Origin of the sequence: Citrobacter sp. wls710 (assembly GCF_005281115.1) — a bacterium.
Classification (GTDB): domain Bacteria; phylum Pseudomonadota; class Gammaproteobacteria; order Enterobacterales; family Enterobacteriaceae; genus Citrobacter; species Citrobacter werkmanii.
Genome location: NZ_SZXD01000025.1, coordinates 1 through 57,671, shown reverse-complemented (window position 1 = coordinate 57,671; position 57,671 = coordinate 1). Strand labels below are relative to the sequence as shown.

The 57,671-nt window shown below is 54.3% G+C and carries 56 protein-coding genes (1 of these 56 running past the window's edge); 40 read left to right on the top strand and 16 right to left on the bottom strand.

Annotation, left to right across the window (positions count from 1 at the left end):
- Positions 1–337 carry the 5' portion of a glycine cleavage system transcriptional repressor gene (locus tag FDX14_RS08535; RefSeq protein WP_038642566.1) on the bottom strand. Its footprint begins 236 nt before the window's first position, so 337 of the gene's 573 nt are visible here — the first part of the coding sequence; it begins with the start codon at positions 335–337; its stop codon lies off the left edge, out of view.
- A 145-nt stretch (positions 338–482) separates the two neighbouring features.
- Here FDX14_RS08535 and dapA point away from each other — a divergent pair, with 145 nt between their 5' ends.
- From dapA to ypfH, 6 genes are all read left to right on the top strand, one after another.
- Positions 483–1,361, top strand: coding sequence for a 4-hydroxy-tetrahydrodipicolinate synthase (gene dapA, locus FDX14_RS08530; RefSeq protein WP_016153972.1), 879 nt, complete (start codon positions 483–485; stop codon positions 1,359–1,361).
- A gap of 16 nt (positions 1,362–1,377) precedes the next feature.
- Entirely contained in the window at positions 1,378–2,412 is a 1,035-nt protein-coding gene (bamC, locus tag FDX14_RS08525; protein ID WP_038642564.1) for an outer membrane protein assembly factor BamC, read from the top strand.
- A 111-nt stretch (positions 2,413–2,523) separates the two neighbouring features.
- Entirely contained in the window at positions 2,524–3,237 is a 714-nt protein-coding gene (purC, locus tag FDX14_RS08520; RefSeq protein WP_003835086.1) for a phosphoribosylaminoimidazolesuccinocarboxamide synthase, read from the top strand.
- Positions 3,238–3,365: 128 nt separating this feature from the next.
- Entirely contained in the window at positions 3,366–4,229 is an 864-nt protein-coding gene (gene ypfJ, locus FDX14_RS08515; protein ID WP_032944186.1) for a KPN_02809 family neutral zinc metallopeptidase, read from the top strand.
- A 15-nt stretch (positions 4,230–4,244) separates the two neighbouring features.
- The gene (locus FDX14_RS08510) at positions 4,245–6,260 is read left to right on the top strand and encodes a tRNA(Met) cytidine acetyltransferase TmcA (protein WP_137349341.1); all 2,016 of its coding nucleotides are present in this window, start codon (positions 4,245–4,247) and stop codon (positions 6,258–6,260) included.
- Between the two features lie 73 nt (positions 6,261–6,333).
- Positions 6,334–7,032, top strand: coding sequence for an esterase (gene ypfH, locus FDX14_RS08505; protein ID WP_079223175.1), 699 nt, complete (start codon positions 6,334–6,336; stop codon positions 7,030–7,032).
- A gap of 92 nt (positions 7,033–7,124) precedes the next feature.
- Here the strand turns inward: ypfH and FDX14_RS08500 are convergent, their stop codons facing one another.
- The 3 genes from FDX14_RS08500 to FDX14_RS08490 are packed head-to-tail and all read right to left on the bottom strand — an operon-like array spanning position 7,125 to position 8,840.
- Entirely contained in the window at positions 7,125–7,325 is a 201-nt protein-coding gene (locus FDX14_RS08500) for a YpfN family protein (protein ID WP_003835080.1), read from the bottom strand.
- Positions 7,326–7,352: 27 nt separating this feature from the next.
- A complete protein-coding gene (gene dapE / locus FDX14_RS08495; protein ID WP_042306881.1) occupies positions 7,353–8,480 on the bottom strand; it encodes a succinyl-diaminopimelate desuccinylase in 1,128 nt (375 codons plus the stop codon).
- A 3-nt stretch (positions 8,481–8,483) separates the two neighbouring features.
- Positions 8,484–8,840, bottom strand: coding sequence for an ArsC family reductase (locus tag FDX14_RS08490; protein ID WP_137349340.1), 357 nt, complete (start codon positions 8,838–8,840; stop codon positions 8,484–8,486).
- A gap of 388 nt (positions 8,841–9,228) precedes the next feature.
- Here FDX14_RS08490 and ypfM point away from each other — a divergent pair, with 388 nt between their 5' ends.
- Positions 9,229–9,288, top strand: coding sequence for a protein YpfM (gene ypfM / locus FDX14_RS08485; protein ID WP_001386977.1), 60 nt, complete (start codon positions 9,229–9,231; stop codon positions 9,286–9,288).
- Positions 9,289–9,363: 75 nt separating this feature from the next.
- Here the strand turns inward: ypfM and acrD are convergent, their stop codons facing one another.
- Both acrD and narQ read right to left on the bottom strand, forming a co-directional pair.
- Positions 9,364–12,477, bottom strand: a complete 3,114-nt coding sequence (acrD, locus tag FDX14_RS08480) for a multidrug efflux RND transporter permease AcrD (RefSeq protein WP_137349339.1) — start codon at positions 12,475–12,477, stop codon at positions 9,364–9,366.
- A gap of 184 nt (positions 12,478–12,661) precedes the next feature.
- On the bottom strand, positions 12,662–14,359 hold the full coding sequence (gene narQ, locus FDX14_RS08475) for a nitrate/nitrite two-component system sensor histidine kinase NarQ (protein WP_042306886.1): 1,698 nt from the start codon (positions 14,357–14,359) through the stop codon (positions 12,662–12,664).
- A gap of 263 nt (positions 14,360–14,622) precedes the next feature.
- Here narQ and aegA point away from each other — a divergent pair, with 263 nt between their 5' ends.
- The 3 genes from aegA (at position 14,623) to FDX14_RS08460 (ending at position 18,501) form a co-directional block, all read left to right on the top strand.
- A complete protein-coding gene (gene aegA / locus FDX14_RS08470) occupies positions 14,623–16,602 on the top strand; it encodes a formate-dependent uric acid utilization protein AegA (protein WP_137349338.1) in 1,980 nt (659 codons plus the stop codon).
- A gap of 156 nt (positions 16,603–16,758) precedes the next feature.
- Positions 16,759–17,334, top strand: a complete 576-nt coding sequence (nudK, locus tag FDX14_RS08465) for a GDP-mannose pyrophosphatase NudK (protein WP_137349337.1) — start codon at positions 16,759–16,761, stop codon at positions 17,332–17,334.
- A gap of 123 nt (positions 17,335–17,457) precedes the next feature.
- Entirely contained in the window at positions 17,458–18,501 is a 1,044-nt protein-coding gene (locus FDX14_RS08460; RefSeq protein ID WP_137349336.1) for a DUF1176 domain-containing protein, read from the top strand.
- On the opposite strand, the gene tkt is transcribed toward FDX14_RS08460, so the two are convergent.
- Positions 18,491–20,485: a transketolase gene (tkt, locus tag FDX14_RS08455; protein ID WP_137349335.1), complete on the bottom strand. Its 1,995-nt coding sequence runs from the start codon at positions 20,483–20,485 to the stop codon at positions 18,491–18,493. The genes FDX14_RS08460 and tkt overlap by 11 nt on opposite strands.
- A 279-nt stretch (positions 20,486–20,764) precedes the next feature.
- Here tkt and maeB point away from each other — a divergent pair, with 279 nt between their 5' ends.
- The 18 genes from maeB (at position 20,765) to eutR (ending at position 38,069) form a co-directional block, all read left to right on the top strand.
- A complete protein-coding gene (maeB, locus tag FDX14_RS08450; RefSeq protein ID WP_137349334.1) occupies positions 20,765–23,044 on the top strand; it encodes an NADP-dependent oxaloacetate-decarboxylating malate dehydrogenase in 2,280 nt (759 codons plus the stop codon).
- A gap of 159 nt (positions 23,045–23,203) precedes the next feature.
- Positions 23,204–23,539 (top strand): ethanolamine utilization microcompartment protein EutS, encoded by a 336-nt coding sequence (gene eutS, locus FDX14_RS08445; protein WP_003037995.1) that lies wholly within the window; start codon positions 23,204–23,206, stop codon positions 23,537–23,539.
- Positions 23,540–23,551: 12 nt separating this feature from the next.
- Positions 23,552–24,031, top strand: coding sequence for an ethanolamine utilization acetate kinase EutP (gene eutP, locus FDX14_RS08440; protein ID WP_003037998.1), 480 nt, complete (start codon positions 23,552–23,554; stop codon positions 24,029–24,031).
- Positions 24,009–24,713 carry an ethanolamine utilization acetate kinase EutQ gene (gene eutQ, locus FDX14_RS08435; RefSeq protein ID WP_042306897.1) on the top strand — a complete coding sequence of 235 codons (705 nt, stop codon included), beginning with the start codon at positions 24,009–24,011 and terminating at the stop codon, positions 24,711–24,713. Before eutP ends, eutQ begins: the two co-directional genes overlap by 23 nt.
- Positions 24,714–24,722: 9 nt before the next feature.
- On the top strand, positions 24,723–25,526 hold the full coding sequence (eutT, locus tag FDX14_RS08430; protein ID WP_042306900.1) for an ethanolamine utilization cob(I)yrinic acid a,c-diamide adenosyltransferase EutT: 804 nt from the start codon (positions 24,723–24,725) through the stop codon (positions 25,524–25,526).
- The gene (gene pta / locus FDX14_RS08425) at positions 25,523–26,539 is read left to right on the top strand and encodes a phosphate acetyltransferase (protein WP_137349333.1); all 1,017 of its coding nucleotides are present in this window, start codon (positions 25,523–25,525) and stop codon (positions 26,537–26,539) included. The genes eutT and pta overlap by 4 nt, the downstream gene beginning before the upstream one ends.
- A 36-nt stretch (positions 26,540–26,575) precedes the next feature.
- Positions 26,576–26,869 carry an ethanolamine utilization microcompartment protein EutM gene (eutM, locus tag FDX14_RS08420; RefSeq protein ID WP_003835054.1) on the top strand — a complete coding sequence of 98 codons (294 nt, stop codon included), beginning with the start codon at positions 26,576–26,578 and terminating at the stop codon, positions 26,867–26,869.
- A 114-nt stretch (positions 26,870–26,983) separates the two neighbouring features.
- Entirely contained in the window at positions 26,984–27,271 is a 288-nt protein-coding gene (gene eutN, locus FDX14_RS08415) for an ethanolamine utilization microcompartment protein EutN (protein ID WP_003038011.1), read from the top strand.
- A gap of 11 nt (positions 27,272–27,282) precedes the next feature.
- Complete coding sequence (locus FDX14_RS08410) at positions 27,283–28,686, top strand: aldehyde dehydrogenase family protein (protein ID WP_042306904.1); 1,404 nt, start codon at positions 27,283–27,285, stop codon at positions 28,684–28,686.
- A gap of 12 nt (positions 28,687–28,698) precedes the next feature.
- Positions 28,699–29,538 carry an ethanolamine utilization protein EutJ gene (gene eutJ, locus FDX14_RS08405; protein WP_038642530.1) on the top strand — a complete coding sequence of 280 codons (840 nt, stop codon included), beginning with the start codon at positions 28,699–28,701 and terminating at the stop codon, positions 29,536–29,538.
- Positions 29,528–30,715, top strand: coding sequence for an ethanolamine utilization ethanol dehydrogenase EutG (gene eutG, locus FDX14_RS08400; protein WP_042306907.1), 1,188 nt, complete (start codon positions 29,528–29,530; stop codon positions 30,713–30,715). Before eutJ ends, eutG begins: the two co-directional genes overlap by 11 nt.
- A 119-nt stretch (positions 30,716–30,834) precedes the next feature.
- Positions 30,835–32,067, top strand: coding sequence for an ethanolamine utilization protein EutH (eutH, locus tag FDX14_RS08395; RefSeq protein ID WP_042306909.1), 1,233 nt, complete (start codon positions 30,835–30,837; stop codon positions 32,065–32,067).
- Entirely contained in the window at positions 32,064–33,467 is a 1,404-nt protein-coding gene (eutA, locus tag FDX14_RS08390) for an ethanolamine ammonia-lyase reactivating factor EutA (RefSeq protein ID WP_042306911.1), read from the top strand. Before eutH ends, eutA begins: the two co-directional genes overlap by 4 nt.
- 11 nt (positions 33,468–33,478) lie before the next feature.
- A complete protein-coding gene (gene eutB / locus FDX14_RS08385) occupies positions 33,479–34,840 on the top strand; it encodes an ethanolamine ammonia-lyase subunit alpha (protein WP_003038029.1) in 1,362 nt (453 codons plus the stop codon).
- Positions 34,841–34,860: 20 nt separating this feature from the next.
- Positions 34,861–35,757 (top strand): ethanolamine ammonia-lyase subunit EutC, encoded by an 897-nt coding sequence (gene eutC, locus FDX14_RS08380; protein WP_038642522.1) that lies wholly within the window; start codon positions 34,861–34,863, stop codon positions 35,755–35,757.
- Positions 35,758–35,766: 9 nt separating this feature from the next.
- Complete coding sequence (eutL, locus tag FDX14_RS08375; protein ID WP_003838537.1) at positions 35,767–36,426, top strand: ethanolamine utilization microcompartment protein EutL; 660 nt, start codon at positions 35,767–35,769, stop codon at positions 36,424–36,426.
- Between the two features lie 11 nt (positions 36,427–36,437).
- The gene (eutK, locus tag FDX14_RS08370) at positions 36,438–36,968 is read left to right on the top strand and encodes an ethanolamine utilization microcompartment protein EutK (RefSeq protein WP_042306913.1); all 531 of its coding nucleotides are present in this window, start codon (positions 36,438–36,440) and stop codon (positions 36,966–36,968) included.
- Between the two features lie 48 nt (positions 36,969–37,016).
- Entirely contained in the window at positions 37,017–38,069 is a 1,053-nt protein-coding gene (eutR, locus tag FDX14_RS08365) for an HTH-type transcriptional regulator EutR (protein ID WP_042306914.1), read from the top strand.
- Positions 38,070–38,153: 84 nt separating this feature from the next.
- Here the strand turns inward: eutR and hemF are convergent, their stop codons facing one another.
- Positions 38,154–39,053, bottom strand: coding sequence for an oxygen-dependent coproporphyrinogen oxidase (gene hemF, locus FDX14_RS08360; RefSeq protein WP_042306917.1), 900 nt, complete (start codon positions 39,051–39,053; stop codon positions 38,154–38,156).
- A gap of 2 nt (positions 39,054–39,055) precedes the next feature.
- Positions 39,056–39,925, bottom strand: coding sequence for an N-acetylmuramoyl-L-alanine amidase AmiA (gene amiA, locus FDX14_RS08355; protein ID WP_038642512.1), 870 nt, complete (start codon positions 39,923–39,925; stop codon positions 39,056–39,058).
- Positions 39,926–40,137: 212 nt separating this feature from the next.
- On the opposite strand from amiA, the gene FDX14_RS08350 reads away from it, so the two are divergent.
- The 4 genes from FDX14_RS08350 (at position 40,138) to yfeX (ending at position 42,627) form a co-directional block, all read left to right on the top strand.
- Complete coding sequence (locus FDX14_RS08350) at positions 40,138–40,563, top strand: GNAT family acetyltransferase (protein ID WP_006683546.1); 426 nt, start codon at positions 40,138–40,140, stop codon at positions 40,561–40,563.
- A complete protein-coding gene (locus FDX14_RS08345) occupies positions 40,550–40,999 on the top strand; it encodes a DUF2919 domain-containing protein (protein ID WP_079223208.1) in 450 nt (149 codons plus the stop codon). The genes FDX14_RS08350 and FDX14_RS08345 overlap by 14 nt, the downstream gene beginning before the upstream one ends.
- Positions 41,000–41,058: 59 nt before the next feature.
- Positions 41,059–41,634, top strand: a complete 576-nt coding sequence (locus FDX14_RS08340; protein WP_137349332.1) for an RpoE-regulated lipoprotein — start codon at positions 41,059–41,061, stop codon at positions 41,632–41,634.
- A gap of 93 nt (positions 41,635–41,727) precedes the next feature.
- Complete coding sequence (gene yfeX, locus FDX14_RS08335; RefSeq protein WP_137349331.1) at positions 41,728–42,627, top strand: porphyrinogen peroxidase; 900 nt, start codon at positions 41,728–41,730, stop codon at positions 42,625–42,627.
- 63 nt (positions 42,628–42,690) lie between these two features.
- On the opposite strand, the gene pbp4b is transcribed toward yfeX, so the two are convergent.
- From pbp4b to FDX14_RS08310, 5 genes are read right to left on the bottom strand one after another with little or no spacing between them, the layout of a single operon-like run.
- Complete coding sequence (pbp4b, locus tag FDX14_RS08330) at positions 42,691–43,995, bottom strand: penicillin binding protein PBP4B (RefSeq protein WP_137349330.1); 1,305 nt, start codon at positions 43,993–43,995, stop codon at positions 42,691–42,693.
- Between the two features lie 4 nt (positions 43,996–43,999).
- The gene (murP, locus tag FDX14_RS08325; protein WP_061382169.1) at positions 44,000–45,430 is read right to left on the bottom strand and encodes a PTS N-acetylmuramic acid transporter subunit IIBC; all 1,431 of its coding nucleotides are present in this window, start codon (positions 45,428–45,430) and stop codon (positions 44,000–44,002) included.
- 5 nt (positions 45,431–45,435) lie between these two features.
- A complete protein-coding gene (murQ, locus tag FDX14_RS08320; RefSeq protein ID WP_137349329.1) occupies positions 45,436–46,332 on the bottom strand; it encodes an N-acetylmuramic acid 6-phosphate etherase in 897 nt (298 codons plus the stop codon).
- Between the two features lie 13 nt (positions 46,333–46,345).
- Entirely contained in the window at positions 46,346–46,939 is a 594-nt protein-coding gene (locus FDX14_RS08315; protein WP_137349328.1) for a DUF2057 family protein, read from the bottom strand.
- Between the two features lie 24 nt (positions 46,940–46,963).
- Positions 46,964–48,049 (bottom strand): porin, encoded by a 1,086-nt coding sequence (locus FDX14_RS08310; RefSeq protein WP_061382166.1) that lies wholly within the window; start codon positions 48,047–48,049, stop codon positions 46,964–46,966.
- A 201-nt stretch (positions 48,050–48,250) separates the two neighbouring features.
- On the opposite strand from FDX14_RS08310, the gene murR reads away from it, so the two are divergent.
- From murR to cysM, 7 genes are all read left to right on the top strand, one after another.
- Positions 48,251–49,114 carry an HTH-type transcriptional regulator MurR gene (gene murR / locus FDX14_RS08305; protein ID WP_061382165.1) on the top strand — a complete coding sequence of 288 codons (864 nt, stop codon included), beginning with the start codon at positions 48,251–48,253 and terminating at the stop codon, positions 49,112–49,114.
- Between the two features lie 117 nt (positions 49,115–49,231).
- Positions 49,232–50,023 carry an SDR family oxidoreductase UcpA gene (gene ucpA, locus FDX14_RS08300; protein WP_042306926.1) on the top strand — a complete coding sequence of 264 codons (792 nt, stop codon included), beginning with the start codon at positions 49,232–49,234 and terminating at the stop codon, positions 50,021–50,023.
- 157 nt (positions 50,024–50,180) lie between these two features.
- Entirely contained in the window at positions 50,181–51,197 is a 1,017-nt protein-coding gene (locus FDX14_RS08295; RefSeq protein ID WP_042306928.1) for a sulfate ABC transporter substrate-binding protein, read from the top strand.
- On the top strand, positions 51,198–52,031 hold the full coding sequence (cysT, locus tag FDX14_RS08290; protein ID WP_038642497.1) for a sulfate/thiosulfate ABC transporter permease CysT: 834 nt from the start codon (positions 51,198–51,200) through the stop codon (positions 52,029–52,031).
- The gene (gene cysW / locus FDX14_RS08285; RefSeq protein ID WP_042306930.1) at positions 52,031–52,906 is read left to right on the top strand and encodes a sulfate/thiosulfate ABC transporter permease CysW; all 876 of its coding nucleotides are present in this window, start codon (positions 52,031–52,033) and stop codon (positions 52,904–52,906) included. The genes cysT and cysW overlap by 1 nt, the downstream gene beginning before the upstream one ends.
- Complete coding sequence (cysA, locus tag FDX14_RS08280) at positions 52,896–53,993, top strand: sulfate/thiosulfate ABC transporter ATP-binding protein CysA (RefSeq protein ID WP_003038066.1); 1,098 nt, start codon at positions 52,896–52,898, stop codon at positions 53,991–53,993. The genes cysW and cysA overlap by 11 nt, the downstream gene beginning before the upstream one ends.
- Positions 53,994–54,060: 67 nt before the next feature.
- Positions 54,061–54,972 (top strand): cysteine synthase CysM, encoded by a 912-nt coding sequence (gene cysM / locus FDX14_RS08275; RefSeq protein ID WP_061382162.1) that lies wholly within the window; start codon positions 54,061–54,063, stop codon positions 54,970–54,972.
- A gap of 81 nt (positions 54,973–55,053) precedes the next feature.
- On the opposite strand, the gene FDX14_RS08270 is transcribed toward cysM, so the two are convergent.
- The gene (locus FDX14_RS08270) at positions 55,054–55,770 is read right to left on the bottom strand and encodes a type 1 glutamine amidotransferase (RefSeq protein ID WP_137349327.1); all 717 of its coding nucleotides are present in this window, start codon (positions 55,768–55,770) and stop codon (positions 55,054–55,056) included.
- Between the two features lie 13 nt (positions 55,771–55,783).
- A complete protein-coding gene (gene ptsJ, locus FDX14_RS08265; protein WP_042306936.1) occupies positions 55,784–57,076 on the bottom strand; it encodes a MocR-like B6 salvage transcription factor PtsJ in 1,293 nt (430 codons plus the stop codon).
- 82 nt (positions 57,077–57,158) lie between these two features.
- On the opposite strand from ptsJ, the gene FDX14_RS08260 reads away from it, so the two are divergent.
- Positions 57,159–57,671, top strand: a 513-nt coding sequence (locus FDX14_RS08260) for a carbohydrate kinase family protein (protein WP_170973581.1), incomplete at its 3' end; no start/stop codon positions are given.

The window sequence follows — 57,671 nt, the reverse complement described above, 5'->3', positions numbered from 1 at the left end:
TAAAGCGTTCAATCAAATGTGGAGAATCGGGGACATCGACCTGTACCCATACCGTGGCGGGCATCGCTGGGCGGGGCCGCGCAGTCGTGCGCTTCATGACAATCAATAAATCCAGCTCAGCGCCTTTCAACGGCAAGGTTGATTCAATCAGGGTGATGGCATTCCAGGTGCCTGACAGCAGCATGATAAATGTGAATTCGTCACCCAGCATCGCCAGTCGGCTGTCTTCGATATTACAGCCGCAACTGCTGACATGACGCGTGATGGTGTTCACAATTCCTGGGCGGTCGGCACCCAGCGCAGTAATGACCAGATAGTGTTGCGATGACGATGTCAAACCTGTTCTTCCTTTGAGCGGTGAGGTAATCATAAGGAAAGCATAAAAAAAACATGCATACAACAATCAGAACGGCTCTGGTCGCTTGCTTTTATTGTCGTACCAAACGTACCATTGAGACACTTGTTTGCACAGAGGATGGCCCATGTTCACGGGAAGTATTGTCGCGCTTGTTACGCCGATGGATGAGAAAGGTAAAGTCTGCCGGTCGAGCCTGAAAAAACTGATTGATTATCATGTCGCCAGCGGCACCTCGGCGATCGTTTCGGTTGGCACCACTGGTGAGTCTGCCACCCTGAGTCATGATGAACATGGCGATGTGGTGATGATGACGCTGGAGCTGGCCGACGGGCGTATTCCGGTTATTGCCGGAACCGGCGCCAATGCGACCGCAGAAGCCATTAGTCTGACGCAGCGTTTCAACGATAGCGGTGTTGTCGGCTGCCTGACGGTGACGCCGTACTACAACCGCCCAACCCAGGAAGGTTTGTTCCAGCATTTCAAAGCCATCGCTGAACATACTGACCTGCCGCAAATTCTGTATAATGTGCCGTCCCGTACTGGCTGCGATATGCTGCCAGAAACCGTTGGCCGCCTGGCGAAAGTAAAAAATATTATCGCTATTAAAGAGGCCACGGGGAACTTAAGTCGCGTTCACCAGATCAAAGAGCTGGTTTCAGACGACTTCATTCTGCTCAGCGGTGATGACGCGACCGGACTGGATTTTATGCAGCTCGGTGGTCATGGCGTGATTTCCGTAACGTCTAACGTTGCGGCACGTGATATGGCTGAAATGTGCAAACTGGCGGCAGCGGGGAATTTTGCCGAGGCGCGGGTGATTAACCAGCGTCTGATGCCGTTACACAACAAACTATTTGTCGAACCCAATCCTATCCCAGTGAAATGGGCATGTAAGGAGTTGGGACTTGTGGCGACCGATACGCTGCGTCTGCCGATGACGCCAATCACGGACAATGCTCGTGAAATCGTCAAGGCGGCGCTTAAGCATGCCGGTTTGCTGTAAAGTTTAGGGAGATTTGATGGCTTACTCAGTACAAAAGTCGCGCCTGGCCAAGGTTGCGGGTGTTTCGCTTGTTATGTTGCTCGCGGCCTGTAGTTCTGACTCGCGCTATAAGCGCCAGGTGAGCGGTGATGAATCCTATCTGGAGGCCGCACCGCTTGCTGAGCTTCATGCGCCAGCTGGGATGATTCTGCCGGTTATGTCGGGTGACTATAATATCCCGGTAACCAACGGTAGTGGTGCCGTGGGTAAAGCGCTGGACATTCGCCCACCGGCTCAGCCGTTAGCGTTAGTCACTGGCGCTCGTACCCAGATCGCAGGTGATACGTCGACATTGCTGGTGGAAAATGGTCGTGGCAACACGCTGTGGCCACAGGTCGTTAGCGTCATTCAGTCTAAAAACTACACGATCGCTAAGCGTGATGATGCCAGCCAGACGTTGACCACCGACTGGGTTGACTGGAACCGTCTGGATGAAGACGAGCAGTACCGTGGACGTTATCAAATCTCGGTTAAACCGCAGGGCTATCAGCAAGCGGTAACGGTGAAACTGACTAACCTTGAGCAGGCGGGTAAACCCGTAGCCGATGCGGCATCAATGCAGCGTTACAGCGCTGAGATGATGAACGTTATCTCTGCCGGTCTGGATAAGAATGCCACCGATGCTGCGAATGCCGCGCAGAACCGCTCTGCAGCCACCATGGACGTTCAGAGCGCCGCCGATGACACGGGTTTACCAATGCTGGTGGTGCGTGGACCGTTCAACGTGGTTTGGCAACGTCTGCCGGCAGCGCTTGAGAAAGTGGGCATGAAAGTGACCGACAGTACCCGTTCTCAGGGCAGCATCGCTGTGACCTACAAACCGCTGTCTGATAGCAGCTGGCAGGAACTGGGTGCAAGCGATCCAGGTTTAGTGTCAGGCGACTATAAACTGCAGGTCGGTGATTTAGATAACCGCAGTAGTATGCAGTTTATCGATCCGAAGGGACATACCCTGACGCAAAGCCAGAACGACGCGCTGGTCGCTGTCTTCCAGGCAGCGTTCAGTAAGTAAAAATGAAGGGCTGGATAACTCCAGCCCTTTTTTTCTGATATGATACGCAAACGTGTGCGTCGGCAGAAAAACGCAATATTTATCGTTAATTCACACCCAGGAGTAATAAAGATGCAAAAGCAAGCTGAGTTGTATCGTGGTAAAGCGAAGACCGTATACAGCACGGAAAACCCGGACCTGTTGGTGCTCGAATTCCGCAATGATACGTCAGCAGGGGATGGCGCGCGCATTGAACAGTTTGACCGTAAAGGCATGGTGAATAACAAGTTCAACCATTTCATTATGACTAAACTGCAAGAAGCGGGCATTCCTACCCAGATGGAGCGACTGCTTTCCGATACCGAATGTCTGGTGAAAAAACTGGAGATGGTACCGGTTGAATGTGTGGTGCGTAACCGCGCGGCAGGCTCACTGGTTAAGCGTTTAGGCGTTGAGGAAGGTATTGAACTGAATCCGCCGCTGTTTGATCTGTTCCTGAAAAACGATGCTATGCACGATCCAATGATTAACGATTCCTATTGCGAAACTTTTGGCTGGGTGAGCAAAGAGAATCTGGCACGCATGAAAGAGCTGACCTACAAAGCTAACGACGTGCTGAAAAAGATGTTCGATGATGCGGGCCTGATTCTGGTCGATTTCAAACTTGAGTTTGGCTTGTATAAAGGTGAAGTGGTGCTGGGTGATGAATTCTCACCGGACGGTAGCCGTCTGTGGGATAAAGAAACGCTGGATAAAATGGACAAAGATCGCTTCCGCCAGAGCCTGGGCGGCCTGATCGAAGCCTATGAAGCCGTCGCGCATCGCCTGGGTGTCAAGTTAGACTAATTCCCCTTTGAGCCGGCGATCGCTCACCGGCTCATCAATCTCGCCGATTTTGATTACTGTTTCTTATGGTAATCCTGTTCCGAACCGCCTACGATCATCATCATAATGAATAAAAAGTTGAGGTGATTATGCGCTGGCAAGGGCGTCGTGAAAGTGACAATGTAGAAGACAGACGAAATAGCTCCGGCGGCCCTTCTATGGGCGGGCCTGGTTTTCGTTTGCCCAGTGGTAAAGGCGGCATCATCCTGCTGATTGTGGTGTTGGTCGCAGGTTATTATGGCGTGGATCTCACCGGGTTAATGACCGGTCAACCCGTCTCCCAACAGCAATCATCACGCTCCATCAGCCCAAATGATGATGAAGCGGCAAAATTTACCTCGGTGATTCTGGCCACCACAGAGGATACCTGGGGACAGCAGTTTGAAAAAATGGGCCGGACCTATCAACAGCCGAAGCTGGTGATGTATCGGGGCGCTACACGTACCGGCTGCGGCGCGGGCCAGTCCGTGATGGGGCCGTTTTACTGCCCGGCGGATGGCACTGTGTACATTGACCTCTCCTTCTACGACGATATGAAAAACAAGCTGGGCGCCGATGGTGATTTTGCTCAGGGCTATGTTATCGCCCATGAAGTGGGCCACCACGTGCAGAAACTGCTGGGTATTGAACCGAAAGTTCGTCAGATGCAGCAGAATGCCTCACAGGCTGAAGTGAACCGTCTTTCCGTGCGTATGGAACTGCAGGCGGATTGCTTTGCCGGCGTCTGGGGCCATAGTATGCAGCAGCAGGGCGTGCTGGAGTCCGGCGATCTGGAAGAGGCGCTGAACGCCGCGCAGGCGATTGGCGACGATCGCCTGCAGCAGCAAGGACAAGGGCGCGTTGTACCGGACAGCTTTACCCACGGAACCTCTGAACAGCGTTTTACCTGGTTCAAACGCGGCTTTGACAGCGGCGATCCGGGGCAGTGCAATACTTTTGGAAAAGGCATTTAAAATACAGAGGCAGGGATGTCTGATAACACGGCGCTGAGTGCGTTAACTGAACAGATGACCCGCGAAGGTATCCGTCGTTTGCTGGTTATCAGCGGCGAGGATAGCTGGTGTCAGGCGCAAGCGTTAGCACTACGCAACGCGTTACCCGGTGACTGGCTATGGGTAGGGGCGCAAGCCCCTGCTGAGCCGAACTGTACGCCGCAGGCGCTGCAAACATTACTGGGGCGCGAATTCCATCATGCAGTTTTTGACGCCGGGCAGGGATTTGATGCTGCGGCGTTTGCCGCCTTAAGCGGCACGCTGCTCGCCGGGAGCTGGCTGGTGTTGCTGACTCCCCCCTGGCATGGCTGGCACACGCATCCGGACACGGATTCACTGCGCTGGAGCGACTGCGCAGACCCTATTCCAACGCCACATTTTGTTGAACACATCAAACGGGTGATTTCCCAGGATGGACAGGCGTTGCACTGGCAGCAGCATCAGCCTGCTACATATCCCCACTTTGCTGCTCGCGCCGACTGGCACGCGGCAACCGGTGAACCTCAGCCTGAACAGGCGCTGATTTTATCGCAGTTGCTGGGTATGCCTCCTGGCGTGGTTGCCGTGACGGCCGCGCGTGGTCGGGGAAAATCCGCGCTGGCGGGGCAACTGATTGCACGTATCAACGGGACTGCTATTGTTACCGCGCCTGCTAAAGCGGCAACCGATGTGCTGGCGCAATTTGCCGCAGAACGTTACCGCTTTATGGCCCCGGATGCGTTGTTAAGCAGTTCTGCAACCGCAGACTGGCTTATCGTTGATGAAGCCGCCGCAATTCCCGCGCCGCTACTGCATCAGTTAGTCGCGCGTTTTCCCCGTACGCTATTAACCACCACCGTTCAGGGCTATGAGGGAACCGGCAGAGGCTTCTTGTTGAAATTCTGCGCCCGCTTTCCCCATCTTCGACGTTATGAGTTACAACAGCCCGTACGCTGGGCGCTGGGATGCCCTCTGGAGAAAATCGTCAGCGATGCGCTGGTGTTTGACGACGAAACTTTTACGCATGCCCCGTTGGGCGATCTCCATTTCTCGGCATTTGAACAACAATCCTGGCATGACAACCCGGCACTGCCGGTAGCGGTATATCAACTGCTTTCCGGGGCGCACTATCGCACCTCGCCACTTGATCTGCGGCGGATGATGGACGCACCTGGCCAACATTTTCTTCAGGCATCGTGTGCTGATTCGGTGGCGGGAGCCGTCTGGTTGGTGGATGAAGGGGGACTATCTGCTGAATTAAGCCAGGCCGTCTGGGCAGGATATCGCCGACCACGTGGAAATCTGGTTGCACAGTCACTGGCGGCGCACGGTGGCGATCCGTTGGCGGCAACGCTCATTGGACGGCGGGTAAGCCGAATTGCGGTTCATCCTGCTCGCCAGCGAGAAGGTATCGGGCAGCAGTTGATAATGCAGGCCCGGCGTTACTCCACGCTGTGTGACTATCTGTCCGTCAGTTTTGGGTATACGGTCGAACTCTGGCGTTTCTGGCAGCGCTGTGGTTTTGTTCTGGTGCGAATGGGCAATCACCGCGAAGCCAGCAGCGGGTGCTATACCGCCATGGCGTTACTGCCTATTAGCGAAGCGGGAAAACGCCTTGCCGGGCGCGAACACCAGCGTCTGCGGCGTGATGCGGAGATCCTTACGCAGTGGAACGGTGAGGGCATTCCGCTGGACCCGTTGAAAGAGTCTACGCTTAATGAGGATGACTGGAACGAGCTGGCCGGATTTGCTTTCGCCCATCGGCCATTACTGACGTCGCTTGGCTGTCTGACTCGTCTGCTTCAGCACAGCGAGTTACCTCTCCCGGCCTTGCGGGGGCGCTTACAGGCTAAACGCAGCGATGTCGAATTGTGCCAGCAGTTGAAGATCCCCGGGCGTAAAGCACTGCTGGTCGTTCAGCGGGCCGAGGCGGCGCAGGCGCTAAAACAGCTGGATGCTGAACGTATACAGCGGCTACAAAATCGCATTATGCAATGGCAAAATTTTCACTAACTTCTTCAATTTACTGACATGGTCATTGCGGTTAAGCGGCGTAGAATGATTCTCATCAGTTAAGGAGATCGCCATGAAACATGACCATTTTGTTGTTCAAAGTCCTGATAAACCCGCTCAACAGCTACTGCTGCTGTTTCATGGCGTCGGCGATAACCCGGTTGCCATGGGCGAAATCGGCTCCTGGTTTGCACCGCTGTTTCCGGATGCGCTCATCGTCAGCATTGGTGGGGCTGAGCCTTCTGGTTCTCCTTCCGGACGTCAGTGGTTTTCGGTTCAGGGCGTAACGGAAGAGAACCGGCAGGCGCGTGTTGACGCCATTATGCCGGTCTTTATTGAAACCGTGCGCTACTGGCAGAAGCACAGCGGCGTTTCACCTCAGGCTACCGCGCTGATTGGTTTTTCTCAGGGGGCGATTATGTCGCTTGAGAGTATTAAAGCCGAGCCGGGGCTGGCATCGCGCGTTATCGCTTTCAATGGTCGCTATGCCACCTTACCCGAGGTTGCAACCACGGCTACGACGGTGCATTTGATTCACGGCGGTGAAGACCGGGTGATTGAGTTATCTCACGCCGTTAACGCTCAGGAAGCGTTAATTCGCGCCGGTGGGGATGTGACGCTGGATATCGTCGAAAATCTGGGGCACGCCATTGATGAACACAGCATGCAGTTTGCGCTCGATCATCTGCGTTTTACCGTACCGAAACACTACTTTGATGAAGCGCTGAGTGGCGGTACGCCCAACGATGATGATGTGATTGAGATGATTTAACCTGTAGGCCGGATAAGGCGAAGCCGCCATCCGGCATGACAGTCAGTGATAGTGCCGGATAGCAATGTGATATGTGTTATCCGGCCTGGAAATTATTTCTTCGGCTGATCCTTATTCGGCCAATCGTCGTCGTCGTCCCATTTATCGTTAAAGTCACGATGCGGGGGAAGCTCTGGCTTATTAGCGAGAAACTTCTTGTGGTCGACGCGCTTGAGATCTTTGATAACGTTCAGCAATACGCCTACCAGAAACACCAATACTAAAATCCACCAATATTTTGCCAGCCAGTCCATGCTCATTTCCTCTTGCAGGAACACTCATCAGGCGACGAGTTGCTCCATGATACGTTGATACATACGGGCAAGCAGTTGCAGGTCGGCGGCATTAACGCATTCATTAATTTTATGAATGGTGGCATTGACCGGCCCAAGCTCTACTACCTGTGCCCCCATGCGGGCAATAAAACGCCCGTCGGATGTCCCGCCTGTAGTCAGTAACTGCGGTTTAATTTCATTATAGTGCTCAATGGCGTTCACTACTGCATCCACCAGTTTACCGCGTGCGGTCAGGAACGGCTGACCGGAGAGCCACCAGTCGACGGTATAACGCAGTTGATGTTTTTCCAGCAGTTCCAGCACCCTGGCTTTAATCATTTCATCGTTTAATTCGGTGCTGAAACGGAAGTTAAACTGGATGAACAGCTCACCAGGGATGACGTTGTTGCTACCGGTTCCTGCCTGAATATTGGCAATCTGCATACTGGTCGCTGGGAAGAACTCGTTACCCTGATCCCACTCGATCGCCACCAGTTCATTGAGCATTGGCGCGGCGCGGTGTACCGGGTTATCAGCCAGATGTGGGTAGGCCACGTGTCCTTGCACGCCGTGAATGGTCAGGTTGCAGGTCAGCGAACCACGACGACCATTTTTCACCACGTCGCCAACGATTTCCGTACTGGATGGTTCGCCTACCAGACAATAATCGAGGCGTTCGTTACGCGCCATCAGCGCTTCAACCACCTTTACGGTGCCGTTTTTGGCGCTGGCTTCTTCGTCAGAGGTTATCAGGAACGCCAGACGGCCCTGATGATTAGGATGTTGGGCGACAAAGCGTTCTGCGGCCACGACCATCGCTGCCAGTGAACCTTTCATATCGGCAGCGCCACGCCCAAACAGCATGCCATCGCGAATGGTCGGTTCGAACGGCGGATTAATCCAGCGATCGACATCGCCGGCAGGCACTACGTCAGTGTGACCGGCAAATGCCAGAGTCTCACCTTTACCGCGCCATGCCCAAAAATTCTGTGTGTCACCAAAATCCATACGCTCAACGGTAAAACCTACCGCGCGCAGGCGTTCAATCATTAACGCCTGGCACCCGGCATCATCCGGGCTCAGGGAAGGACGGCGAATAAGCTGCTGTGTCAGCTCAATAACCGGGCACGACATAGACTACACCTCATTAAAAAACAGAGTATAACTGGATTCACTGAAACCAAGCAGCATAGGCTTACCCGGCGCGCAGAGCAATGGGCGTTTGATAATTGCTGGCATTTCAATCATCAACGCGGCGGCGGCGTCCGCAGTAGTGATTTGGCTACGCGTGGCTTCATCCAGTTTCCGCCAGGTGGTTCCACGCGTATTGAGTAATGGCTCCCAACCTAATTCGCTGATAAAAGACTGTAATAGCGTGTTGTCCAGTCCGTCGACGCGATAATCATGGAAGCGGTAGTCGATCCCTCGCTCTTCTAACCAGCGTCTGGCTTTTTTAATAGTATCGCAATTTTTAATGCCGTAGAGAGTGATCATTTGAATCCTTATCGATTTAATTTGAATATTTATTCTCGTGTTGTGTGAACACGGATAATACATATTGTCATCCTGGCGTTATAGAGAAATATAACATTGTTGAACAATGGTGAATAATGATTCCTGAAAGTTCCAAAACTAACTCGTAAATGAAAATCAGAATTTGCCTGTTTGCATCAGCCTGTTTTTCCATCAGAATTGCAAAAGTAGTAGATGATGTATGAATATTTCAAAATATTGCAGTAAGTCACATAAAATTTATGGGTATAGCGCATAGTGATCACATAAACCCCAACCACGGGAGGATGTAATCACAACCATCGGTTAAATGATCTTCTTTTGATGATGATGATTTCGTAGAATGCTCATAATAATAAGAGAGGTTGTTATGATTGAACGTGAACTGGGGAACTGGAAAGACTTTATCGAAGTCATGCTTCGTAAATAATTTTCTGGAAGAAATTCAGATCCTGCAAAGGATAAAAAAAGGCGACTCAACGTAAGTCGCCTTTTTTGTGTCCGATTATTCTGGGCGTGGCTTCAATGGGAAGCGTCGGCGGACCAGCACAAAAAACAGGGGGACGAAGTAAATTGCCAGGATTGTGGCTGAAATCATCCCGCCCATTACGCCGGTCCCCACTGCATGTTGACCGCCGGAACCCGCGCCATTGCTGATGGCCATCGGCAACACCCCAAAGATAAACGCCAGCGACGTCATCAGAATCGGGCGTAAGCGCTGGCGACAGGCATGCAGCGTGGCTTCGAGCAGATCGTGTCCTTTCTCGTTCATCTCATTGGCGAATTCAACAATCAATATCGCGTTCTTCGCTGAAAGACCGATAACGGTTAATAACCCGACCTGGAAATAGACATCGTTTTCCAGACCGCGCATCCAGGTGGCCAGCAGCGCGCCAATTACCCCCAGCGGAACGACCAGCATGACGGAGAAGGGCACCGACCAGCTTTCGTACAGTGCCGCCAGGCACAGGAACACTACCAGCAGAGAAATGGCGTACAGGGCAGGTGCCTGAGAACCAGACAGTCGTTCCTGATAAGACATTGCCGTCCATTCGAGGCCAAATCCGGTCGGCAACTGTCGCACCAGCGACTCCATCACGTCCATTGCCGTACCGGTACTGACGCCGGGCGCGGCTTCACCGACAATCTCGACGGCAGAATAGCCGTTATAACGCTCCAGACGCGGTGAGCCGGTTTCCCAGCGCGAGGTGGCAAAGGCTGAGAAAGGCACCATGCCGCCGCTATTATTGCGGACGTACCACAAGTTGATGTCGTCCGGGAGCATGCGGTACTTCGCCGCCGCCTGGACGTAAACTTTCTTCACGCGACCGCGATCCATAAAGTCATTAACGTAGCTGGAGCCCCAGGCCGTTTGCAATGTATCGTTGATGTCGTCAATGGACACGCCCAGCGCCTGGGCTTTGCGCTGATCGATATCAATTTGCAATTGTGGACTGTCGTCGAGTCCGTTATGACGAACGCGGGTCAGGGACGCGTCTTTCCCGGCCAGCTCAATCAGCTTGTCGCGTGCGGCCATTAACGCGTCATGACCCGCGCCGGCGTGATCCTGCAGTTCCATATCAAAACCAGCCGAACTGCCGAGGCCGCTAATGGCCGGAGGGCTGCTGGCGAAGACGCGAGCCTCTTTAATCTTATTAAACGCTTTGGTCGCGCGTTCGATGATGGCGAAGGAGGTCCCGGTGGTGGCGTCACGCTCATCCCAGTCTTTTAAACGCACGAACATACGCGCCACGTTTTGTCCGTTCCCGCCGGGGCCGGATCCTACCGTGGAAAAGACTGACATGATGTTGTCTTTTTCGTGGGTGAAGTAATACTTCTCTACTTCTTCTACCACTTTCAACGTTTGTTGTTGGGTGGAGCCGCTGGGGAGCTGTATCGAGGTGGTAAACATGCCGCGGTCTTCCAGCGGCAGGAAGGAAGTCGGCAGACGCAGGAACAGGAAGACCATACCGCCGAGCAGCAGACCGTAGATCAGGATCCAGCGCAGGCTGCGATGCAGGATCCGGGCAACGCCTTTTTCGTAGCGTTCGGCATTGCGGTTAAACATGCGGTTAAACCAACCGAAGAAACCGGTTTGCCCGTGATGTTCGCCTTTATGCAGCGGTTTGAGTAGCGTGGCGCACAAGGCGGGGGTGAGAATCATCGCCACCAGAACGGACAGCACCATCGCGGAAACAATGGTAATCGAGAACTGGCGGTAAATAGCCCCGGTAGTGCCGCCGAAGAAGGCCATCGGGATAAACACCGCCGACAGCACCATGGCGATACCGACCAGCGCGCCCTGGATTTGCCCCATCGATTTCCGCGTCGCTTCACGCGGCGTGAGGCCTTCCTCACTCATAATTCGTTCTACGTTTTCCACTACCACAATGGCGTCATCCACCAGCAGACCGATCGCCAGCACCATCGCAAACATAGTTAACGTGTTCACGCTATAGCCAAAGGCGTAGAGCACGGAGAAGGTGCCCATCAGCACGACGGGAACGGCGATAGTGGGAATCAGCGTGGCGCGGAAGTTTTGCAGGAACAGGTACATGACCAAAAATACCAGCGCGATCGCTTCCAGCAGGGTTTTTACCACGTCGATGATTGAGGCTTTTACGAAGGAGGTAGTTTCATACGCCACCTTATATTCCAGCCCGTGCGGAAAGTATTGCGACAGTTCGTTCAGACGGTTAATGACCAGCGTTGCCGTCGCCATTTCATTGGCGCCGGAGGCCAGTTTCACGCCCAGACCCGAGGCGGGATTCCCGTTAAAGCGGCTGAGGTAATCATACTTCTCAGCCCCCATTTCGACCGTCGCCACATCGCCCAGTTTAACTTCTGAACCGTCCTGGTTAACGCGTAGCGTAATATCGCGGAATTGATCCGGAGTCTGCAGCAGCGACTGGGCATTAATCGTCGCATTCAGCGCTTGTTTGTCCACTGAAGGCGTGCCGCCAAGCTGTCCGACAGCAATCTGCGCATTCTGTGACTCGATGGCGTCGGTCACATCTTTGGCGGTCATCTGGAAGCTGTTAAGTTTGGCCGGGTCGAGCCAGATACGCATGGAGTATTGTGAGCCGTAGGCATCGATATCCCCCACGCCGTTTATACGGCTGAGCGGATCCTGAATATTACTCGCGACGTAATCGGCGATGTCTTGCTTATCCATGGAGCCATCGGTAGAGACGAAGGCGATGGTCAGAATATTTGTGTCCCCGGTTTTACGCACCGTGACCCCTTGATCCTGTACCGCCTGCGGCAACTTACGCATTGCCGATTGCAGCTGGTTTTGCACCTGCTGTACGGCTTCATCAGGATCGGTCCCGGCGACAAAGCTCAGCGTAACCGTCGCCTGGCCTGTCCCGCTGCTTTGTGATGACATGTACATCAGATTATCGAGACCAGTCATATTCTGCTCGATGACCTGGGTCACGGTGTTTTCCAGCGTTTGTGCAGATGCGCCAGGATAGTTGGCGGTTACCCGCACGTTGGGCGGGGCCAGATCGGGATATTGCTCAACGGGTAGTGAAAAAATAGCCAGGGCTCCTGTCAGGCACAACAGGATAGCTAACACCCAGGCAAAAATGGGGCGATCGATGAAAAAATTCGCCATTAAAAGGGGACCTCGTGTTTCTGCGTATCGTTATGGGTATGACTTGCTTCACTTTAGCGGCAAGGTACGAGCCAAACGTGGAGAAAAAAAGAAGATAATGTAAATTATCATGCCCGTTTACAGCATACCTTTTGTGCCAGCGCCGCCAGGCCTGGATCCAGGCCTGCAAGCGCTTTGCGGTTCTTTACGTTAGCCCACTGTCGGAGTCAGCCGAACGAAAACTGATGCTTACCAGCGTTCCCCCGCCGGAGGGCTGCGAGAAGGTCAGCGTGCCGCTGAGTCTTTCCGCTCGCTCACGCATAATATTTAATCCATAGTGCCCGGTAGGCTCATGCGGTTCGCCAATGCCGATGCCGTTATCGCGGACATACACCGTATGATTGCCATCCGGCGCGGTGACGCAACTGACGGCAATTTCGGTTGCGTTAGCATGTTTAATCGCGTTCAGCACCGCTTCACGAACAATTTGCAACAGATGCACCTGCATTTGCGCATCCAGCGCCAGCGTAGGTAACCGACAATCGAGTGTGAGTTTAGCTGTGGTCTGATTTTGCAGCGTTTCCAGCATTTCATGCAGGGCGGAGGGTAAATCGGCCTGCTGTAAGGTCAGACGGAAGGTGGTCAGCAGCTCGCGCAATTGACGATAGGCATCATTCAGCGCCTGAGAGAAATCCGCCATAATGCTTTGCGCCGGAGCGTTATCCTCTGGAATCGAGCGCTTCAGCAGCGTGAGCTGAATGCGTAAATAAGAGAGCACCTGCGCCAGCGAGTCATGCAGTTCGCGTGCAATGGTCGCGCGCTCTTCCATTAATAACAGCTGCTGAAAATGTTTTTGCGCCTGGTTGAAGTACAACCCGCGTCCCAGCATTGATGATACGCTGTTGAGCAGCGGGGTCGAGGCATTGACGTTTGGACTTTGCCAGTGCAGTTCGCCGTAGACGGTTTCCTGCATCGTGACCGGCAGGATTTGCATTGGCAGCTCGGGGCTTTTGGTCCCTTCGCTAATCCGCCAGTTATCGCCGACGGTGAGTTCCAGGAAATACGCGGCGTCATGTTCGCGGACAATCTGTAAAATATGGCGGAAACAGTACACATCAATCTGACTGGTGTTGAGCGCCTGAGAGCACTGATACAGCACCTCCAGGCGGCGATTAGCTTCGTGGAGATCGTGGGTTTTCTCTGCGACCGAGGCTTCCAGCGAGCGGTACAGCTTGTGCAACTCACTCGACATCTGGCTAAAGGTCTTGCCCAGCAGCCCCAGTTCGTTGGGTAAACCGGTATCCAGCGGCGGGATATCAAACTGACCGTGCTCAATGTGCTGGCTGGCCATTACCAGCTTATTTAGCGGCCGCACCACCTGCTGGCGAATGCGCCGCAGGGTAAAGAAAACCAAAGTGAATATGCCGATCCCGCCAGCCAGCGAAATACCAAAAACCAGCATCACTTTGCGTTCGGCGTAATGTTGCAGCGCCAGTACGAAGAGATCGATTTGATCGACATAGTTGTTGATATTAGCCTGGTACCATTTTAAATCGCCATCGATCAGACGGGCGTTCATTTCCAGCCAGTTTGCATGCAGTCGTCCATAGCGACTTTTCACCGCTTGCGGTACATACCACGCATTCAGATTTTGCAATGCCGACGAGTTTAGCGCCTGCTGGAAAAGTTGGCGGTGAGCGTTGAGCTGCGGGCTTTGGCTTTGCAGATCGTAACCCAGACGGTAGCTTTGCATGCGCAATGAGCCAGCAACGTTGATGGCTTCAGCATCCCGCAAGCTGCTGGTCAGCGTGAGCAGCGCAATACCCGTTGAGAGAATCGACAACAGCACGATGTAGAAAAAAGCCTTGGCCAGACTGGCCGAGACCGGACGCTTTACCGTCACTTGTGCATCCTCACACACTACACGTCGCGCCTTGATTCAGCCCGAACGATGCGGTGTAGTTGATAAATGTTAATAAAACGCCATGAAACTGGATGGTAACTGAAACACAATTTCATATGCGATGAAATAAATTGATCTGCCACAGGTTCTGGATAAATAGTTGTGCTTCCTGGGCAAATGAACATTGCCGCTTCCTTCCGTGTCGGTTAATAACAACAGTCATATAAAGAATAAGGTTTTTGCAACCAAAAAAGAAGGAAGCCATGAATCGTTTTATTATGGTCAATAGCCAGCAGTGCCTGGGTTGCCATGCCTGTGAGGTCGCCTGCGTCATGGCTCACAATGGCGAGCAGCATGTCCTGAGCCCGCGGCATTTTCAGCCCCGAATTACCGTCATCAAGCATCAGCAACAACGCAGTGCGGTGACCTGCCACCACTGTGAAGATGCGCCCTGCGCCAGAAGTTGCCCAAATGGGGCAATCAGCCATGAAAACGACAGCGTGCAGGTGAACCCGCAAAAATGTATTGGCTGCAAATCGTGCGTCGTGGCTTGTCCCTTTGGCACGATGCAGATCGTACTCACTCCCGTGGCTAAAGGAAAGGTGAAAGCGACAGCGCATAAATGCGACTTATGTCAGGGGCGTGAAGAGGGGCCCGCCTGCGTGGAAAACTGTCCGGCACAGGCGTTACAGTTGGTGACGGAAAACGCGCTTACCGGTCTGTCAAAAGCGCGCAGACTGCGTACAGCCAGTCTGGAGAGTCAGCCCTGGCACAGTAGCGCTACCGATTTTGTTCAGGTTGCCATCACCAAACGTGAGCAAATGCAGGCGACGCCTGCGCGTGGTGAGCCGGACAAGCTGGCGATTGAAGCCCGTAAAACCAGCTTTGAAGAGATCTATCTGCCGTTTCGTACGGCGCAGGCGGAACGGGAAGCATCCCGCTGTCTGAAATGCGGCGACCACAGTATTTGCGAATGGACCTGCCCACTGCATAACCATATTCCGCAGTGGATAGAACTGGTCAAAGCCGGGAACATTGACGCGGCGGTTGAGCTTTCTCATCAGACCAACTGTCTGCCGGAAGTGACCGGGCGCGTGTGTCCCCAGGATCGGCTCTGCGAAGGGGCATGTACGGTGCGTAACGAGCATGGCGCGGTGACTATCGGTAATATTGAGCGTTATATTTCTGATCGGGCGCTGAGTAAAGGTTGGCGACCGGACTTAAGCCACGTACAGAAAGTGGATAAGCGCGTCGCGATTATCGGCGCGGGTCCGGCGGGCCTGGCCTGTGCGGATGTGTTAGCGCGAAACGGCGTTAGCGCCACCGTGTACGATCGCCATCCTGAAATCGGCGGTTTGCTGACGTTTGGCATACCGGCCTTCAAGCTCGACAAAACGCTGCTGGCGCGTCGCCGTGAAATCTTCAGCGCCATGGGTATTCATTTCGAACTTAACTGCGAAGTGGGCAAGGATGTGGCGCTGGCGACGCTGCTGGAAGAGTACGATGCCGTGTTTGTGGGCGTGGGGACCTATCGTTCCATGAAGGCGGACCTGCCGAATGAAGACGCGCCTGGTGTTTATGATGCGCTGCCGTTCCTGATTGCCAACACGAAACAGGTGATGGGGCTGGATGAACTGCCTGAAGAACCGTTTATTGATACCGCCGGGCTGAACGTGGTTGTCCTGGGCGGAGGCGATACGGCAATGGACTGCGTTCGCACTGCGCTGCGTCACGGCGCAAGTCAGGTAACCTGCGCCTATCGTCGTGATGAAGCCAACATGCCGGGTTCGAAAAAAGAGGTAAAAAACGCGCGTGAAGAGGGGGCGAACTTTGAGTTTAACGTCCAGCCGGTTGAACTGGTGTTGAATGCCGATGGACGAGTCAGCGGCGTGCGTTTCTTACGTACCCAGCTTGGCGAGCCGGACGCGAATGGGCGTCGACGTCCGGTGCCGATCGCCGGGAGTGAGTTTGTTATGCCCGCAGACGCGGTGATCATGGCGTTTGGTTTCCACCCGCACGGTATGCCGTGGCTGGAGACGCATGGCGTTAAGGTCGATAACTGGGGACGCATTGCCGCCAACGTTGAGAGCGCGTACCGTTATCAAACCAGTAATCCGAAAATTTTTGCCGGCGGAGATGCGGTACGCGGTGCGGACCTGGTGGTCACGGCGATGGCCGAAGGGCGGCATGCTGCCCAAGGGATCGTTGACTGGCTGGGCGTAAAATCAGTCAAATCTCATTAATCGGCGAGTAGGCCGGATAAAACGCGTTAGCGTTGCCATCCGGCAATGTGCCGCATGCATGCCTGATGGCGCTTTGCTTATCAGGCCTACATTGTTCCAAGACAAACCCGGTTTCACGGCGTAGTATTATTTTTCACTTCTCGCCGTGGAGCCGGTATGTCGCAAAAAATTACCCTCATCAAAGATAAAGTCCTTTCTGATAACTACTTCATCCTGCGCAATATCACCTATGACCTGACCCGAAGTAATGGGGAGGTGATTCGTCACAAACGCGAGGTTTACGATCGCGGCAACGGTGCGACTATTCTGTTGTATAACGCTGAGAAAAAAAACGTGGTGCTCATCCGTCAGTTCCGCGTCGCGACCTGGGTCAACGGTAACGAAGACGGCCAACTGATTGAAACCTGCGCCGGGCTACTGGATAACGACGAACCGGAAGCGTGTATTCGTAAAGAGGCGATTGAAGAGACCGGCTATGAAGTGGGTGAAGTGCGTAAACTGTTCGAACTCTACATGTCGCCGGGTGGCGTAACGGAGCTGATCCATTTCTTTATCGCGCAATACAGCGACAGTCAGCGGGCAAACGCAGGCGGCGGTGTTGAAGATGAAGATATTGAGGTTCTGGAGCTACCGTTCACGCAGGCACTGGAAATGATTAAAACGGGTGAGATCCGTGACGGCAAAACGGTGCTGTTGTTGAACTACCTGCAGTCGTCGCACCTTATGGATTAACCTCCAGTATTAATATTTCTTTACAAATAGACGGCCAATCCGACGATTCTTATTGAGCCACATCAGTCGCGCAAGGAAGATACCGCTTAGGCTGTGTGTTTTGATTTCGGGGTTGTACCGTCCATGCGCTATCGCGTCATTTTCCTTTTCCTGCTCGGGCTGCTACCCGTTCGTTTGCTGTGGGCCGCGCCCGCGCAGCAGGCTTTTTCTGATTGGCAGGTGACGTGTAACAACCAGAATTTTTGCGTGGCGCGCAATACCGGAGAACATCACGGCCTGGTCATGACCCTCAGCCGCAGCGCTGGGGCGCACACCGATGCGGTGTTGCGTATTGAACTGGGAGGGCTGGAGCCTTCCCATGTTAAAGAGAGCGAAATTTCGCCGCGTCTGTTGCTGGATGGCGCCCCGCTTGCGCTTAGCGATGATCACTGGCGTATTACGCCCTGGCAACTGATGACCGATGATCCGGCCACTATTAGCGCATTTTTACAAACTGTACAGGACGCGAAGGCAATAACCCTGCAAAAAGGCGCGCAAAATCTTTCACTGATCGGATTAAAAGCCGCATTGCTGTTTATCGATGCCCAGCAAAAACGCGTGGGGAGCGAAACCGCCTGGATCGAAAAAGGTGATGAGCCGCCGCTCAGCGTACCGCCAGCCCCGGCCCTGAAAGGTGTGGCTGTCATTAACCCAACGCCAACGCCCTTAACGCAACAAGAGCGCAGTGAGCTGCTGGATTATGGTAACTGGCGCATCAATGGTATTCGCTGCTCGATCGATCCACTGCGTCGCGAGATGCGCGTCACGGCCCTGACGGATGATAAAGCGCTACTGATGATCGGCTGCGAAGCTGGGGCGTATAACACTATCGATCTGGCGTGGATTGTTTCGCGCGCAAAACCGTTAACCTCCAGTGCCGTACGTTTGAGTCTCCCTTTTAAAACGGATGCCGAAAGTCGGGATATGGAGCTGACCAACGCCACGTTTGACGAGAAGTCGCGAGAACTGGTTACCCTCGCCAAAGGGCGAGGGTTGGCAGATTGCGGTATCCAGACGCGTTGGCGCTATGATGGACAGCGGTTTCGCCTGGCGCGTTATGCCCAGGAACCAAGTTGCGATAACTGGCATGGACCAGATGCCTGGCCCACATTGTGGATCACGCGTTAAGCACTTTATGCGCTTTGGCGACGATGTTATCCACCGTAAAGCCGAAGAACGGGAACAACTTATCTGCCGGAGCCGATTCTCCATAACCGGTCATGCCGACAATTGCCCCTTTTAGACCGACATATTTGTACCAGTAATCGGCAATGCCTGCTTCCACCGCCACTCGCGCGCTGACGTTTGCCGGTAAGACTGATTCCCGGTACGCTTCATCCTGAGCGTCAAAAATATCGGTTGAGGGCAGAGAAACCACGCGCACGTTACGACCTTCACCGGTCAGTTTTTCCGCCGCCAGCAGCGTAATTTCCATTTCTGAACCGGTCGCAATCAAAATAACATCCGGTTTACCGCCGCTGTCCTTCAGCACATATCCTCCGCGGGCAATCTGCTGCACCTGTTCAGGCGTTCGCTCAACCTGCGCCAGATTTTGTCTGGAGAGGATTAGCGCCGTTGGCCCGTCATGGCGTTCGACCGCCAGCTTCCAGCCTACTGCCGCCTCAACCTGATCGCACGGTCGCCAGGTGCTGAAATTAGGTGTCAGACGCAGGCTGGCGAGCTGTTCGACGGCCTGGTGCGTAGGACCATCCTCCCCCAGACCAATCGAGTCGTGGGTATAAACCATGATTTGTCTGGCCTTCATCAGCGCCGCCATGCGTGCGGCATTACGGGCATATTCGACAAACATCAGGAACGTGGCGGTGTACGGCACAAAGCCTCCGTGATGGGCGATACCGTTAGCAATCGCGGTCATGCCAAACTCCCGCACGCCATAGTGGATGTAATTTCCGGCTGGATCCTCTTTAAGCGACGTAGATCCTTTCCAAATGGTCAGGTTGCTCGGCGCCAGATCCGCCGAGCCGCCAAGCAGCTCAGGCAGAATCGGCCCGTAGGCGTTCAGGGTATTTTGCGAGGCCTTACGGGTGGCGATTTTGGCCGGATTTGCCTGTAAGTCGGTAATGTACTTCTGGGTTGTTTCTTCCCACTGTTTCGGTAGCCCGCCGCTCATTCGACGGGTAAATTCAGCCGCCAGCTCCGGGTGTGCTTGTTGATACGCCGCGAATTTCTCATTCCAGGCCTGTTGCGCTTTCTTACCTTTTTCCCGTGCATCCCACGCCCGGTAAATCTCTTTGGGGATCTCAAAAGCAGGATGGTGCCACCCCAGCTTCTGTCGGGTTAGCGCCACTTCTTCTTCACCCAGCGCGGCGCCGTGCGCTTCTTCTTTCCCGGCTTTATTCGGTGAGCCAAAACCAATCACCGTGCGGCAGATAATCAGCGACGGCTTATCGGTAACAGCCTGCGCTTCCTGAATCGCTTTTTTCACCGCCTCAGGATCATGACCATCAATCTCATGCACCACATGCCAGTGATAGGCCTCAAAGCGTTTTGCGGTATCGTCGGTAAACCAGCCGTCGGTTTCGCCATCAATCGAGATGCCGTTGTGATCGTAGAAGCCGATCAGTTTGCCCAGTCCCAGGGTTCCCGCCAGGGAACAAACCTCGTGGGAAATCCCCTCCATCAGGCAGCCGTCGCCCATAAACACCCAGGTATAGTGGTTAACAATCTCATGATCCGGCTGGTTAAATTGCGCAGCCAGCGTGCGTTCGGCAATCGCCAGGCCAACCGCGTTGGCTAAACCCTGACCCAGCGGGCCGGTGGTGGTTTCCACGCCCGGCGTGTAGCCGATTTCCGGATGCCCTGGCGTCTTGGAATGCAGTTGGCGGAAGTTCTTCAACTCCTCTAACGGCAAATCGTAGCCGGAAAGATGCAGCAGACTGTAAAGCAGCATTGAAGCGTGACCATTGGACAGAATAAATCGGTCACGATCGTACCAGGTGGGATCGGTCGGGTTATGGCGGAGGAAATCATTCCACAGTACTTCGGCGATATCGGCCATACCCATTGGTGCGCCGGGGTGGCCTGAGTTAGCTTTTTGTACGGCATCCATACTTAGCGCACGAATGGCATTGGCAAGCTCTTTACGGGTCATAGGAAATACTCCTTGAAAAGTAAAGCGTTAGATGCGTGTGTTAATTCACACTTTTGGGAAAATTGCGGGCTGCACACGCAAAAAGCATAGCAGACAAGCATGGCATTGCTGGATTAAGCAGGTAACATGGCTGTTATAAGTTGATAACAAATTCTTTCTTTGAATGGCGAGAGTTTGGGGACCTTCAAAGTTTGGGCCGCTGACTGAGGTGATAATGTGCGGTTCGTAGCATGGTTACCCGCGCCACTTTTTTGATCGACACGTGAAAGGAACAACAAGATGGATGACCAGTTAAAACAAAGCGCCCTCGATTTCCACGAATTTCCAGTACCAGGTAAAATTCAGGTTTCTCCGACCAAGCCTCTTGCAACACAGCGCGATCTTGCTCTGGCCTACTCGCCAGGCGTTGCAGCGCCGTGTCTGGAAATTGAAAAGGACCCGCTGGCGGCCTACAAATACACCGCGCGCGGCAACCTGGTTGCGGTTATCTCCAACGGTACCGCGGTGCTGGGCCTGGGCAATATCGGCGCACTGGCTGGCAAACCGGTGATGGAAGGTAAAGGCGTTCTGTTTAAGAAATTCGCCGGGATTGACGTGTTCGATATCGAAGTGGATGAGCTCGATCCGGATAAATTTATCAATGTCGTGGCGGCTCTGGAGCCAACATTTGGCGGCATCAACCTCGAAGATATCAAAGCGCCGGAGTGCTTCTACATTGAGCAAAAACTGCGCGAGCGCATGAATATTCCGGTATTCCATGATGATCAGCACGGCACGGCGATCATCAGCACCGCCGCAATTCTGAACGGTCTGCGGGTGGTGGAGAAGAACATCTCTGACGTATGCATGGTGGTGTCCGGCGCAGGTGCGGCGGCGATTGCCTGTATGAACCTGCTGGTGGCGCTGGGGATGCAGAAACACAATATTGTGGTCTGCGACTCCAAAGGCGTGATTTACAAAGACCGCGAACCGAACATGGCGGAGACCAAAGCGGCTTACGCGGTAGTGGATGATGGTAAACGTACGCTGGATGACGTGATTGACGGCGCAGACATTTTCCTCGGCTGTTCTGGCCCGAAAGTGCTGACCCAGGAAATGGTCAAGAAGATGGCGCGTGCGCCAATGATCCTGGCACTCGCTAACCCGGAACCGGAAATCCTGCCGCCGCTGGCAAAAGAGGTGCGTTCCGACGCCATCATTTGCACCGGTCGTTCCGACTACCCGAACCAGGTTAACAACGTCCTGTGCTTCCCGTTCATCTTCCGCGGTGCGCTGGATGTCGGCGCTACCGCCATCAACGAAGAGATGAAACTGGCTGCAGTACACGCGATTGCTGAGCTGGCGCACGCCGAGCAGAGCGAGGTGGTGGCCTCTGCCTATGGCGACCAGGATCTGAGCTTTGGCCCGGAATACATCATTCCGAAACCGTTCGACCCACGTCTGATCGTCAAAATCGCCCCAGCGGTAGCAAAAGCGGCGATGGACTCCGGTGTGGCGACGCGTCCGATTGCTGACTTTGACGCTTATATCGATAAGCTGACTGAATTTGTCTACAAAACCAACCTGTTCATGAAGCCGATTTTCTCCCAGGCACGTAAAGCGCCGAAGCGCGTGGTGCTGACGGAAGGGGAAGAGGCGCGTGTGCTGCATGCGACTCAGGAGCTGATCACCTTAGGTCTGGCGAAGCCGATCCTGATTGGTCGTCCGAGCGTGATCGAAATGCGTATCCAGAAACTGGGGCTGCAGATCAAAGCCGGTGTCGATTTTGAAATCGTTAATAATGAGTCCGATCCGCGCTTTAAAGAGTACTGGAGCGAGTACTACCAGATCATGAAGCGCCGTGGTATTACCCAGGAGCAGGCGCAGCGTGCGGTGATTGCCAATACCACGGTGATCGGTGCGATCATGGTGCAGCGCGGTGAAGCGGATGCAATGATCTGCGGTACGATTGGCGACTATCATGAGCACTTCAGCGTAGTTAAAGAGGTGTTTGGTTACCGCGAAGGCGTGCATACGGCCGGAGCGATGAACGCTTTGCTGCTGCCAAGCGGTAACACCTTTATCGCCGACACCTACGTCAACGATGACCCTACGCCGGAGCAACTGGCTGAAATCGCCGTGATGGCGGCAGAAACCGTACGTCGCTTTGGTATTGAACCGAAGGTGGCATTACTGTCGCATTCCAACTTTGGCTCATCAAACTGTCCGTCGGCCAGCAAAATGCGTGAAGCACTGGCGCTGATTAAGGCGCGTGCGCCAGAATTGATGATTGACGGTGAAATGCACGGTGATGCCGCGCTGGTGGAAAGTATCCGTAATGACCGTATGCCGGACAGCCCGTTGAAAGGCTCAGCGAATATTCTGGTGATGCCGAATATGGAGGCTGCTCGTATTAGTTACAACTTACTACGTGTTTCCAGCTCCGAAGGCGTAACGGTCGGCCCAGTGCTGATGGGGGTAGCGAAACCGGTTCACGTATTAACGCAGATCGCCTCTGTTCGTCGTATCGTTAATATGGTGGCGCTGGCCGTTGTAGAAGCTCAAACACAGCCGCTGTAATTTCACTTTAATTATTTCTGGCGCGGGTACCTCCCGCGCCTTTTTATTTTCCTTTTCTTAGTGATCCACTTCACCTTTTAAACCTGGTTGCCGAATTTTGTTATTTACTCTGACAAAAAATTGCCACGATGAGGGCAGTTTTAGCGGAGGCGGTGAGCAATGGAAAAAGAACGCATCATTCAGGAATTTGTGCCGGGGAAACAGGTCACGCTGGCGCATCTCATTGCGCACCCAGGCGAAGAACTGGCGAAAAAGATCGGCGTTCCCGAAGCGGGCGCTATCGGCATTATGACGCTGACGCCAGGCGAAACCGCGATGATAGCCGGTGATTTAGCCATGAAAGCGGCGGATGTACATATTGGCTTTCTCGATAGATTCAGCGGGGCACTGGTGATTTATGGCTCGGTAGGCGCGGTAGAAGAAGCGTTATTACAGACGGTGAGCGGTCTGGGTCGGTTATTAAATTTCACGTTGTGCAACCTGACAAAAAGTTAATCAGAGGCGGCGATGAAACGTATTGCGTTTGTCGGTACGGTGGGCGCGGGGAAAACAACGCTCTTTAATGCGCTACAGGGGAATTATTCCCTCGCCAGAAAAACACAGGCCGTTGAGTTTAATGAAAATGGCGATATCGATACGCCAGGAGAATATTTTAGCCATCCGCGCTGGTACCACGCCTTAATTACCACGCTGCAGGATGTCGATACGTTGATTTATATACACGCGGCAAATGATAAAGAAAGTCGCTTACCTGCCGGGCTGTTGGATATCGGCGCCAGTAAACGACAAATCGCCGTTATCAGCAAAACGGACATGCCGGATGCCGACGTCGCCGCAACGCGACAACTACTTCGCGGGATGGGGTTTCAGGAGCCGATTTTCGAGCTCAATAGCCATGACCCGCGCAGCGTGCAGCACCTGGTGGATTATCTGACTGAGCTCAGCCAAAAGGAGGAAAGGGCAGGTGAAAAAACTCATCACAGCTAACGATATTCGTGCGGCCCACGCACGCGGCGAACAGGAAATGTCGGTTGTTCTGCGCGCCAGCATCATCACCCCGGAGGCACGCGAAGTGGCGGAGCTGCTGGGTGTCACTATCCGTGAATGCGACGAATCCGCGCCAACTGCCGCCGCTGTAGCACCGGCTGCGGTGGATGATGGCAAAACGGAGAGCCAGCGCATTCGTGAAACCATCATTGCGCAATTGCCCGAAGGACAATTTACCGAAAGCCTGGTCGCGCAGCTGATGGACAAAGTCATGAAGGAGAAACAGTCGCTGGAGCAGGGCGGAATGCAGCCGAGCTTTAAATCGGTCACCGGCAAAGGCGGCGTCAAAGTCATCGACGGTAGCAGCGTGAAGTTTGGGCGTTTTGACGGCGCACAACCACACTGCGTTGGCTTAACCGATCTGGTGACCGACCAGGACGGTAGCAGCATGGCCGCCGGGTTCATGCAGTGGGATAACGCCTTTTTCCCATGGACGCTGAACTACGACGAAATCGACATGATTCTGGAAGGCGAGCTGCACGTTCGCCACGAAGGTGAAACCATGATTGCTAAAGCCGGGGACGTCATGTTTATCCCGAAAGGCTCCAGCATTGAATTTGGTACGCCATCGACGGTGAAGTTTCTGTATGTGGCCTGGCCTGCGAACTGGCAGTCCTGCTAAGGCGGATGTATGAAGGATTTCATTACCGAAGCATGGCTCAGAGCGAATCATACGCTCAGCGAGGGGGCTGAAATTCATCTCCCCGCTGATGCTCGCCTGACGCCGTCTGCCCGGGAATTACTGGAAAGCCGACATCTGCGCATTAAGTTTATCGACGAGCAGGGCAGCCTGTTTATTGATGACGAACAACAGCAGCCGCAGCCGGTGCATGGTTTAACCAGCAGCGATACCCATCCACAGGCCAGCTGCGAACTGTGTCATCAACCGGTGGCGAAGAAACCAGACACGCTGACGCATCTGACGGCTGACAAGATGGTGGCCAAAAGTGATCCACGTCTGGGATTTCGCGCCGCGCTGGACAGCACCATCGCGCTGGCCGTGTGGTTGCAGATCGAGCTGGCGGAACCGTGGCAGCCGTGGCTGGCGGATATCCGTTCGCGTCTGGGCAATATTATGCGTGCCGACGCTATGGATGAGCCGCTGGCCGCACAAGCTATCGTCGGTTTGAGCGACGAAGATTTACACCGGCTTTCACATCATCCGCTGCGCTATCTGGATCACGATCATCTGGTGCCTGAGGCCAGCCACGGACGTGATTGCGCGCTGCTGAATCTGCTGCGTACCAAAGTCCGTGAAACGGAGACGGTGGCGGCTCAGGTCTTCATTACCCGCAGTTTTGAAGTTATACGACCGGACATCATGCAGGCGCTCAATCGCCTTTCCAGTACGGTCTACGTGATGATGATTCTGAGCGTGGCGAAACATCCGCTGACGGTTAGCCAAATTCAACAACGACTGGGGGAGAAGCCATGATCATCGAACGTGCTCGTCAACTCGCCCAGCAAGCCCCTGCTCGGGTGGTGTTCCCGGATGCGCTGGATGTCCGGGTGCTGAAAGCGGCGAATTATTTGCATCAGCACGGTCTGGCGCACCCCATTCTCGTCGCCAGCCCATTTGCCTTGCGCCAGTTTGCTCTCAGCCATCGGGTGGCGCTGGATGGTATTCAGGTTATCGATCCGCAAAGCAATCTGGCAATGCGCGAAGAGTTTGCGCTGCGCTGGCTGGCCCGCGCGGGAGATAAAACGCCTGCGGATGCGCTGGAAAAACTTAACGATCCGCTGATGTTCGCCGCGGCAATGGTCAGCGCGGGGAAAGCTGACGTTTGTATTGCTGGCAATCTGTCGTCAACAGCAAACGTGCTGCGCGCCGGGTTACGCATTATTGGGCTACAGCCGGGCTGTAAAACGCTGTCGTCGATTTTTCTGATGCTGCCGCAGTATCTCGGACCGTCATTAGGCTTTGCCGATTGCAGCGTCGTACCCCAGCCCACCGCTGCACAGCTGGCGGATATTGCGATTGCCAGCGCGCAGACCTGGCAGGCAATTACCGGTGAAGAGCCGCGCGTGGCCATGCTGTCGTTTTCAAGTAATGGCAGTGCCCGTCACCCCAACGTCGCTAACGTGCAGCAGGCGACCGAGATCGTTCGTGAACGTGCGCCGCAGCTTATCGTGGATGGTGAACTGCAATTTGATGCCGCCTTTGTTCCGGATGTCGCCGCGCAAAAAGCGCCTGCAAGTCCGTTAAAGGGTAATGCCAATGTGATGGTCTTCCCATCGCTTGAAGCAGGCAATATTGGTTACAAAATCGCCCAGCGTTTGGGAGGGTATCGTGCAGTCGGGCCACTGATCCAAGGGCTTGCCGCACCGCTTCATGACCTCTCTCGCGGCTGTAGCGTACAGGAAATTATCGAACTGGCGTTGGTGGCAGCAGTGCCGCGCCAGACTGACGTGAGTCGTGAAAACGCCTCACAAACACTGGTTGTTTAGGTCCCGTTCTGGACCCCTTAATGAGAGGAAAACACTATGGAAGCATTAGGAATGATTGAAACCCGGGGCCTGGTTGCACTGATTGAGGCTTCTGACGCAATGGTTAAAGCGGCACGCGTGAAACTGGTTGGCGTGAAGCAGATCGGTGGCGGTCTGGTCACTGCCATGGTCCGTGGCGACGTAGCGGCATGCAAAGCCGCAACGGACGCAGGTGCTGCGGCTGCACAGCGTATTGGCGAGCTGGTTTCCGTACATGTGATCCCGCGTCCACATGGCGATCTGGAAGAAGTGTTCCCGATCAGCTTTAAAGGCGACAGCAACGACATGTAAGTCGTCCATGTGACGCCACAGACTGTATTGCTGGCGTCACCCTCTCTCCTTTTCACATTACCTTCTGCGGAGGGTAGGGGGAGGTTTTACCTGAAATATGCCACGGAGGCGCGTATGAAACTGGCAATCGTCACAGGACAAATTGTTTGTACCGTACGCCATCAGGGGCTCGCGCACGACAAGTTGCTGATGGTGGAAATGATTGATGCCCAGGGTAACCCCGACGGGCAATGTGCTGTTGCTATCGACAGCATCGGGGCGGGAACCGGAGAGTGGGTGCTGCTGGTCAGCGGAAGCTCAGCCCGTCAGGCGCACCGTAACGAATCATCACCTGTCGATCTGTGCGTGATTGGCATTGTCGATGAAGTGGTGGCAGGTGGTCAGGTGATCTTCCATAAATAAGGCAGAAAATCATGAATCAACAGGATATTGAACAGGTCGTGAAAGCGGTACTGCTGAAAATGAAAGACAGCAGCCAACCCGTCAGTGCCGTTCAAGAAATGGGCGTTTTTGCCTCCCTGGATGACGCAGTGGCGGCAGCAAAACTGGCCCAGCAAGGGCTGAAAAGCGTTGCCATGCGCCAACTGGCTATCACGGCGCTACGTGAGGCGGGCGAAAAGCACGCCAGAGAATTAGCGGAACTTGCCGTCACAGAAACCGGCATGGGACGCGTTGAGGATAAATTTGCCAAAAACGTGGCGCAGGCACGCGGCACGCCGGGAGTGGAATGTCTGTCTCCACAGGTCCTGACCGGCGATAACGGCCTGACGCTGATTGAAAATGCGCCGTGGGGCGTGGTGGCCTCGGTGACACCGTCCACCAACCCGGCCGCAACCGTTATTAACAATGCCATTAGCCTGATCGCAGCTGGCAACAGCGTGGTCTTCGCGCCGCATCCGGCGGCGAAAAAAGTTTCTCAGCGCGCCATCACCCTGCTTAACCAGGCGGTGGTCGCTGCAGGCGGTCCGGCAAACCTGCTGGTCACCGTTGCCAATCCGGATATCGAAACCGCCCAGCGTCTGTTCAAGTACCCAGGCATCGGCCTGCTGGTCGTCACCGGTGGCGAAGCCGTAGTGGATGCCGCGCGTAAACACACCAACAAACGTTTGATTGCTGCCGGTGCGGGTAACCCGCCGGTGGTGGTGGATGAAACGGCCGACCTGGCACGCGCGGCGCAGTCGATCGTCAAAGGCGCGTCGTTTGACAACAACATTATCTGCGCCGACGAAAAAGTGCTGATTGTGGTCGACAGCGTCGCCGATGAGCTGATGCGTCTGATGGAAAGCCAGCATGCGGTGAAATTGACCGCGGCCCAAGCTGAACAGCTGCAACCAGTGCTGCTGAAAAATATCGATGAGCGCGGTAAAGGCACGGTCAGTCGTGACTGGGTAGGGCGCGACGCAGGAAAAATCGCTGCGGCGATTGGTCTGAACGTACCGGAGCAAACCCGGCTGTTATTCGTCGAAACCTCCGCGACGCATCCGTTTGCCGTCACCGAACTGATGATGCCGGTTCTGCCGGTCGTGCGGGTCGCTAACGTCGATGAAGCCATTGAACTGGCGGTCAAGCTTGAAGGCGGCTGCCACCATACGGCGGCGATGCACTCACGCAACATCGACAATATGAACCGCATGGCGAACGCCATTGATACCAGCATTTTCGTTAAGAACGGGCCGTGTATTGCCGGTCTGGGACTTGGCGGCGAAGGCTGGACCACGATGACCATTACCACGCCAACCGGGGAAGGGGTGACCAGCGCGCGTACGTTTGTGCGTCTGCGTCGCTGTGTGTTGGTGGACGCCTTCAGAATTGTATAAGGAGTAAAAGAGATGGCGCACGACGAACAACGTTGGCTGACACCCAGACTGCAAAAAGCAGCCACGCTATGCAACCAGACGCCTGCTGAGAGCGAATCACCGCTATGGTTGGGCGTTGATTTGGGGACGTGTGATGTGGTGTCGATGGTCGTCGACGGTGACGGGCAGCCGGTAGCGGTTTGCCTCGACTGGGCCGATGTCGTGCGCGATGGCATCGTCTGGGATTTCTTCGGCGCAGTAACCATTGTTCGTCGCCATCTCGATACGCTTGAACAACAGCTGGGTTGCCGCTTTACCCATGCGGCAACCTCGTTTCCACCGGGAACGGACCCACGAATCTCCATTAACGTGCTGGAGTCAGCCGGACTTGAAGTGAGTCATGTGCTCGACGAGCCGACCGCCGTGGCGGATCTGTTGCAGCTCGATAACGCTGGTGTGGTGGATATTGGTGGCGGTACCACCGGGATTGCCATTGTTAAACAGGGCAAAGTGACCTACTCCGCCGATGAAGCGACCGGTGGGCATCACATTTCTCTGACGCTGGCCGGTAACCGCCGTATCCAACTGGAAGAAGCCGAACAGTACAAACGTAGCAACGGTCAGGAAATCTGGCCGGTGGTTAAGCCGGTCTACGAAAAGATGGCGGAAATCGTGGCTCACCATATAGCCGGACAGGGCGTTACCGATTTATGGCTGGCCGGCGGTTCCTGCATGCAGCCGGGCGTGGATGAGCTGTTCCGTAAGCGCTTCCCGGAACTGCAGGTGCATTTACCCCAGCACAGCCTGTTTATGACCCCGCTGGCGATTGCCAACAGCGGAAAAGAAAAAGCGGAAGGAATCTATGCAAGCTGAATTGCAGACCGCGCTCTTTCAGGCATTCGACACCCTGAATCTGCAACGCGTAAAAACGTTTAGCGTCCCACCGGTCACCCTTTGCGGACTCGGAGCGCTCAGTACCTGCGGACAGGAAGCACAAACGCGCGGACTGACGCACATGTTTGTCATGGTAGACAGCTTCCTGCATCAGGCGGGAATGACCGCTGCGCTGGAACGCAGCCTGGCGATGAAAGGTGTGGCGATGACACTGTGGCCATGTCCGGTGGGCGAACCGTGCATTACGGATGTCTGCGCCGCGGTCGCGCAACTGCGTGAATCGAAGTGCGACGGCGTGGTGGCCTTTGGCGGTGGCTCTGTACTGGATGCCGCTAAAGCAGTGGCGTTGCTGGTGACTAATCCCACGCAGACCCTGGCTGACATGGATGAGCGCAGCGCGTTACGTCCGCGTTTGCCGCTGATTGCCGTACCAACTACCGCCGGAACGGGGTCGGAAACCACTAACGTCACGGTGATTATCGACGCCGCGACCGGACTTAAAAAAGTGCTGGCGCATGCGTCGTTGATGCCGGATGTGGCGATTCTTGACGCCGCGCTAACGGAAGGCGTACCCGCACACGTCACGGCGATGACCGGGATCGATGCGCTGACGCATGCCGTTGAAGCGTATAGCGCCCTGAACGCGACGCCGTTTACCGACAGCCTGGCGATTGGCGCGATTGCGATGATCGGCAAATCGCTGCCGAAGGCCGTTGGCTATGGGCAGGATCTGGCGGCGCGGGAAAGCATGCTGCTGGCCTCCTGTATGGCCGGGATGGCGTTTTCCAGCGCGGGGCTGGGCCTGTGCCATGCGATGGCCCACCAGCCGGGTGCGACGTTGCACATTCCGCACGGGCAGGCTAACGCCATGCTGCTGCCCACGGTAATGGGGTTCAACCGCATGGTGTGTCGCGAACGCTTCAGTCATATCGGACGGGCGTTAACCAACAAGAAGTCGGACGATCGCGATGCCATCAACGCCGTCAGCGAGCTGATTAGCGAAGTGGGCCAGACCAGACGGCTCTCCGACGTTGGGGCAAAGCCCGAGCATTACAGCGCATGGGCTGACGCCGCGCTGGAGGATATTTGTATTCGCAGTAACCCACGCACCGCCACACAGGCACAGATTATCGACCTGTACGTGGCTGCCGGGTAATGCCTGTAGGCCGGATAAGGTGCTCGCACCGCCATCCGGCAATAACACGGCGTTAATGCCGGAGGCGACGTAAACGTCTTATCCGGCCTACAAATCACAAATGACAGGGAGTAGGGGCTATGGGAATTAACGAAATCATCATGTACATCATGATGTTCTTTATGCTGATTGCCGCCGTGGACAGGATCCTGTCGCAGTTTGGCGGTTCAGCGCGCTTCCTCGGTAAGTTCGGTAAGAGTATTGAGGGATCGGGCGGTCAGTTTGAAGAAGGTTTTATGGCGATGGGCGCGTTGGGCCTGGCGATGGTCGGTATGACCGCGCTGGCACCGGTACTGGCGCATGTGCTCGGTCCGGTGATTATTCCGCTGTACGAAATGCTGGGCGCGAACCCGTCGATGTTTGCCGGAACGCTGCTGGCGTGCGACATGGGCGGCTTCTTCCTGGCAAAAGAACTGGCGGGCGGCGACGTTGCGGCGTGGTTGTACTCTGGCCTGATCCTTGGGGCGATGATGGGGCCGACGCTGGTTTTCTCCATTCCGGTTGCGCTGGGGATTATTGAACCGTCCGACCGTCGTTATCTGGCGTTGGGCGTGCTGGCCGGTATCGTCACCATTCCGATTGGTTGTATTGCGGGTGGTTTGATAGCGATGTACTCCGGCGTTGAAATCAACGGTCAGCCGGTGGAGTTCACCTTCGCGCTAATCCTGATGAACATGATCCCGGTGCTGATCGTGGCTGTGCTGGTGGCGCTGGGTCTGAAATTCATCCCGGAAAAAATGATCAACGGCTTCCAGATTTTCGCGAAATTCCTGGTGGCGCTGATCACCATCGGTCTGGCGGCGGCGGTCATCAAATTCCTGCTTGGTTGGGAGCTGATCCCGGGTCTGGACCCTATCTTCATGGCGCCGGGCGACAAGCCGGGTGAAGTGATGCGCGCCATCGAAGTTATCGGCTCTATCTCCTGTGTACTGCTCGGCGCGTACCCGATGGTGCTGCTGCTGACCCGCTGGTTTGAAAAACCGCTGATGAGCGTCGGTAACCTGTTAAAAGTCAATAACATTGCGGCTGCGGGCATGGTGGCGACACTGGCGAACAACATCCCAATGTTCGGCATGATGAAGAATATGGATACCCGCGGCAAAGTGATCAACTGCGCGTTTGCGGTCTCCGCGGCCTTCGCGCTGGGTGACCACTTAGGTTTCGCCGCTGCCAACATGAACGCCATGATCTTCCCGATGATTGTCGGCAAGCTGATTGGCGGCGTGACGGCGATTGGTGTGGCTATGCTGTTGGTACCGAAAGATGAAGATGTGCCAGCAGAAGTGGAAACCAACCCGGAGGCGCAATCGTGAACACTCGCCAGCTACTGAGCGTCGGTATCGATATCGGCACCACCACCACTCAGGTGATCTTCTCGCGCCTTGAGCTGGTTAACCGTGCGGCAGTGTCGCAGGTGCCGCGCTACGAATTCATCAAACGCGAAATTAGCTGGCAAAGCCCGGTGTTCTTCACCCCTGTTGATAAGCAGGGCGGGTTGAAAGAGGCTGAACTTAAGGCACTGATCCTTGCCCAGTATCAGGCGGCGGGCATCAAGCCTGAAGCTGTTGATTCCGGGGCGATCATCATCACCGGCGAAAGCGCCAAAACCCGCAACGCCCGCCCGGCGGTAATGACGCTCTCCCAGTCGCTGGGGGACTTCGTGGTTGCCAGCGCCGGTCCGCACCTGGAGTCGGTGATCGCCGGTCACGGTGCGGGCGCACAAACGCTGTCTGAGCAGAAGTTGTGCCGTGTACTGAATATCGACATCGGTGGCGGGACGTCGAACTATGTGTTGTTCGACGCCGGAAAGGTCAGCGGTTCGGCCTGCCTGAACGTCGGTGGGCGACTGCTGGAAACTGACGGTCAGGGGCGCGTGGTGCATGCGCATCAGCCGGGACAGATGATTGTCGATGACGTATTTGGTCCGGGCTTTGACGCCCGAACGCTCAACGCCTCACAACTGGTCCAGGTAGCAAGACGCATGGCGGCGCTGATTGTGGAGGTGATTGACGGCACGCTGTCACCGCTGGCGCAGGCGCTGATGCAAACCGGTCTGCTGCCAACTGGCGTGAAGCCGGAAGTGATTACGTTGTCCGGTGGGGTAGGTGAATGCTACCGCAACCAACCTGCCGATCCGTTCTGTTTTTCCGACATCGGACCGCTGCTCGCCACGGCGCTGCATGAGCATCCGCGTCTGCGTGAGATGAACGTGCAGTTCCCGGCGCAAACCGTGCGCGCCACGGTGATTGGCGCCGGGGCGCATACGCTGTCGCTTTCGGGCAGCACTATCTGGCTGGAAGGCGTGGCGCTTCCGCTGCGCAATCTGCCGGTGGCGATTCCGGTTGATGAGGCTGATTTGGTGACTGCCTGGCAACAGGCGTTGATGCAGCTCGATCTGGATCCGCAAACGGACGCCTACGTGCTGGCGCTGCCCGGTTCGCTACCGGTGCGCTACGCAGCGCTGTTAACGGTAATTGATGCGCTGCTGGCCTTTGTCGCGCGCTATCCGAATCCGCATCCCCTGCTGGTGGTAGCCGAGCAGGATTTTGGTAAAGCCCTGGGCATGCTGTTACGCCCACAGTTACAGCAACACCCGCTGGCGGTCATCGATGAGGTGGTTGTCCGGGCGGGGGACTATATCGACATTGGTACGCCTCTTTTTGGCGGATCGGTTGTGCCGGTGACGGTGAAATCACTCGCATTTCCTTCCTGAGGGAACGACTTATGAAACTAAAGACCACATTGTTCGGCAATGTTTATCAGTTTAAGGATGTTAAAGAGGTGCTGGCCAAAGCCAACGAACTGCGTTCGGGGGATGTGCTGGCAGGGGTAGCTGCAACCAGTTCGCAGGAACGCGTGGCGGCCAAGCAGGTGCTGTCGGAAATGACGGTAGCGGATATCCGTAATAACCCGGTGATTTCCTATGAAGAGGACTGCGTGACGCGTCTGATTCAGGATGACGTCAACGAAACGGCCTATAACCGCATCAAAAACTGGAGTATCAGCGAGCTGCGCGAGTACGTGCTGAGCGATGAAACCTCTGTTGATGACATTGCGTTTACGCGCAAAGGGTTAACGTCGGAAGTGGTCGCTGCGGTAGCAAAAATCTGCTCCAACGCGGACCTGATCTACGGCGGCAAGAAAATGCCGGTGATCAAAAAAGCTAACACCACTATCGGGCTGCCGGGCACCTTTAGCTGCCGTTTGCAGCCGAACGACACCCGTGACGACGTGCAGAGTATTGCGGCGCAAATCTATGAAGGGCTGTCTTTCGGAGCGGGCGATGCGGTGATCGGCGTAAACCCGGTAACGGATGACGTGGAAAACTTAAGCCGCGTGCTTGATACCGTGTACGGCGTTATCGATAAATTCAATATTCCGACCCAGGGCTGCGTACTGGCGCACGTTACCACCCAGATTGAAGCGATTCGTCGCGGCGCGCCGGGTGGATTGATCTTCCAGAGTATCTGCGGCAGCGAGAAAGGTTTAAAAGAGTTCGGCGTGGAGCTGGCAATGCTCGATGAAGCGCGCGCCGTAGGCGCTGAATTCAACCGTATCGCCGGGGAAAACTGCCTGTACTTCGAAACCGGACAAGGTTCTGCGCTCTCCGCTGGCGCTAACTTCGGCGCCGATCAGGTGACAATGGAAGCGCGTAACTACGGGCTGGCGCGGCACTACGATCCGTTCCTGGTGAACACCGTGGTGGGCTTTATCGGGCCAGAGTATCTCTACAACGACCGTCAGATTATTCGCGCGGGTCTGGAAGATCACTTTATGGGCAAGCTGAGCGGCATCTCGATGGGCTGCGACTGCTGCTACACCAACCATGCTGATGCTGACCAGAACCTTAACGAAAACCTGATGATTCTGCTCGCCACCGCTGGCTGCAACTACATCATGGGCATGCCGCTCGGTGACGACATCATGCTCAACTATCAGACCACCGCATTCCACGATACCGCGACCGTGCGCCAGTTGCTGAACCTGCGCCCGTCGCCGGAGTTTGAACGCTGGCTGGAAACCATGGGCATTATGGCAAACGGTCGCCTGACCAAACGGGCGGGCGATCCGTCACTGTTCTTCTGATGATGCGGGGATGAAACACGATGGATCAAAAACAGATTGAAGAAATTGTACGCAGCGTAATGGCGTCAATGGGTGAGTCTCAACCGCAGGCTCAAGAACCGTCAGCACCAGCAAAATGCAGCACTACGCAGTGCGCCGCGCCGACTGGTGAAAGCTGTGCGATGGACTTAGGCTCAGCCGAAGCTAAAGCGTGGATAGGCGTTGAGAATCCGCACCGCGCAGAGGTGTTGACTGAACTGCGGCGCAGTACCGCGGCGCGTGTTTGTACCGGGCGCGCCGGTCCTCGTCCGCGTACCCAGGCGCTGCTGCGCTTCCTGGCCGACCACTCGCGTTCGAAAGATACGGTGTTAAAAGAAGTGCCGGAAGAGTGGGTAAAAGCGCAAGGGCTACTGGAAGTGCGTTCGGAAATCAGTGACAAAAACCTGTATCTGACGCGCCCGGATCTGGGCCGTCGTCTGAGTGCGGAAGCCATTGATGCGCTGAAATCGCAGTGTGTGATGAACCCGGATGTGCAGGTGATTATCTCTGATGGCTTGTCTACCGATGCCATCACTGCCAACTACGAAGAGATTCTCCCGCCGCTGTTGTCAGGCTTAAAACAAGCCGGATTAAAAGTCGGGACCCCGTTCTTCGTTCGCTATGGTCGCGTGAAAATCGAAGATCAGATCGGCGAACTGCTGGGCGCGAAAGCGGTGATCCTGCTGGTGGGGGAACGTCCGGGTCTCGGTCAGTCGGAAAGTCTCTCCTGCTACGCCGTCTATTCGCCGCGTGTGGCGACGACCGTAGAAGCGGACCGTACCTGTATCTCGAACATTCACCAGGGCGGTACGCCACCGGTTGAAGCAGCGGCGGTGATTGTGGATTTGGCCAAGCGCATGCTGGAGCAAAAAGCCTCCGGCATCAATATGACCCGTTAAGGAGGCATCATGCCAGCATTAGATTTGATTAGACCTTCAGTCACCGCAATGCGCGTGATTGCCTCGGTAAATGACGGTTTTGCCCGTGAGCTTAAGTTACCGCCACATATCCGTAGCCTCGGACTCATCACAGCAGACTCTGATGACGTGGCGTATATTGCCGCAGACGAAGCGACAAAACAGGCGATGGTGGAAGTGGTTTATGGCCGCTCGCTGTACGCCGGTGCGGCGCACAGTCCCTCTCCAACCTCGGGCGAAGTACTGATTATGCTCGGTGGCCCAAACCCGGCTGAAGTTCGCGCGGGTCTGGACGCGATGGTCGCCAATATTGAAAGTGGTGCGGCGTTCCAGTGGGCGAATGACGCAGAAGATACCGCCTTCCTGGCGCACGTGGTTTCGCGTACCGGTTCGTATCTTTCCGCGACCGCAGGATGCCGACTTGGCGATCCAATGGCGTATCTGGTGGCGCCGCCGCTGGAAGCGACGTTTGGTATTGATGCGGCGCTGAAATCTGCTGATGTACAACTGGTGACCTACGTGCCACCGCCGTCAGAAACCAACTATTCAGCCGCGTTTTTGACCGGTAGCCAGGCCGCTTGTAAAGCCGCATGTAACGCCTTTGCTGATGCCGTTCTGGATATTGCCCGTAATCCAATCCAGCGCGCGTAAGAGAGGTTGTGATGATCAATGCACTGGGATTACTGGAAGTGGATGGCATGGTGGCTGCCGTAGACGCGGCGGATGCCATGCTGAAAGCCGCGAACGTACGCCTGCTGAGCCACGAAGTGCTCGATCCAGGCAGGCTGACGCTGGTCGTGGAAGGCGATCTGGCGGCGTGCCGCGCAGCGCTGGATGCTGGCAGCGCCGCCGCAGCGCGAACGGGCCGTGTTATCAGCCGTAAGGAGATAGGCCGACCGGACGATGACACCCAGTGGCTGATCGGCGGTTTTAAGCGCCAGCCGAAGAAACCAGAACAGAAGCCAGAAGTGAAAACAGACGTAAAAGCAGAGAAGACACAGGACGCCCCGTTAACGTCTGAATCCTCTGAACAACTTCTGACGCTGTTAGCATCGGTCCGTCAAGGAATGACGGCAGGGGAAGTGGCTGCCCACTTTGGCTGGTCACTTGATGAAGCCAGAAAGGCGCTGGAACAGCTCTTTTCTGACGGAGCGTTGCGTAAACGCAGTAGTCGCTATCGCTTAAAAAATTAACCTGTCGGAGGGCCGGGGGCTTCGTTGAAGCTTCCGGCTTAAAAGATCATGAAAAAGAACCGTACTGCAAACCTGCACCATCTTTATCATGAAGTGTTACCCGAAGACGTTAAACTTACGCCGAAAGTGGAGGTGGACAACGTTCACCAGCGGCGAACAACGGATGTATATGAGCATGCGCTGACGATTACCGCCTGGCAGCAGATTTACGATCAGCTGCATCCGGGAAAATTTCATGGCGAGTTCACGGAAATCCTGCTCGACGATATTCAGGTTTTCCGTGAATACACCGGACTCGCGCTGCGCCAGTCGTGTCTTGTCTGGCCGAACTCGTTCTGGTTTGGCATTCCGGCCACGCGCGGCGAACAGGGTTTTATTGGCGCCCAATGTCTGGGCAGTGCTGAAATTGCCACCCGACCTGGTGGGACGGAGTTTGAACTGAGTACGCCGGATGATTACACCATTCTGGGGGTTGTCATTTCGGAAGAGGCGATTGCCCGTCAGGCCAACTTCCTGCATAACCCGGAAAGGGTGCTGCATATGCTGCGCAACCAGTCGGCGCTGGAAGTCAAAGAACAGCACAAAGCCGCGCTATGGGGCTTTGTGCAGCAGGCGCTGGCAACGTTTAGCGAAAATCCAGAAAACCTGCGTCAACCTGCGGTACGCAAAGTGTTGGGCGATAACCTGCTGCTGGCGATGGGGACCATGCTGGAAGAAGCGCAGCCGATTATAACCGCTGAGAGCATCAGCCATCAGAGCTATCGTCGTTTACTGTCGCGTGCGCGCGAGTATGTGTTGGAAAACATGTCAGAGCCGCTGACCGTGCTCGATCTGTGTAACCAACTGCACGTCAGCCGTCGGACGTTGCAAAACGCCTTTCACGCGATTCTGGGGATTGGTCCGAATGCCTGGTTAAAACGTATTCGCCTGAACGCCGTGCGTCGAGAGCTGATAAGTCCGTGGTCGCAGAGTGCGACGGTGAAAGATGCCGCCATGCAGTGGGGATTCTGGCATTTAGGGCAGTTTGCTACCGACTACCAGCAGTTGTTTGCGGAAAAACCGTCGTTGACGCTGCATCAGCGTATGCGCCAGTGGGCGTGATGGCATTACTGTGCCGGATGTGACGCTTTGCGTCTTATCAGGCCTATGGATTGTAGGCCTGATAAGCATTGCGTCATCAGGCAATTATACCCAGTCGCGGACCTGAATAAATTCGCTAAGGGCAGCTTCCGGGCTGTTCGCTTCCGGCTGCCAGTCATACTCCCAGCGCACCAGCGGCGGCATCGACATCAGAATCGATTCCGTGCGCCCACCGGTCTGCAGACCGAACAATGTGCCGCGATCCCACACCAGGTTAAATTCGACATAGCGCCCGCGACGATAAAGCTGGAAGTTGCGCTCGCGTTCACCCCAATTTATCGCTTTACGTCGCTCAACAATGGGCAGGTACGCCTCGGTGTAACCTTGCCCCACCGCCTGCATAAAGGCGAAGCAGTGGTCGAAACCCGGGGTATTCAAATCATCGAAAAACAGCCCGCCAATGCCGCGCTGCTCGTCGCGGTGTTTAAGGAAGAAGTAGTCATCGCACCACTTTTTGTAACGGGGATAAACGTCTTCACCGAACGGCTGACACAGATCCCGCGCCGTACGGTGCCAGTGTACCGCATCCTCTTCAAAGCCGTAGTAGGGAGTTAAGTCAAAGCCGCCGCCAAACCACCAGACGGGATCGGCGTCCGGTTTTTCCGCGATAAAAAAGCGCACGTTGGCGTGACTGGTCGGAATATAGGGATTCTGCGGATGCACCACCAGCGAGACGCCCATGGCTTCAAAGCTGCGCCCGGCAAGTTCAGGTCGATGGGCGGTAGCCGAGGCCGGCATCGCATCGCCGTGGACGTGAGAGAAGTTGACGCCCGCTTGCTCGAAAATACCGCCGTTACGCAGTACCCGGCTGCGCCCGCCGCCACCTGCTTCGCGCTGCCAGTTATCTTCAACAAACTCGGTGCCGTCTACGGCGGATAATCGCTGGCAAATATCATCCTGCAGGCTAAGCAGGAACTGTTTTACGCGCTGTGCATCGGGCTTCATGATTAACGTTTCTTCGAGTGTGCTTTCTGGTTATCAAACCAGTGGAAATAGCTGATGATGCCATTGGCGATAGCGGTAGCAATTTTTTGTCGAAATGCCGCCGTGCCCAGCAGTCGTTCTTCTTCCGGGTTGGTAATGAACGACGTTTCGACCAGTACCGAAGGAATTGAGGGTGATTTTAGCACCACGAAGGCGGCCTGTTCCGTGCTGCGACTGTGCAGACGGTGTACCGGCTTGATCTTCTTAAGAATATGCGAACCTAACGTCAGGCTGTTTTTAATGGTGTCAGTTTGCACCAGATCGAACAGCACCTGCTGCAACAAGTGATCTTTATCGGTGGTTTTTTTTCCGGCGACTTCATCGGCGCGGTTTTCGCGATCGGACAGATACTTCGCCATGGCGCTACTGGCTCCGCGATTGGACAACGCGAAGACCGATGCGCCCGCAGCGCTCGGGTTGGTAAAACCGTCGGCGTGGATCGACATAAACAGATCGGCCCCGTGTTTGTGGGCGATCTCGACGCGATCGTAGAGCGGAATAAACGTATCGCCGGAGCGGGTCAGGCGTGCATCTATCCCCTGGTTACGTAGAATCGAGCGCACGTTTTTGGCAATTGCCAGTACCACATGCTTTTCCTTCGAGCCATTGCGACCAATTGCGCCGGTATCAATACCACCGTGACCCGGATCAAGGACAACCACGCGTTTAGCGCCTGATTTTTTCGCTTTCGGTTTGCTGTGTCCATTACTGGTTTTTAGCGCTTCTTCTTTAGCGATGGCTTGCGACATGCCTGACAGCGTCAGGGCGGCCAGCCCGGCTTTCAGCACCTGGCGGCGCGATGTGAGTGTTTTTAGTGGTTTAAAAGTGCTCATACGGCCTGAGTTGTAAAAAAAAGGTTCTAAACGTTATATCGTATCGCGTAGTCCGTTGCGACGGATCGGGATAAGAATTGTTTTACTTTTCATTTCAATACGTGACAATTCCGTATTATGCCATTTTTTCCGCCGCTTCGCGTCAGATATTGGCTAAATCAGCCGTTCGCGCCATAATCGCTTTTTAACGTCCTGAAAAGGTAACCAATACCATGGAAATACGCGTTTTTCGCCAGGAAGATTTCGAAGAGGTGATCACCCTCTGGGAGCGCTGTGATTTGCTGCGTCCATGGAATGACCCGGAAATGGACATTGAGCGTAAAGTAAATCATGACGTCAGCTTGTTCCTGGTCGCTGAAGTGAACGGCGAGGTGGTCGGTACGGTGATGGGCGGATACGACGGGCATCGCGGCTCGGCCTATTACCTCGGCGTGCATCCTGAGTTTCGCGGTCGCGGCATCGCGAATGCGCTGCTTAACAGACTGGAGAAAAAGCTCATCGCCCGCGGGTGTCCGAAGATTCAAATCATGGTGCGTGAAGATAATGATCTGGTGTTGGGCATGTATGAACGCCTGGGCTATGAACATGCGGATGTACTCAATCTCGGTAAGCGCTTGATCGAAGATGAAGAGTACTGAGTTTCACCCCGCCGACTATGACGGTCACGGGCGTTTGCGCCTACCTTTTCTTTTCTGGTGCGTACTGCTGCTGCAGGCGCGTACCTGGGTGTTGTTCGTGATTGCCGGTTCTTCCCGTGAGCAGGGCAATACGCTACTGAATCTGTTTTATCCCGACCATGACGCATTCTGGCTGGGGTTGCTCCCCGGCGTTCCCGCGGTGCTGGCGTTTTTACTCAGCGGGCGGCGCTTTGCGTATCCGGGGGTATGGCGCTGGCTGCGCGGATTACTGATTCTCGCGCAACTGGTACTGCTCTGCTGGCAACCGGCGATGTGGCTGGCAGGCGATCCTGTCAACGGCATCGGACTGGCGCTGCTGGTGGCGGATATCGTCGCGCTGGTCTGGCTGTTAACCAATCAACGTCTGCGCGCCTGTTTTTCCCTTGAGAAAGAATAACGGCACTTTTTGGTGAAAGCGGACTCCAAGCAACGTTGATAAATAAGGAAGGAAGTGAAATGAAATCACTGCGTTTGACTTTATGCGCGATGCCGCTGCTACTGACCGGGTGTTCCACGCTGTCGTCGGTGAACTGGTCTGCCGCCAATCCGTGGAACTGGTTCGGTTCTTCAACGCAGGTCACTGAGCAGGGCGTCGGCGCGTTAACGGGCGCTACGCCGCTGGATGAAAAAACGATTGCTGATGCGCTGGATGGTGATTACCGCCTGCGCAGCGGGATGAAGACCGATGACGGTAATGTAATGCGTTTCTTTGAAGCGATGAAAGATGACCAACTGGCAATGGTTATCAATGGCAGTCAGGGAACCATCAGCCGTATTGATGTCCTGGACAGCGATATTTCATCAGACGCGGGTGTCGAAATTGGTACACCGTTTAGCGACCTTTACACTAAAGCCTTTGGTAACTGCCATAAAGCAACCGGCGATGACAGCGCGAGCGTTGAATGTAAAGCTGAAGGAAGTCAGCATATTAGCTACATTTTTTCCGGCGAATGGAGCGGGCCTGAGGGCTTAATGCCGTCGGACGACACGCTGAAAACGTGGAAAGTCAGCAAAATCATCTGGCGGCGTTAATTTGCGTCTGAACAAATCGACTTGCTAAAAAAACAGGTAGAATAGCGCCAATCAATGCCACGAGGTCGTGGCATCTTTTTTTCAGGAGGAACAATGTCTCAGGTTCAGAGTGGCATTTTGCCAGAACATTGCCGTGCGGCGATTTGGATTGAAGCCAATGTTAAAGGCGACGTTGAGGCCCTGCGTGCGGCCAGCAAAATCTTTGCTGATAAACTGGCGACCTTTGAAGCGAAGTTCCCGGATGCGCATCTGGGCGCGGTTGTGGCTTTCGGCAACAACACCTGGCGTGTATTAAGCGGCGGCGTTGGGGCGGAAGAGTTAAAAGACTTTATCCCTTACGGTAAAGGCCTGGCGCCAGCCACCCAGTATGATGTGTTGATCCACATTCTCTCTTTGCGTCATGACGTGAATTTCTCCGTCGCGCAGGCAGCAATGGAAGCATTTGGTGACTACATTGACGTCAAAGAAGAGATCCACGGTTTCCGTTGGGTTGAAGAACGCGATCTCAGCGGCTTTGTTGACGGTACGGAAAATCCGGCTGGTGAAGAAACGCGTCGTGAAGTCGCGGTGATCAAAGATGGCGTGGATGCTGGTGGCAGCTATGTATTTGTGCAGCGTTGGGAACATAACCTGAAGCAGCTTAACCGCATGAGCATTCACGACCAGGAAATGATGATTGGTCGTACCAAGGAAGCCAACGAAGAGATCGACGGTGATGACCGTCCGGTTACCTCTCACCTGAGCCGCGTTGATCTGAAAGAAGACGGTAAAGGGCTGAAAATTGTGCGCCAGAGCCTGCCATACGGCACGGCCAGCGGCACACACGGTCTCTATTTCTGCGCCTACTGCGCACGTCTGCACAACATTGAGCAGCAACTGCTGAGTATGTTTGGCGACACAGACGGTAAGCGCGACGCGATGCTGCGTTTCACCAAGCCGGTAACCGGTGGCTATTACTTTGCCCCGTCGCTGGACCGCCTGATGGCGCTGTGATTCGTCAGAGACCTTGCATGAGTGAATGGCCAGTCAGTTAGATGATAACGCTGGCCATTTTTGTTACTCGTTTTTGAGTGCTGCATACACCTGATCAACCACCCAGCCGTAGGTAGCAATCGGCATCAAACCACTGTTAAACATGTTTGGGTTCTTTTGTGGATCGGCGACAGGTGAGTGTGGTTTATTGCTCAGCATGACAATCGCCATTCGGTTAACCGGATCGATAACGGTCAGCGTTCCGGTCCATCCGGTGTGTCCATAAGCCTGCGAACTAGCCAACGTACCAAATGTTGGCGTCATAGTGGGATTACCGTTAACTCTCCAGCCAAGGCCAAATGTGGCATCTTCCATTGAACTTTGGGTGAACATTTTTACCGTCTGAGGATCAAATAGCGTGACGTTGCCGTAACCTCCGCCATTCAGCATGGTTTGCATCAATACCGCAATATCGCCAGTGTTTGAAAATAGCCCCGCATGACCCGAAACGCCGCCCATCGAGTAGAACGCTTTTTCATCATGCACCTGACCCCATAATGTTGTGGTGCGAATATTCGGGAAATGGATCACGCCATCCCGGGTATTACCGTTCAGTTCCGTCGCGGCGATCTGCTGCTGATTGAACCCTTTCTGCAGCGGGTTAAAGACGGTATGTGTTAACCCGAGTGGGCGATAGATTGTTTCTTCCACATAACGATCGAGCGGCTGACCGGTGATGGACTCCACAATAAAGCCAAGCAACATATAATCCACATCGCTGTAGATATGTTTATCGCCTGGATGATATTCCAACGGCGTGCGTTTGATCATTTCAAGCGTAGTGGTTTTATCTTGGGAATATAGCTTGCCTGCTACATCTTTGTTTGGGTATTGCGGATCGGCCGGGAAACCACCGACGTGATGCAAAAGATCCGAAATTCTCAGTGTACTTTTCCCTTTAATGGCATCCTCCGGACGATCGCCAAAACCGGGAATGTACTTTGAGATAAGATCGTCCGGGCGTAATTTACCTTCTGACATCAGTTTTTGTAGCGCAAAATTTGTCGCGTACATTTTGGTGTTTGATGCCAGATCGTACAAAGTATCTGTCGTGGCCTTGACTGGCTGGGTCATCAGGTTGTGGCCATCATATTTCTTCGCGTAGCCCCAGGCCTTTCGGTAAACAATATGATTGTCTTTAACAATTAGCAGGTTAACGCTGGGGTATCCGGCATCCACTTGTTGCGCTATCCAGCTATCTAACTGGTTAAGTTGTTTAATATTAAATCCTGCATTTTCCGGAGACGTTTCTGTTAATACCGGAAATGGTACTGCGTTGGCGGTTAAACTTAGAGCCAATAGAAAAGCAAAGCATAATCTTATCTTCATGATATTATTCCAGATTCACATTACGACAGCCAAACAGAACGGTGAAAATAAACCCGCCAAGGTATGAAATCAGCATGCCCCCTGCATATACCGCCATGGCGGGCAAAATACCTTGTGCGGATGTCATTAATGGCAACGCAACCAGACCGGATGGGCCAAAGGCGCTGTTTAATCCCATCGGAAGACCAGCCCATGCCACCAGCCCAATGAAAAGTCCTCCGGCTGCACCGCCAAGGCAAGCGGTGATAAACGGCTTCATTCGCGGTAGCGTAACACCGTAAATCAGTGGTTCACCGACACCCAATAAACCGGGAATAATCGCCCCACGAATCTGGCTGCGTAACACGCTGTGTTTTTCTGCTCGCCAGTAGAGCGCCAACGCCGCGCCGACCTGGCCTGCGCCAGCCATCGACAGAATCGGGAACAGGCTATTGAATCCCTGGCTACTCATTAATGCCAGATAAACAGGAATGAATCCTTGATGTACGCCGAATACCACTGAAACCAGAAACAGACCGGCCAGAATGGCGCAGCCCAGCGGGTTGCTGTTGAGGTGGATAAAGAGCCAGGACATTCCTTCAAACAGCCAGCCGCCCAGGGGCATGATGATCAAATAGGTCAGCGTGGCGGTGACCAGCAGAGTTAACATCGAGGTCAACAGCATATCCAGATCGTCAGGCATAAATCGGCGAATAAGCCCTTCGAGCCGCGCGCTTGCCCAGGCGGCAATCAGTACGCCGATAATGTTACCGCGTGGGTCGATTGGCATGCCGAAGAAATCCTGAATACCAGAGAAATAACCCGTAGTGGCTACGGGGTTGTAGCCTAACAGGAACAATGACGCGATGATCGCCCCATTAACGCCTGTACCACCGAAAGCCTGAGCTGCGTTGTAACCAACCAGAATGACGAGGAAAGTGAATAACCCCTTACTGAAGACTTTCATGAAGTTAAGCGCGTCGGGAAGCATACCTTGCGCATCGGCTGGGACATGCATGACCGTACCGAGGAGTGTGGCAATACCTAGCAGCAGCCCAGCTGCGATAAAACCTGGAATCAACGGGGTAAAAATGGTAGCGAATTTAGATAGAAATTGTTGAATACCTGAGGTTTGCTTCGCTTTTAGTTGGTTTTTGGTTTTAGCGGCGATATCTGCCGCTTGCATGACGCCCTTGCTGCTATCGGCCAGCAGAACATTCATAGCGTCTGCTGCCCGCTGTGCTTTACCGGGGCCAAAAATGATCTGTACCTGATTTGCGGAAAGTACGACGCCTTTTACACCTTCAAGGTTCTTGAGCGCCGGATCAACCTGATTGCTGTCATGCACCGTCAGGCGTAAACGTGTCATGCAGTTCCCACAGGTGGCAATATTACCCTGGCCGCCGACCTGGGTAATAATGGCGTTCAGGAGATTATTACTGATTTCTTTTGCCATTTGCTTTATTCCTCTTCCAGTACCTGGCGAATGAAACCGCCATGTTGCTCAAGGCGCAGATTGGCTTCCGTTGCGTTGAGGTTTTTCAGTAGCATGACAATCGCGGTTTTACATTGGCGACCACAGGCGATCAGTGCGGCTTCTGCCTGCTGCGCGCTGCAACCTGTTGCATCTTTCACAATATTGACCTGACGCAGATTGAGCTTGTGGTTAGTGGAGACGACGTCCACCATTAGGTTGCCAAATACTTTGCCGGATTTGATCATCAGGCCAGTGGAGAGTGTGTTGAGAACCAGTTTCTGGGCCGTGCCTGCCTTCATGCGCGAGGAACCGCTTACCACTTCGGCACCCACTACCGGGGTGATGGCAATTTCAGCCGCTTCTGATACTGCGCTTCCAGGATTGCAGGAGATGCCTATCGTCCGACAACCAAGTGTGCGGGCATAGCCTAGCCCGGCAACGACATACGGCGTACGACCGCTGGCCGCGATACCGACCACGACGTCCTTTCCATTTAGTGCGATCTTTTTCAGATCGTTGATCCCAAGTTCGCCATCGTCTTCTGCGCCTTCAATGGCATGCTGAAGCGCTTGATCGCCACCGGCGATCAAGCCGATGACCAGTCCCGACTCTACGCCATAGGTGGGAGGACATTCGCTGGCGTCAAGAACACCCAGGCGACCGGATGTTCCGGCGCCAGTATAAATCAACCGCCCGCCCGCGCTGACCTGGGCATAAATAGTGTCAATAGCCGCAGCAATTTCGGGAAGAACCTGCTCTACGGCGAGCGGAACGATTTTATCTTCGTTATTGATGATGCGGCACAATGCGAGGGTAGAGACCCGATCAATCTCCAGAGACGCGGGATTAACGCTTTCGGTAATCATTTTTTCAAGTTGCATATTACTTCTCGCCTTACAGGTTTAGCGCCCATTTCAGGAATGATTTTTTCTGGGAATCGTCAGCTTTCAGATACAATTGCTGCAACTGAGATAGTTGATCGTATGAAGAGATGGACGTCGCCTCAGGGGAGGTAGAGCGTGCCGGGGACGGGATTATTGTCCCATCGTCGTTGACGATGGCGCTAAGATCGGTAAAGACAGTGAGGCTGTCACGATCGAGAATTTTGATATCAAAGGGCACAGGTTTTCCGCCTGCGGTCAGCGTGAATACCGGCTTTTGCGCCATCAGGCTCGCTTCTTTTTCATCCAGCGGTTTACCTGTTGATAGCTGAATATCAATATTGCCGGAAGCGTTGAAAGAGAGGATATACGGATTAGACGTGACCCTACCTCGGTTATTGTTTACCGATTCCGGATTGACCGGGCTGTCGAATTTAACCACCATTTTTTGCGTACCGTCAGTTAGCGCCACATCTTTGCTAAAAATGCTGACTTTTGCTGAACGGGCCGCCAGTACACTGACATTATCCCCAATAAACAGATGCGGTGCGGCAAGCGCCTGGCTGCAAAATAATAATGCAGCTGCGGATATAATATATTTCTTCATTTTTAACTCTCGCGAAAAGAGGAATCAGAATTCGTAACGTAAGCCAAGATGGAAATAGTCATCTGCCGGGCTGCTGCCGCCGAAGGAGACGTCATTGCCATTGGTGCGTTTTTTCCCCTCTTCACCATTACGCCAGGAGTAAGACGCAAAAACGGAACTGCGTACGGTGAGTTTGTACTGGGCTTCGAAAGTGGTATCGCGAAGTTTCAGCCCGTCACCATCCTGATTTTTCAGATGACGATAACCGGTACGTAAGGCCCAGTCAGGACTGACGTTCCAGACGAGTGTTGCTTCGTAATCTTTATCGGTACTGTCAGGAGAACCATCAAGATAAGTGACTTTATCCTGGGCAAAGAGCAGGCCGAGCATGAAATCACCCAGATAGTATCGGGTACCGATGCCATAAAAAGCGTACTTATCGGCATTATCATCTGACTGCATGGAGGTGTCGTCGTGGCTGGCTTTCTCCGCCTGACCTGCAATTACCGGCTGGAGACGACCAAAATCGCCCATATCGAGCGTATAGCGAAGGGCGGCGTTATAGCCATAATCCAGATCGGAGGTGTTATTCCCCAGAATATAGGCGGTAGAGAAATCAAAGTTTCCGAAGGTGTTCTGATACTGAATCGTACCGTCCTGACGAAAAACCTGTACTGCTGTTGGGTCAACAAAGTTGGCCTGTCGGGCCATGGCCACGTCGGAGCTGGCGAACACATCGCCAATATCTGTAAACATAATCAGGCCGGATGACACGCGCCCACCGGTCAACTTTCCGTATTCCGCAAAATCAATCCCTGCCCATACATAACGCGCAGTGAAATCATCCGGGTCTTCCGCACTGATGTTGTTGGCGTACTCTGCTGCATTCACCTGATACTGTGTAAAGCCAATGACGGCCAGCTTTTCATTGATGGCCTGGCGAGCAGAAAAACCGATACGCGCGTCAAAGTCGCCCGATGTGTCACCCGTCTTTTTATCTGAAATATTGAAGCCGAGACGCCCGTAGAGATCGATATTTGATCCATCATTAGCCTGATAGATCACTGCGGCATGGCTGGTGCTGCTAGCAAGGAGAATAAAAGTTGCCAGGGATGTCAGAGTAAGTTTCATTATGATTATCCTTTTCGATGTGTAAGTTGTCATTGCCATAAACAACGATTGGAATCATATATTCCTTTTTTTAAGTTTCAATGGAATCATTGAATCATAATACAAATATTGTGAGGGCTATCATATTCTCACCAGGCTTGTGGTATCCTGCGGCCAGAGCGTTGGAATTAATGATTCCATGATTACGGGAGTGAAAGAGATATGTTGTATCTGGCGAAGATGCGGAATGCAGAGGCAGAATTAACGGAAAATGAGCAGAAAATTGCCAATTTCCTTTTAGCCCATGTTGACGAGCTGAAAACAGTTTCTTCCCGCAATATGGCGAAGCAGTTGGAAGTCAGTCAGTCGAGTATTGTGAAATTCGCTCAAAAGCTTGGTGCGAACGGCTTCACTGAACTCAGAATGGCGCTCATTGAGGAGTACAGCGCCAATCGGGAAAAGAAACATAATAAGGCCCTGCATCTGCACAGCACAATCACCAGTGAAGACAGTCTGGAGGTGATGGCCCGTAAGCTGAACAGGGAAAAAATAGTCGCCCTTGAAGAGACTTGTAGCCTGATGGATTTCGATCGCCTGACACAGGTGATTAAGCTTATCAGCCAGGCTCAACTTATTCAGATTACCGGGGTTGGGGGATCCGCGCTGGTCGGGCGCGATTTATCCTTTAAGCTGATGAAAATTGGCTGCCGCGTTGCCTGTGAGGTCGATACCCATGTTCAGGCGACAATTGCGCAGGCATTACGCAAAGGTGATGTGCAAATCGCTATTTCCTACAGCGGCTCGAAAAAAGAGATTGTGCTTTGCGCTGAAGCCGCGCATAAGCAGGGAGCAACGGTCATTGCGATCACCTCATTGGCCGATTCCCCGCTGCGGCGACTGGCCGATTACACACTGGATACCGTTTCCGGTGAGACTGAATGGCGCAGTTCGTCTATGTCAACCCGAACCGCGCAGAACTCGGTAACGGACCTGCTTTTTGTCGGCATGGTGCAACTGAATGATGTGGAATCGCTGCGTATGATTGAACGCAGTAGCGAGTTGATTCATCGTTTAGACCGCAGCTAGTGTATTTGACCCGGGATTTACCTGATTTAGTGAGCTATTCCTCAGCACTAATTTGTTATTGCTGTATCTTCTGCGTGAATGAAGCGAAGGCTTCATATTCAAAAGGAGAATATTGAAATGGGAAAACTCACGGGCAAAACAGCATTGATTACGGGCGCATCTCAGGGTATTGGCGAGGGGATCGCCAGAACGTTTGCCCGCCATGGCGCGAACTTAATCCTGCTGGATATCTCCGATGAGATTGAAAAACTGGCGGATGAGCTGGCAGGACGCGGTCACCGCTGCACTGCGGTTCACGCGGATGTCAGAGATTTTGCTTCGGTCACGGAAGCGGTGAAACGCGCGAAGAAGGTTGAAGGCAAAATCGATATTCTGGTCAACAATGCCGGCGTATGTCGCCTCGGCAACTTCCTTGAGATGAGCGATGAAGATCGCGACTTCCATATTGATATCAATATCAAAGGCGTCTGGAACGTAACGAAAGCCGTGCTGCCGGAGATGATTGATCGCAAAGACGGGCGTATCGTGATGATGTCCTCAGTGACTGGCGATATGGTGGCCGATCCGGGCGAAACGGCCTATGCAATGTCAAAAGCGGCGATTATCGGCTTAACCAAATCGCTGGCGGTGGAATATGCGCAGTCCGGTATTCGCGTGAATGCCATTTGCCCAGGCTATGTTCGCACGCCGATGGCGGAAAATATTGCGCGTCAGTCCAATCCGGACGATCCGGAATCTGTATTAACCGAAATGGCGAAAGCGATCCCGATGCGTCGTCTGGCCTGCCCGCTAGAAGTCGGTGAGCTGGCTGCGTTCCTGGCCTCGGATGAGTCCAGTTATTTAACTGGCACGCAAAACGTGATTGATGGCGGTAGCACCTTGCCTGAAAGCGTTAGCGTCGGCGTCTGATTGATGCCGGTCTCCTCCCCGCGCGATGGGGAGGAGGTACCCCTTATTCTCTTTTCAACTTTCAAATCATCAAACGGTATATAAAACCGTTACTCCTTTAGCACTGGTTATAAATATGATGACCATAAGAAAGTCATTAAATTTATAAGGGTGCGCAATGGCCGTTAACTTACTGAAAAAAAGAACCCTGACGCTGGCAGCAATGCTGTTGCTGGTGGGGCAGGCGCAGGCAACGGAACTGCTGAACAGTTCATACGATGTCTCCCGCGAGCTGTTTGCCGCCCTTAACCCGCCATTTGAACAGCAATGGGCAAAGGATAACGGCGGCGACAAACTGACGATTAAACAATCTCATGCCGGGTCATCAAAACAGGCGCTGGCGATTTTGCAAGGGTTGAAGGCCGATGTAGTGACCTATAACCAGGTGACAGACGTGCAGATCCTGCATGACAAAGGCAAGCTGATCCCCGCCGACTGGCAAAGCCGACTGCCGAATAACAGCTCGCCATTCTATTCCACCATGGCGTTTTTGGTGCGTAAGGGTAACCCGAAGAATATCCACGAATGGAACGATCTGGTTCGCCCGGACGTGAAGCTAATTTTCCCCAACCCGAAGACTTCCGGTAACGCGCGTTATACCTATCTGGCTGCGTGGGGCGCGGCAGATAAAGCTGACGGTGGTGATAAAGCCAAAACCGAACAGTTTATGACCCAGTTTCTGAAAAACGTGGAAGTGTTTGATACCGGCGGTCGCGGTGCAACGACCACCTTTGTTGAACGCGGTCTGGGTGATGTGCTGATCACGTTTGAATCGGAAGTGAACAACATCCGTAAACAGTATGAAGATCAGGGTTTCGAAGTGGTGGTGCCGAAGGTCAACATTCTGGCGGAATTCCCGGTAGCCTGGGTAGATAAAAATGTGCAGGCCAACGGTACTGAAAAAGCGGCGAAAGCGTACCTGAACTGGCTGTACAGCCCACAGGCGCAAACCATCATTACCGATTTCTACTACCGCGTGAACAACCCGCAGGTGATGGACAAGCTGAAAGATAAATTCCCGCAAACCGAACTGTTCCGCGTCGAAGACAAGTTTGGCGCGTGGCCTGAGGTGATGAAAACGCACTTTGTCAGCGGCGGCGAGCTGGACAAACTGTTGGCGGCGGGGCGTAAGTAAATGTTTGCTGTTTCCTCCCGACGCGTGCTGCCCGGCTTCACCTTAAGCCTCGGGACCAGCTTATTGTTCGTTTGCCTGATATTGCTGCTGCCGCTTAGTGCGCTGGTCATGCAACTGGCGCAAATGAGCTGGGCGCAGTATTGGGAAGTGATTACCAATCCGCAGGTGGTAGCGGCTTATAAAGTGACACTGCTGTCGGCGTTTGTGGCATCAATTTTTAACGGCGTGTTCGGTTTGCTGATGGCGTGGATCTTAACCCGCTATCGCTTTCCGGGCCGTACGCTGTTGGATGCGCTGATGGACCTGCCGTTTGCGTTGCCTACGGCGGTAGCTGGCCTGACGCTGGCGTCGCTGTTTTCGGTCAATGGCTTCTACGGCGAGTGGCTGGCGAAGCTGGACATTAAGGTGACCTATACCTGGCTTGGCATCGCGGTGGCGATGGCCTTTACCAGCATTCCGTTCGTAGTGCGTACCGTACAGCCAGTGCTGGAAGAGTTAGGCCCGGAATATGAAGAAGCGGCGGAAACGCTCGGCGCCACGCGTTGGCAGAGTTTTCGTAAAGTGGTGCTGCCAGAGCTGTCTCCCGCGCTGGTGGCGGGCGTTGCGCTCTCGTTTACCCGAAGCCTCGGTGAGTTTGGCGCGGTTATTTTTATCGCCGGAAACATCGCATGGAAAACCGAAGTGACCTCGCTGATGATTTTTGTTCGCTTGCAGGAGTTTGACTACCCGGCCGCCAGCGCGATTGCTTCTGTGATCCTCGGGGCGTCGTTGTTGCTGCTGTTTTCAATTAACACCCTGCAAAGTCGCTTCGGTCGACGCGTGGTAGGTCACTGATGGCAGACATTACTCAATTGAAACGCTATGACGCACCCCGCATTAACTGGGGTAAATGGTTTCTGATCGGCACGGGCATGCTGGTATCGACCTTTATTTTGCTGGTACCGATGATTTATATCTTCGTGCAGGCGTTCAGTAAGGGATTAATGCCGGTACTACAGAACCTGGCTGATCCGGATATGCTGCATGCCATTTGGCTGACGGTGCTAATTGCGCTGATTGCGGTGCCGGTTAATCTGGTGTTCGGCGTATTGCTGGCTTGGCTGGTGACTCGCTTCAACTTCCCAGGACGCCAACTGCTGCTGACGCTGCTGGATATTCCCTTTGCCGTCTCGCCAGTGGTCGCAGGTCTGATCTATCTGCTGTTTTATGGTTCTAACGGTCCGCTGGGTGATTGGCTGGATGAACACAACCTGCAAATTATGTTCTCCTGGCCGGGGATGGTGCTGGTGACGGTGTTCGTGACCTGTCCGTTTGTGGTGCGCGAACTGGTGCCGGTAATGTTAAGTCAGGGCAGCAATGAAGACGAAGCGGCGATTTTGCTTGGTGCCTCCGGCTGGCAGATGTTCCGCCGCGTCACGCTGCCGAATATCCGTTGGGCGTTGCTGTATGGCGTGGTGCTGACTAACGCCCGTGCGATAGGCGAATTCGGCGCGGTGTCGGTGGTTTCCGGCTCGATTCGCGGCGAAACCTTGTCTTTACCACTACAGATTGAATTACTGGAGCAGGACTATAACGCCGTCGGCTCCTTTACCGCCGCCGCGCTGTTGACGCTGATGGCGATTATTACCCTGTTTTTGAAGAGCATGTTGCAATGGCGTCTGGAGAACCAGGAGAAACGCGCGCAGCAGGAGGAAAATCATGAGCATTGAGATTGCCAATATTAAGAAGTCTTTTGGTCGCACCCAGGTGCTGAACGATATCTCGCTGGATATTCCTTCAGGTCAAATGGTGGCTCTGTTGGGGCCATCCGGTTCGGGCAAAACCACGCTGCTGCGTATCATCGCCGGGCTGGAGCATCAGTCCAGCGGGCATATTCGTTTTCACGGCACTGATGTCAGCCGTTTGCACGCCCGCGACCGTAAGGTGGGGTTTGTGTTTCAGCACTATGCGCTGTTTCGCCATATGACCGTTTTCGACAACATCGCTTTTGGTCTGACAGTTCTGCCACGGCGTGAGCGTCCGAACGCGGCGGCGATCAAAGCCAAAGTGACTAAACTGCTGGAGATGGTGCAATTGGCTCATCTGGCAGATCGTTTCCCGGCGCAGCTTTCCGGCGGCCAGAAACAGCGTGTGGCGTTGGCGCGTGCGCTGGCTGTCGAGCCGCAGATCCTGCTGCTCGACGAGCCGTTTGGCGCGCTCGACGCTCAGGTGCGTAAAGAACTGCGCCGCTGGCTGCGTCAGCTGCACGAGGAACTGAAGTTCACCAGCGTGTTTGTCACCCACGATCAGGAAGAAGCGACGGAAGTTGCGGATCGCGTGGTGGTGATGAGTCAGGGTCATATTGAACAGGCCGATGCGCCGGATCAGGTCTGGCGCGAACCGGCCACCCGTTTTGTGCTGGAGTTTATGGGCGAGGTTAACCGCCTGCAGGGGACGATTCGTGGCGGACAGTTCCACGTGGGCGCACACCGCTGGCCGTTGGGCTATACACCTGGCTATCAGGGACCGGTCGATCTGTTCCTGCGTCCATGGGAAGTGGATGTGAGCCGCCGTACCAGCCTGGATTCGCCGCTGCCGGTGCAGGTGCTGGAAGCCAGTCCGAAGGGGCACTACACCCAATTAGTTGTACAACCCCTCGGGTGGTACAACGAACCGCTGACGGTCATCATGCAGGGCGATGATTCCCCGAGCCGCGGTGAACGGCTGTTTGTTGGACTGCAAAATGCACGTTTGTATAACGGCGACCAGCGTATTGAAACGCGTGAAGAGGAACTTGCCCTGGCGCAATCAGCCTGATAGGTTAATTTGCATAGTTATCGCCCGGTGGCGCTACGCTTACCGGGCTTTTTTATGAGCTGAAAACGTGAACACATTAGAAAAAACAATTGGCAATACGCCTCTGGTGAAATTACAACGCCTGGCGCCGGATAACGGCAGCGAAATTTGGGTCAAGCTGGAAGGGAATAATCCTGCGGGTTCGGTGAAAGACCGGGCTGCGCTGTCGATGATTGTTGAAGCGGAAAAGCGTGGGGAAATTAAGCCGGGTGACGTATTGATTGAGGCTACCAGCGGCAATACTGGTATTGCGCTGGCCATGATCGCCGCGCTGAAGGGCTACCGCATGAAGCTGCTGATGCCAGACAACATGAGTCAGGAGCGCCGTGCGGCGATGCGCGCCTATGGTGCCGAGCTGATTCTGGTCACTAAAGAGCAGGGGATGGAAGGCGCGCGCGATTTAGCCCTCGCTATGTCTGAGCGCGGAGAAGGTAAACTGCTCGATCAGTTTAATAATCCCGATAACCCGTACGCGCACTACACCACCACCGGACCCGAAATCTGGCAGCAGACGTCAGGCCGCATCACCCATTTTGTCTCCAGTATGGGGACAACCGGCACCATTACCGGAGTGTCGCGTTTTCTGCGCGAGCAGGAAAAACCGGTCACTATCGTTGGCCTGCAGCCGGAAGAGGGCAGCAGTATTCCGGGAATTCGCCGCTGGCCTGCGGAATATATGCCGGGCATTTTTAACGCCTCGCTGGTGGATGAGGTGCTGGATATTCATCAGAATGATGCCGAAAATACCATGCGTGAACTGGCCGTGCTTGAAGGAATTTTCTGCGGTGTCAGCTCTGGCGGCGCGGTCGCGGGCGCGTTACGCGTTGCACGTGCCACGCCCGGCGCGGTAGTTGTGGCGATCATCTGCGATCGCGGCGATCGCTACCTTTCGACCGGCGTTTTTGGTGAGGAGCACTTTAATCAGGGGCTGGGAATTTAACTTGTTGGCCTGATAAGCACAGCGCCATCAGGTAACTGCCTGGCACGATGGCCGGATAATGTTTTATCCGGCCAGGGATGATTAATCGTTACGTTTTTCCACCAGCTTATCCAGGAATTGCCACAGCTTCTCATTCATTTGCTGGTAGTCCCAGGCGCGCATCTCTTCAACCGGGCGGATGAAGCGTTTCCCTTCGGCTTCAGCCAACTCTTGCTCTGAGTGCTGAATTAATCCTTCAATCGCGTCAGCTGTGAACTCCATATGGCACTGGAAACCATAGACGAAATTACCGTATTGCACGATTTGTCGCGGACAGCCCTCACTGGTAGCAAGAATTATCGCCTGGTCGGTTAACCCCGGCATGTCGTTGTGCCAGTGACCGACGATAAGCGATGAGCCGAAATTGCTGAACAACGGGTGCTGTTGGCCTGCCTCGGTCAGGACGATTGGGTAGTGCCCAATCTCTTTTTCCGGGCTTTGACACACCTTCGCGCCCAGCGCTTCTCCAATTAACTGCGAACCCAAACAGATCCCCACCACGATTTTTCTTGCCGAAATCGCTTGGTTAATCAGATGCTGCTCAGCCTGAGAGTCAAAGTACGGGCACTCTTCCTGCGTGGTGCGGGGCGACTGCGGGCCACCAAAGACGACCAGCATATCGAAACCATCGGCATTGGCGGGAACTGTTTCTCCAGCGTATACGCGTGACCAGGTGATGGTATAGCCGCGCGATTCGGCCCACGGCAGGTACGCGCCAGCAGATTCAAAAGACTCATGAATAACAAAATGAACTCGCACTTTTTGTCTCCTGTTAGCGCTTTAGCGCCTGATGAATATCAACCGCCAGCTTATCAATGTCGCTGTCTTCTAATGTTGACAGCGTAATGCGTAAACCGTGTGCAGGCGTATTGACGCCGAACACTTCGCCTTCGCGAACCAGCCAGCCGGACTTTGCCAGTGCAAAAGCGATCTCCTGACTGTGATCTGCCAGCGGTAACCACAGATTCAGACCGTCACCGACGGGCAGTTCAATGCCATGTTGGCGCAGAGCCGTATTCAACTTTTGCTGCTGGACGGCGTAAAACTGCTGCGTTTGTGCCAGCGTGTGTTGATATGTCTCGTCACTCAGGCACGCGCAGGCTAAATCCTGCAGCAGATGGCTGACCCACTGACTGCCGGAGTTGAGCCGTAAACGCAGTTTCCCGGATGTGACGGGATCGCTGGCTACGATAGCCAGGCGTAAATCCGGGCCTAAAGTTTTCGACATCGAACGGACAATCGCCCAGTGTACAGTTTCCTGCGCAATCACCGGATACCAGCGGCAAGCGGACAGCAGCGCAAAGTGGTCGTCGACGATCACCAGCGTTTGCGGGTAGCGAGCCAGGATTTCCTGCAATTGCGCCGCGCGGGATGCGCTCAGACTGCATCCTGTCGGGTTATGAGCGCGCGGGGTCAGAATCACCGCCCGCGCGCCTTTCTGTAATGCGCATTCCAGCATGGCGGGTTGCATGCCTTCACTGTCGACGTTAACTGGACTGGCGGTAAATCCGGCATAGCGCAGCATGTTGATGCTACTCAAAAAGCACGGATCTTCTACAGCCACGCTATCGCCGGGCAGTAAATGGGCGCATAGCAGCCGCTCAATGGCATCGATGGCGCCGCTGGTGATATCAATTTCCCCCTGACCCGGTATCGCATCCTGTATCCATTGCGTGGCCCAGCTCTTGAGTCCTGGGGAGACGGCCGCATCACCATACAAACGCGGATCCTTATTTATCTTCGCGAAATAACTACTCAGGTCAGGAAGCCGTGAGGGCGCTGGATTACCGCCGGAAAGATCGATGAGTGGAGTATCTGGGTTACCACCTTCCAGCGCAACGGGGGCAGTAATCCCCTTAATCACCGTGCCGTTGCGTCCCAGACTCTGTGCCAACCCGGAGGTGACCAGACGTTTGTAAGCCGCCGCGACAGTATTGCGGTTCACGTTTAATTCCGTTGCTAGTTCCCGCACTGGCGGCAACGTTTCTCCTGCTGCCAGCGTGCCTGTAGCAACATGTTGACGGATACTGTCAAAAATTTCGTTAGCGGTTTTTCCGTCGATCATTATTGACCTATGACAAAATGAATTTTAGCATATGACGATAATAATGAGGCGTAAGCGCGCTGTCCAGCGAGAGGAGAAATTTATGGAGCAGGAGAGTGATATTCAGTCAGTGCTCTTCGACGACAAGCATCGGGCATTACAGACCGATATCGTCGCCGTCCAGTCACAGGTGGTATATGGCAGCGTAGGCAACAGCATCGCTGTGCCGGCCATTAAAGCGCAGGGATTACGCGTGACGGCAGTACCCACGGTACTGTTCAGTAACACCCCGCATTATGAAACCTTTTATGGCGGCGTTATTCCGCCCGAATGGTTTAGCGGCTATCTCCGCGCCTTAAGCGAACGTGATGCCTTGCGCGAGCTAAAGGCGGTGACGACAGGGTACATGGGCAGCGCGGAGCAAATCGCCTTGCTGGCACAATGGCTGGAAACCGTTCGGGCCACGCATCCGGACCTGTGCATTTTGGTTGACCCCGTGATTGGCGATACGGATAGCGGTATGTATGTTAAAGCCGAAATCCCGGAGGCTTATCGTCAACGTCTGCTGCCGCTGGCGCAGGGGCTGACTGGATTTGCCCCTATATTTCCAGACACC

Coding starts and splice junctions, on each gene's coding strand:
- dapA (WP_016153972.1), top strand. CDS start 483: ATGTTCACGGGAAGTATTGTCGCGCTTGTTACGCCGATGGATGAGAAA.
- bamC (WP_038642564.1), top strand. CDS start 1,378: ATGGCTTACTCAGTACAAAAGTCGCGCCTGGCCAAGGTTGCGGGTGTT.
- purC (WP_003835086.1), top strand. CDS start 2,524: ATGCAAAAGCAAGCTGAGTTGTATCGTGGTAAAGCGAAGACCGTATAC.
- ypfJ (WP_032944186.1), top strand. CDS start 3,366: ATGCGCTGGCAAGGGCGTCGTGAAAGTGACAATGTAGAAGACAGACGA.
- FDX14_RS08510 (WP_137349341.1), top strand. CDS start 4,245: ATGTCTGATAACACGGCGCTGAGTGCGTTAACTGAACAGATGACCCGC.
- ypfH (WP_079223175.1), top strand. CDS start 6,334: ATGAAACATGACCATTTTGTTGTTCAAAGTCCTGATAAACCCGCTCAA.
- FDX14_RS08500 (WP_003835080.1), bottom strand. CDS start 7,325: ATGGACTGGCTGGCAAAATATTGGTGGATTTTAGTATTGGTGTTTCTG.
- dapE (WP_042306881.1), bottom strand. CDS start 8,480: ATGTCGTGCCCGGTTATTGAGCTGACACAGCAGCTTATTCGCCGTCCT.
- FDX14_RS08490 (WP_137349340.1), bottom strand. CDS start 8,840: ATGATCACTCTCTACGGCATTAAAAATTGCGATACTATTAAAAAAGCC.
- acrD (WP_137349339.1), bottom strand. CDS start 12,477: ATGGCGAATTTTTTCATCGATCGCCCCATTTTTGCCTGGGTGTTAGCT.
- aegA (WP_137349338.1), top strand. CDS start 14,623: ATGAATCGTTTTATTATGGTCAATAGCCAGCAGTGCCTGGGTTGCCAT.
- nudK (WP_137349337.1), top strand. CDS start 16,759: ATGTCGCAAAAAATTACCCTCATCAAAGATAAAGTCCTTTCTGATAAC.
- FDX14_RS08460 (WP_137349336.1), top strand. CDS start 17,458: ATGCGCTATCGCGTCATTTTCCTTTTCCTGCTCGGGCTGCTACCCGTT.
- tkt (WP_137349335.1), bottom strand. CDS start 20,485: ATGACCCGTAAAGAGCTTGCCAATGCCATTCGTGCGCTAAGTATGGAT.
- maeB (WP_137349334.1), top strand. CDS start 20,765: ATGGATGACCAGTTAAAACAAAGCGCCCTCGATTTCCACGAATTTCCA.
- eutS (WP_003037995.1), top strand. CDS start 23,204: ATGGAAAAAGAACGCATCATTCAGGAATTTGTGCCGGGGAAACAGGTC.
- eutP (WP_003037998.1), top strand. CDS start 23,552: ATGAAACGTATTGCGTTTGTCGGTACGGTGGGCGCGGGGAAAACAACG.
- eutT (WP_042306900.1), top strand. CDS start 24,723: ATGAAGGATTTCATTACCGAAGCATGGCTCAGAGCGAATCATACGCTC.
- pta (WP_137349333.1), top strand. CDS start 25,523: ATGATCATCGAACGTGCTCGTCAACTCGCCCAGCAAGCCCCTGCTCGG.
- eutM (WP_003835054.1), top strand. CDS start 26,576: ATGGAAGCATTAGGAATGATTGAAACCCGGGGCCTGGTTGCACTGATT.
- eutN (WP_003038011.1), top strand. CDS start 26,984: ATGAAACTGGCAATCGTCACAGGACAAATTGTTTGTACCGTACGCCAT.
- FDX14_RS08410 (WP_042306904.1), top strand. CDS start 27,283: ATGAATCAACAGGATATTGAACAGGTCGTGAAAGCGGTACTGCTGAAA.
- eutJ (WP_038642530.1), top strand. CDS start 28,699: ATGGCGCACGACGAACAACGTTGGCTGACACCCAGACTGCAAAAAGCA.
- eutG (WP_042306907.1), top strand. CDS start 29,528: ATGCAAGCTGAATTGCAGACCGCGCTCTTTCAGGCATTCGACACCCTG.
- eutH (WP_042306909.1), top strand. CDS start 30,835: ATGGGAATTAACGAAATCATCATGTACATCATGATGTTCTTTATGCTG.
- eutB (WP_003038029.1), top strand. CDS start 33,479: ATGAAACTAAAGACCACATTGTTCGGCAATGTTTATCAGTTTAAGGAT.
- eutC (WP_038642522.1), top strand. CDS start 34,861: ATGGATCAAAAACAGATTGAAGAAATTGTACGCAGCGTAATGGCGTCA.
- eutL (WP_003838537.1), top strand. CDS start 35,767: ATGCCAGCATTAGATTTGATTAGACCTTCAGTCACCGCAATGCGCGTG.
- eutK (WP_042306913.1), top strand. CDS start 36,438: ATGATCAATGCACTGGGATTACTGGAAGTGGATGGCATGGTGGCTGCC.
- eutR (WP_042306914.1), top strand. CDS start 37,017: ATGAAAAAGAACCGTACTGCAAACCTGCACCATCTTTATCATGAAGTG.
- hemF (WP_042306917.1), bottom strand. CDS start 39,053: ATGAAGCCCGATGCACAGCGCGTAAAACAGTTCCTGCTTAGCCTGCAG.
- amiA (WP_038642512.1), bottom strand. CDS start 39,925: ATGAGCACTTTTAAACCACTAAAAACACTCACATCGCGCCGCCAGGTG.
- FDX14_RS08350 (WP_006683546.1), top strand. CDS start 40,138: ATGGAAATACGCGTTTTTCGCCAGGAAGATTTCGAAGAGGTGATCACC.
- FDX14_RS08345 (WP_079223208.1), top strand. CDS start 40,550: ATGAAGAGTACTGAGTTTCACCCCGCCGACTATGACGGTCACGGGCGT.
- FDX14_RS08340 (WP_137349332.1), top strand. CDS start 41,059: ATGAAATCACTGCGTTTGACTTTATGCGCGATGCCGCTGCTACTGACC.
- yfeX (WP_137349331.1), top strand. CDS start 41,728: ATGTCTCAGGTTCAGAGTGGCATTTTGCCAGAACATTGCCGTGCGGCG.
- pbp4b (WP_137349330.1), bottom strand. CDS start 43,995: ATGAAGATAAGATTATGCTTTGCTTTTCTATTGGCTCTAAGTTTAACC.
- murP (WP_061382169.1), bottom strand. CDS start 45,430: ATGGCAAAAGAAATCAGTAATAATCTCCTGAACGCCATTATTACCCAG.
- murQ (WP_137349329.1), bottom strand. CDS start 46,332: ATGCAACTTGAAAAAATGATTACCGAAAGCGTTAATCCCGCGTCTCTG.
- FDX14_RS08315 (WP_137349328.1), bottom strand. CDS start 46,939: ATGAAGAAATATATTATATCCGCAGCTGCATTATTATTTTGCAGCCAG.
- FDX14_RS08310 (WP_061382166.1), bottom strand. CDS start 48,049: ATGAAACTTACTCTGACATCCCTGGCAACTTTTATTCTCCTTGCTAGC.
- murR (WP_061382165.1), top strand. CDS start 48,251: ATGTTGTATCTGGCGAAGATGCGGAATGCAGAGGCAGAATTAACGGAA.
- ucpA (WP_042306926.1), top strand. CDS start 49,232: ATGGGAAAACTCACGGGCAAAACAGCATTGATTACGGGCGCATCTCAG.
- FDX14_RS08295 (WP_042306928.1), top strand. CDS start 50,181: ATGGCCGTTAACTTACTGAAAAAAAGAACCCTGACGCTGGCAGCAATG.
- cysT (WP_038642497.1), top strand. CDS start 51,198: ATGTTTGCTGTTTCCTCCCGACGCGTGCTGCCCGGCTTCACCTTAAGC.
- cysW (WP_042306930.1), top strand. CDS start 52,031: ATGGCAGACATTACTCAATTGAAACGCTATGACGCACCCCGCATTAAC.
- cysA (WP_003038066.1), top strand. CDS start 52,896: ATGAGCATTGAGATTGCCAATATTAAGAAGTCTTTTGGTCGCACCCAG.
- ptsJ (WP_042306936.1), bottom strand. CDS start 57,076: ATGATCGACGGAAAAACCGCTAACGAAATTTTTGACAGTATCCGTCAA.